The following is a 42,474-nucleotide window of genomic DNA, read 5'->3' as shown; positions in this document are numbered from 1 at the left end:
AAATATGAATAATAGGCAATTTACACTTATTTTTAAGATAGATTCTAAGAAGAAAATCAAAAATTAAAAAGGCATTTGGGAAAGAAAGCTTTCCCAAATGCCTTTTGTCTTCAATCTGAAAGGACCGAATGGTCCTTTTTATTTTTGTTTATTTAATAATTCATTCGCATGAAAACCAACCTTTTTCAAAAGGTCGATGACAATACTTTTTTCTTCTGCAGTTAATACGTTTAATACCTCATTAATTTTTTCCTCATGTTCTGGAAAAATATCTTCAATTAGTTGTTTTCCCTTGTCAGTAATTTCAGCATGAGTGACTCGTCGATCGTTAGGGCATGCTTTTCGCGCAAGTAATCCCTTTTGCTCGAGTTTATCGACGACATATGTGATACTCCCACTCGCAAGTAAAATCTTTCCGCCAATTTGTTGTAATGGCTGAGCTCCCTTATGATAAAGCAACTCTAAAACAGCAAACTCTGTTGGATTTAATTGATATGTAGAAATATGTTTATTGACAACATCATTAAAAGCACGATGTGCACGTGAAAGAACAATAAATAATTTTAGTGAATCTTCTATTTGTTTTTCTTTTTCCATTTAACTCAATCCTTTAAATAAAATCTAAATATCTCGAATTCGAAACAATTCCAATATTCTTATGATAGTGGAAATACTTTGTTTAGTCAAGATTTTGTATTGTTACTTTCCAATGTTAATATTTTACACAAAGAAACGCATTGAAACAATACTTCTACTTTAATCAAGTTTGAACATATACATAGTTTATACAAAATAATCCTTCCACGATAATCTTAATAAAATGCTTTTTTTGTAAACTTTGTTGTTTACCTTGTTGACGGTTTTTGTTGATTTCATCGTGCAGTACTCGATTACAATAGGGGTAGGTTTAAAGTCTCCTTTTAGTATACACTTGCTCACACTTCACCTTCCCCACTGGAGTCTCACAAGTAGCACCAATCAACCCTTTACCTGAAAATGAGCACAATGTTTTTTATACTTTAGTCATGGACATAGTACAAAAAAGGAAAGTCCGCTATAATATATGTATTGCTCGACATGTATTACGTAAGGATAAACGTAGATATACATTTAAAGGAGAAAATTTATATGTCTAGTGTGTTATTTGGTAGTATATTATCAGCACTTTCAACAGGATTAGGAGCTATCCCAATTTTATTTTTACAAGGAACGCTTACACACCGTTGGCGGGATATCCTTCTCGCTTTTACAGCTGGTATTATGATGACAGCTGCCATGCTAGGATTAATACCCGAATCCTTTAAATATGGTGGAATTATCGAGATATCCATCGGGTTATTTTTAGGTGTTCTTACATTAACAACTCTTGAAAAACTAATCCCACATATTGATTTAGAGCACTCAAAAAGTGGCATTAAATTTGATGAAAAAGCAATGCTAATTATTGCGGCAATTACGTTGCATAACATACCAGAGGGGCTTTCTGTTGGAGTTAGTTATGCATCTGATATAAGTGATACTGGTAATTTAATTGCTTTTGCAATCGGATTACAAAATGCTCCAGAAGGATTTTTAGTTGCCCTTTTCCTCATTAATCAGAGTATTAGCAAATGGAAAGCATTTTTAATTGCAACAGCTACTGGAGCAGTAGAAATTATTGCATCTTTACTTGGATTTTATTTAACAAGTATTATTAGCTTCTTAGTTCCTTATGGACTTTCATTTGCAGCAGGTGCAATGTTATTTATCATTTATAAAGAGCTTATTCCAGAAAGCCATGGCGATGGTAATGAACGAATTGCCACCTATTCCTTTATAATAGGAATACTATTTATGGTTATTTTAATTTATAGCTTTTAGTTCTAAAAACAATTATGCATGTAGAGAGGCTGACTTAAAAGTTAAAACGTCAGCCTCTTTCGTATGAACATACTATTTTTTTAAATTCCAATTTTACTAGTACTGCTTGTCCAAATCATTCGGATATAATCTTCAAACTTCCTTATCAGTGTTTGCTCTTTTTCTTTTATTAGCTGGTCATAATCGTTCAACAAAACATCTAATTCTTGACTACATCTTATCGTTAATTGGCTTGTATACCCTTCCTTATCGGCTGCTTCGATCATTTCCTTTCTTTTGAAATGGATTAATTCGAGAAGCAATTTCTTCATGTTTTCATGATTCATAAGGGTTCCCTCCTAACAATTGTTCGTCCAAGAATTCTTTGAAAGGTAAAAGGAATATATTTCTTACCTGTTTAAATATATTCCCTCTTCCCTACACGTTTAAACCAAGCTATACGATAAATAGTAGTTAGTTTGTAATTTTTTCAATTGCTGCAATCCGAAAATCTTTGCTCTCCAATTTTGTAATAATTTGCTCCAATTTTGCTTCTGTTAAATCTCCTGAAAGATTTAAAATTATTCTTCTTAAATATTTATCACCATTATCTAGAGTAAGCAATCCTTCTATATTTACATCCTTAACAGCTGTTACTAAGTCCTTTAAAGCACCTTTATGCTCCTTCGTCCCGATAGTTAACAAATAACCTCCTGTTTTCATACCGAATGAATCCTCTAATACATCCATTATATTCGAATGGGTAATGATTCCAGAAAATTCATTTTGTTCATTTAAAACTGCTAAAAACGGGAGACGTCTTATTGTTATAAAGGTTTTAAAAAACGAATCATTTTCATAAATAAAGGCATCCTTGTTTGCAATTAAATCTGAAATTTTATCATCGTCTTTCCCATTTCTCTCCACAAAATGCTCCAAAAGATGAACCTTATAAATTAGCCCAACAAATGTTTTCCCATTATCCTTTAATACAGGGACAGAGCGGTATCCTGTCTGGCTTAAATAATCATATGCTTCCTTTACTGTTACATGTTCCTCACAGTATTTTACATCTTCCTTTTTTACATAATTATAACGAACCTTCATGAGTAGTCCTCCTTATAGCAAACAATTGCTATTTTTAGAATGTGGAAAAACGATAAATTGATGTACGAAAACAAATTGCATTTTTCGTCAATACTACATATACTATATATAACTATTGTACGAAAGGGTGTTTATTAGGACAATGATTTACTAATCTTTTTTTCTTAGGAGTTTTTTGAATAAAAAATTCAAACCTAGAGAAATTGGATTAGTCTGTCCTTTATACACCATATACGTTCATTTTATAGAAATTGCATATCTTTATGCTTATTTTTCTATATCATTTTGTATATTGGAACAGTCTGTCCTCTCTATGGTTTAGGGAGGTTTTTTTATGTTTATTGTTAAAGCACGAAATATAACAAAGAGCTTTGCTGATGAAATGATTTTAAATGATGTATCATTCGATTTATTAAAAAATGAACGTGTAGGACTTGTTGGTGCAAACGGTGCTGGTAAAACAACATTAGCCCAAATTATTTATGGCCAGTTAGCTCCTGATTCAGGGAAAATTGAAAAGCAGCAAAACATAACGATTGGCTACTTACACCAATCAGTTGATAACACGCTTCAGGAAGATGCTTTATCCTCAAAGGAATTTTATTTACGAACAAGTGAGCTTGGTTTACAGCAAGTGCAAAATTGGACAAATGAACAGCTTGCCCATTTAAGTGGTGGGGAAAGGCTAAAAATTACGTTAGCGCAAATTTGGGCGACACAGCCTGAGCTCCTTATATTGGATGAGCCAACAAATCACCTTGATTTTCAAGGTGTCAATTGGTTAATAAATGAGTTAAAGCATTTCAATGGGACAGTTCTTATCATTTCACATGATCGTTACTTTCTTGATAAAACCGTGTCTACAATCTATGATTTAGAACAAGGAAACTTAACTATTTATTCAGGAAACTATACGACCTACCGTGAAAAAAAGAAAAAACTCAATGCTGATAAGCTGCACCAATATGAGAATATGCAAAAATATAAAGCGAATGTTGAGCAACAAATCAATCAATTACAGCATTGGTCAGGAAAAGCACATCGAAATATGAATAAACAAGAAGGCTTTAAAGAATATCATGGAGTAAAGGCGAAAAAAATTGATAAAGCGATAAAATCTAAAATGAAGCGTTTAAATCAGGAGCTAGAAAAGAAGAAAATTGAGAAGCCTATTGAAGAAGCAACCGTTCGTTTTCAATTTGCCGAAAATAAAAAGCGCGGAAAAAGAATGGTTGAGGCTGAAAGACTAGAAAAATCTTTTGGAAAACGAACACTATTTAAAGATAGCTCCTTTTATATTAATAATGGGGAGCGTATTGGATTAATTGGTCCAAATGGTTCTGGTAAAACAACATTACTAAATATGATTATCGGACAGGAGCAACAATCAAGCGGCAAACTCATCATCAGTCAAGCTAATAAAGTAGCCTATTTAAGCCAAGATGTTGGAGATATGCCTTTATCCATCCGAGCTATTGACGCTTTGGAATTAACGGATCAGGAAGAACAATTTAAAGCCAGAACTATATTAGCGAATATGGGCATTCATGCTGATAAATTAATGCAGCCAATCGCAACATTAAGTCTTGGGGAACGGACCCGAATAAAGTTAACGAAAATCCTGCTACAAGGGTATAATCTGCTTATTTTAGATGAACCAACTAACCATTTAGACTTAGCAAGTCGAGAGCAACTAGAAGCAGCATTAACTGATTTTACCGGGACATTATTAATCGTTTCACATGATTATTACTTTATGAACAAACTATGTAATAAACTTCTTGTTATTGAAAACGAGAAAATCATCAGGGTCGAAATGAATCTCGAGCAATATGAGAAAAGAAAACAAAGCCAAAGCGAACCAAATATCCTAGGGATAAAAGAGGAATTACTCTGTATCGAAACTGAGATTACAGCTGTTCTCGGACAAATGAGTCTTATTTTACCATCATCTGAAGAGTATATACAATTAGATGAAAAATTCCTTTCTTTAACGAAGAAGAAACGTGAATTAATAAACGTACTTGATAAACGTAATAAGTAAACCTTATTTTCATTTTCAAAAATTATTAGCAAAAAGTCGGATGGAAACTCAGATAGCTTCGTCCGACTTTTTATTATAGCTTTACTTGTTATTGTACCAAGTACTTAGGAATTTTTTCTTACACGCTTGAATCAACCATTTTCTATAATTTTCTCCATTTTTTAAAAGGTTTTGATTTTTAATCTCATCCTTTTCCTAGTTCAATTTATAAAATTTTTATTGACAAATGTATTTATTGCTTGTTAACATGCTAATCAAGCATTCTTTTTTTTAACAATTAATAAAATTTGAAACATTAACTACATAATTTTTTAAATCTCTTATCAAGAGTTGGCAGAGGGACTTGGCCCAATGACGCCGCAGCAACCGACCATACTACCATTGCAAAATGGGGTGATGTTTTCACCTTGGATTTTATCCAATAGGGCACGGTGCTAATTCCATCAGAAAGATTTAACTTTCTGAAAGATGAGAGGTGAGAAGCAGTGACTTCAAGCCTCTTTCATTTATGAAAGAGGCTTTTCTTTTTTAACGATAAATTGAAAGCTAAATAAACAGATAACTTACATGGAGGTCTTTACTATGTGTGCTAGAAAATCATCAGCCTATCAACCATTAACTGAATCGGATGCGATCGCTCTTGTAAAGCGGCTTATGCTATTTGAAGATACAAGTCAATTAACTTGCAATAAAATAGGTGATGGGAATTTATATCTCAACTTTCATGTAAAAGAAACTTCTACTGGTAACGGATATATGATTAAACAAGCATTACCTTATACAAAAATCATAAGTGAAAGCTGGCCTTTTCCAATAGATCGTACACGTATTGAAGACCATGCACTATTAAAACAAAGAGACATAGCTCCTGCCTATGTTCCAAAGGTTTATTATTCAGATGTGAAGCTTGGAATTACAATTATTGAAGACTTGTCACATCTTCACATAGCCCGTAAAGCACTCGTTGAAGGTAGTGAGCTACCATTGCTCTCGACACACCTAGGTGCATTTTTAGGAAAAACATTATTTTATACATCGATTTATGCACATACCCAACATTCGAAAAATGAAATAGAGAGACATTTTTCAAACCCTGATCGTTGTAAAAACATTGAGGAGCTTGATATTACAAACCCACTTTTCGAACATGAGACATTCCATTATGAACCAGTACTAAAAGCAAATGTGGAGAAAATTTTACAGGATAAATTATTAAAGCTTGAAGTAGCAAAATTGAAGGAAAAGTTTCTTAAAAAGCCTGAAGCACTTATTCATGGAAATTTACATACAGGAAACATCCTTGTAAGTGAGCATGAAACAAAAGTTATAGACGAAGGTTTCGCTTATTTTGGACCAATTGCATTTGATGTCGGTCAAGTTTTCGGTCACTTTTTATTAAATATCCTTTCACGTGACTTAGAAGATCAAGAGTTCCTTTTCCAACATCTCATCACAACATGGAACGTATTTGTTGAAGAATTCTCAAAAGCTTGGAAAAAAGATGGCTCTGAAATTTACACAGCAAACAATGGTTATTTAGAGCATATTCTTTCTGAAATATTCACAGATGCTGTTGGCTTTGCTGGTTGTGAATTAATACGTTATACAATTGGGCATGCACATGAAACAGCTTTAGATACTATACAAACATATGACAAAAAAATAACTGTAAAGCAATTAGCCCTTTCATTAGGTTATGAGCTCGTTATTAAGCAAAAAAATATGACAAAGCCTGTACAATTTATTCAATACGTAAAACAGACAATTGCAAATCGTTCTCAACATGTAGCAATAAAATAACAAAGGACTAAATACGAAATCAGAATTTTTAGGAAAAAGGAGTTTTTCCCTATGAGTAATACTACAATCACAATACCTCGTTCTGTTATTTGGCAGGATGATTCACTTAAATTATTAAATCAGCAAATAATCCCGCAACTAACCGAATATCTTGAGCTTACAACGATTGATGATGTTTGGGATGCGATTCATACATTAAAAGTAAAAGGTACATCTGCAACAAGTATCACAGCAGCTTATGGGCTTGCTCTTGCTAGTTTACAGGATACATCTGAATCTTTGGAGCAATTTCGTGAATTGCTACATAAGTATCGAAATTATTTAGCAAGCTCACAGACAACAGCACTTCATTTCATATGGGCATTGGATCGATTAATGGATAGTATATCAGATGCAAAATCAATTAATGAGGCAAAAACAACCATTGTTCATGAAGCGATTCAAATTCAAGTAGAGGATGAAGAGATTTGCCGTTTAATTGGCGAGAATGCTCTTTCTGTTCTTAATCAAGGTGATCGTGTCATGACAATTGGTCATGCAGGTTCGCTCACTACTGCTAAATACGGGACTGCAACTGCACCATTTTACTTAGCAAAAGAAAAAAATGTTGATATTCAAGTCTTTGTCTGTGAGACAAGACCAGCACTTCATGGAGCCCGCTTAACGACATGGGAGCTTTCGCAAGCAGAGGTCGATGTCACACTCATTACAGATAATATGGCTGCACATACAATCAAGGCAAAAAAAATCAATGCAATTATTGTAGGTGCCGACAGAATTGCCGCAAATGGTGATACGGTAAACAAAATAGGTACATATAATTTATCCTTACTTGCCAATGCCTATCAAATTCCTTTTTATGTAGCTGCTCCTTTATCAACCATTGATCCATCGATTACCAAAGGTGATGATCTACCTATCGAAGAACAAAATCCAAAGGAAATCACGGAAATTCAAAAAATTCAAATAGCCCCAGAGGGAGTGAAGGTTTTTAACCCTTCCTTTGACGTGACACCTGGAGAATTAATTACAGGAATTATTACCGAAAAAGGGATATTGACTAGTAATTATCAAGAATCGATTTCTTCTATTTTGCAAACTAATTAAAATGATGGGATATCTAAAAAAATAGTAGATATCCCCGTTCTTTATTTTTCATATTTTTATTCGTATAAGAGAGCAACTGCCATTCAAGCTTAATATAACCTCTAGTATTTTGAATGTACCAACAAGGAGCAAATACATTCACTTTAGCTTTTCAAGAAGAATCTGTCTTTCCTTTTCAGAAATTATTCGCAGCTTTGAACAGATCGAAGTGTAGAAATACACTTTTTTTGGCTGTTTTTTAATTATCCACATAAGCTTGCCCCTTTCTTTCCCATACTCAACTTTTTTTTCTTACTCAAATTATATGTATTTTATTCCAACTTGTGACAAGTCATATGCCTATCATAAAAGCGTGTTTGTCTTCTTCTCCCTTTATTTAGATGCATGCTTTTTCGAATAAGATTAAATGTGTTTTCTACTATCTCCTCTCTAAGCAAGCTATACTACTTTAAGAAACTCAACTATTCAAGTAAACAACTTATCCCAAATAAAAAAAGGAGAAGCTCAAATCTTCTCCACCATTCCTTATTCATTATTCGATTTTTTCCCTTGGAAAACCGGAAGTGTAATATGGAAGGTTGTCCCTTTTCCTTCCTCACTCTCGACCTCGACGATTCCATTATGCTCTTCAATAATTTTGTAGCTCACCATCAGACCAAGTCCAGTTCCTCTTTCCTTTGTTGTATAAAAAGGCTGTCCTAATCTTTTAATTTTATCCTCTGGAATGCCGAACCCTCTATCTTTAATGGAAACTGTAAGATGTTCCTCATCCCTACGTCGTATTTCAACATCAACCTGTCCACCATTTGGCATGACTTCAATGGCATTTTTTAAAACATTTATAAACACTTGCTTTAATTGATTCGGTTCACAATAAATAAGCGGTAGCTGTTCCTCAACCTTTAGCTTCATTTGTACATTTACAAGGATCGCTTGTGCACTTAATAATTCAATCGTATCACTCATAATAATGCTTATATCTTTTTTTAAATATTTTATTGCCTGTGGCCTAGCAAGGATTAAAAATTCGGTAATAATCGATTCAATTCTACTTAATTCAGAAGTAATAACATTAAAATACATCGAATAATCATCTTTCATATTGCCCTCAAGTAGTTGAATAAAGCCTTTTAAAGAGGTCATTGGATTTCGAATTTCATGAGCAATTCCTGCAGCTAATTCTCCAACAACATTCAATGTATCTGATTTTCTCAATTGCTCCTCAAGCTCTCTTTTTTCTGTAACATCCCGAAATATTGCTAAATGCATATTTTCATTGATATTGTTTTTAACAGTAAATTCAAGAATTTTTTCCTCACCATTTTCAAATGAATACGTAATTTCTTGTAATTTATCTGCTCTGTCGCCTTCAACTGACTGAGTACCATCCTCATCAGTAAGATTAGGTGTTAACAAATGACAGAAATTAAACGCAGCAATATCCTCTTTTCTTATATTAAAAATCTTCCGTGCAGTAGGATTTGCTTCAATTATCTTATAATCATTGTTAAATAAAACGATCCCATCCATCGCACCATCAAATATTTTCCGGAATTTTTGCTCACTTTCTCTTAGTTCCTTTTCCATCCTTTTTCGTTCACTTACATTTCGAAAAATTGTTAAATGATTGCCATCAAATATATCCATCTTAGATGTGAATTCTAGCTCCTTGCTTTGTCCATTAGGCATATGAAATAATAGCTCAGCTCTAATCGCACCTGTTTTTAGATACTCACGCTTTACCTTTTTATACGCCAAGCTTGTTTGGTCAACAAATTCCTGAATATTCCGTTTTATTAATTCTTCATCAGAAAGCTCAAACGTTCGGCATGCTGCAGGATTTACCTTTAAGATTTGTCCACATTTATCCCAAATCATAATGGCATCAATTGCATTTTCAAAAATTTCTCTAAACCGCTCTTCACTTTTGTACAGCTTCATTTCCATGAAACGTTTTTCCGTAATGTCTCTCATTATCGCCATATAAAAACCATTAATTATATTTGACGTTGTTGTAAACTCAAAAATTTTTTTTTGCCCATTCTTTAAAAGAACAGGTAATTCCCCTTTTGCACTACCGTATTCCTTTAGGGCTGTCCATAGCTTTTCAAGTTTATACTTATCCTTGCTTTCAACAAAATCCCCAAGTAAATATGTATTTAATTGTGCTTTGCATAAATCAAAGCTCGTACAAAATGATTCATTCGCATCAATAAAAAGACCGTGCTGATCAAAGATGACAATACCATCCACTGCACGATGAAACAAATCTTTAAAAAGCTGCTCATTAATTAGACGTTCACGTTCTAACATTTTCTTAAATGATACATCCTTGAGCATTGCAAGATGACAATCATTTATGACATGATGTCGCAACGTAATCTCTAAAAATTTTATTTGTCCATCTTCTAATTGAATCGCAAGGTCACTAGCAAAGGATCTATTATCCGTAATCTCTTCAAACATTTCTTCAATTTTATGCTTTGGAACTAAGCTAAGAAAGTCATATAAATTTCGGTTACATAATTGTTGTTTCGATAGTTGAAACATTTCACAGGCTGCGGAGTTACCATCAATAAAATTAAATTGAGCATCGAATATAACAACTGCATCTAGTGCATCTTCAATGATATATTCATGTTGGAGAAGCTTAGATTTTAGAAGTTTATTTTCCTTTTCTAAATAAGCAATTCTTTCCTCTAACAGGACGTTTTCGCTTTCCTCCATCGTTTCTTTCAATCCATTCACCCCTACTTACCTCAATCTTCATAATAATTCATATTCTACAAGACGGGTCATTGTCCTTCATGTATCTACAAAATGATTGAAAGATCCGCCTTTACATCACAAATCACGACAAAAGAACTAGAAATCCCCTTATATTTTATCCATAAAACTCCCAAAAAAGTATATTCTTTTACAATATAAAAATCATACTTATTGTTGAGTACCAAATAATAACATTGATTTTTCCAATAAATTATTTAATATAGGAAAGTATTTATCTAAACATTATCTCTAGTAATATAACGGAAATAATCTTACATGTTCGTTACATTTAAATGACATCCCTTTAAAATTATATCGTTTTGACGAATTAGGTTTAATAAGTAGCAAAATGGGAATATCCATATTATCTTTCCGATTTTATAATTTAAAGAGAAAGGTGAATATATGAAAAATCGTGATAGTTATTTTGATAATGCAAAGTTTTTCTTAATTATATTAGTTGTGTTTGGCCATATTATCCGTCCATTAATTGATGATAGTCAATTAATAATGAATGTTTATAAATTTGTTTACACATTCCATATGCCTGCGTTTATTCTAATCTCAGGTTATTTTGCAAAGGGATATCGCAAAAAAGGATATGTAGAAAAGATCGCGAAAAAGCTCATTCTTCCATATTTGATTTTCCAAGGGATTTACTCTGTATATTATTATTTCATCGAAGACCAGCAATCTATTATTCTAGATCCATTTGATCCTCATTGGTCACTATGGTTTTTAATTAGCTTGTTTTTTTGGAATATATTTTTATTTGGGTTCACAAAATTACCGGCAAAATGGGCTTTATGTTTAGCATTTGCTTTAGGATTAGCAGTTGGTTATTTTGAAATCATTAGCAATTATTTAAGCATGTCAAGAACATTCGTCTTCTTCCCTCTCTTTTTAGTTGGCTTTTATTTAAGACGAGAGCATTTTGCTATCATGACAAAGGTGAAATCTCGAGGGATAGCAGTCTTTGTATTATTAAGTATCTTTTTCTCTTATTTTTATCTTGATTTTGATTACGAATGGTTATTTGGTTCTCAGCCTTATTCACAATTTGGTGACCCATCAATTTTTAGTGCTGGCATTCGTTTAGGCTTTTACAGTCTAACTTTTATAACGTCGATTAGCTTTTTATCACTTATCCCAAAAACACATGCCTTTTTTACTGAATGGGGAACTCGAACGTTTTATGTTTACCTACTACATGGTTTCATCGTTCAGTATATCCGTAACAGTGAATGGCTAGAGTGGATGAGAGATTATCAAAGTGTGACGATGCTCATTATTCTATCAATCATCATGACAACTACTTTATCAACGACAATCGTAAAGGCGATAACACAACCAATCATTGAATTACGCGCATCAACGATTCAGTATTATGTAAAGAACTTTACATCCAAATCAATTCAGTAGTAATAGGCTGACTTCCACGTAGGAGTCAGCTGTTTTTTCTTTTAAGCCGACTATTTATGCCGCTTTAACCGATTAAATTTCTTCTAGTTTTCCTATACTATGGTAAGTACGTTTTCTAGAAAATGTGGTAAAATAAATAGTTGATTGTAATGAAGTTAAACTTACTAGGAAAGCTCTTTCTTTTTCTGTGAAAGAGGTATCTTGCATGTAAATTAGCTCAAAAAAATAATAGAAGTGGTGTTCCAATATATGAAAACAATCTTAGCAACGTTAAATGCAAAATATATCCATACAAGCCTTTCAATTCGGTATTTAAAGGCATATGCAGCTCCAGAATATGAGGTTGAGCTCGCTGAGTATACGATTAAAGACCCTTCAATGAATATTGTCACAGACTTATATTCTAAAAATCCTCAAATTATTGGCTTTAGCTGCTATATTTGGAATATTGAAGAAACAATAAAAGTAATAAATATGCTTAAAAAAATCAACCCTTCATTAATAATTGTTTTAGGTGGACCAGAAGTTACTTATGATACGAAGGAATGGATGGAAAGAATTCCAGAGGTTGATTTTATTATTATTGGAGAAGGTGAACAATCATTTAAGCAATTATTAGATGAATTACACGGAGAGAAAAACTTTGCCAATGTTAGTGGAATTGCCTATCGTGACAACGATTCTATCCAAATTAAACCACAGAGAAATAAAATAGATCTAAAGACATTGCCATCACCATTTCGCTTTGAAGAAGACCTCCCACATCTTTCAAAACGGGTCACATATATTGAAACGAGTCGTGGCTGTCCATTTAGCTGTCAATTTTGTTTATCATCTATAGAAGTCGGAGTTCGCTACTTTGATCGTGAAAAAATAAAGGAAGATATTCGCTTTTTAATGGATCATGGTGCAAAAACAATTAAGTTTGTTGACCGTACGTTTAATATAAGCCGCAGTTATGCAATGGAAATGTTTCAATTTCTTATTGATGAGCATAAGCCTGGTGTTGTGTTCCAATTTGAGATTACAGCCGATATAATGAGACCTGAAGTCATTCAATTTTTAAATGACAATGCACCAAAGGGATTATTTCGATTTGAAATTGGGGTTCAATCAACAAATGATACAACGAATGAACTCGTGATGAGAAAGCAAAACTTTAATAAATTGACGAGAACGGTCACAATGGTAAAGGAAGGGCAAAAAATTGATCAGCATCTCGATTTAATTGCTGGATTACCAGAGGAAGATTACCATTCATTTAAGAAAACATTTAATGATGTTTTTGCATTACGACCTGAAGAGCTGCAACTCGGCTTCTTAAAAATGCTTAGAGGTACAGGCTTAAGATTACGTGCAGCGGATCACGGCTATGTATTTATGGATCATTCTCCATATGAAATCTTAAAGAACGATGTTCTCTCGTTTGAAGATATGATTAAAATCAAGCAGGTTGAGGATGTTCTAGAAAAGTATTGGAATGATCATCGTATGGATGAAACAATCGAATATTTAGTATCACATGTTTTTGAAACTCCTTTTGATTTCTTCCAGGACTTCGGAACGTATTGGGATGAAAAAGGATGGACGCGAATTGGTCATCAATTAGAGGATTTATATAAACATCTTTATGAATTTTTATTACACGCCAAAAAGGAAGAATTGCTTATCGTAAGTGGTTTTATGAAGTACGACTATTTACGAAATCAAAAATATAAACCACGTAAGCCATGGTGGGAAGAAATTATTGCGAAAGAGGAAAGAAGTAAAATTTATCAGTCAATCTTACAAAATCCTCTTATTTTAGGTAAAGAGTTTGCAAGCTTGCAGTTAGCTGAAAAGGACTTATATAAACATACAGTACTTGAAAAGCTTCCATTTAACCTAAATCATTTCTTAAAAACAGGTACGATTATTGAAGAAGAATCATTTATTGTCGTGCATTATGATCCAATTAACCTAAAAACAACGGTTTATTCTGCTTTGTCAGGAGAACTAATAACTAAGGTTGGGTAAGTGAGAGAATTATCTCTCACTTTTTTTACGATTTGATTTTCCTTTATTCCCTTCTAACACATTATAAATTTGGCTAGCATTTACATCGCCCATTTCCTGACCGAATTCTACTTGTAAAATGTCCTTTGGCATCGGTTTTTTATGGTTTTGCATATCCTTACTTTTTTTATTCTTTTCAGTCATAGGCTCATCCCTTCCCTTGCTGTCCTTTTTTTGAATTACGATTCGCACCCTTCATTGGATCTTGATCATCATTTATCTCATAGGCTTCCCCTTCTGGAAGGCTCTCTGTCGGAGTATTATTATGTGTTAATGCCTGATTTCTCGCAACTTTTCTCTTCATGTTTTTCACTCCTTCATTCTTGTTTCTCCTTTAATTTTACCGACTTTCCCTGTTTCTATCCTAGTACTTTAAGGAATAAAAAAAGGGTGACTCAAATGGTCTGCCCCCTTCAAACACACTTATACAGTAAACTACCCTCATCATTCGTCTATATATAGTGTTTGAAGGGACTGTACCTTTATTTTGAGTCACCCTCTTATTTTTAATGACTTACAAAAGCTTTAAATACTTGCTTCACTTTTGGAACGACATAATGACTTCCACCTTTGCCCTTTACGTCTTCAACCATCATTGCAATTAACAAAGAAGGATCATTTGTATCTATTGCCACAAACCAACCATTCTCGCTACCTTCTTTATCATCCTTTGACTGTTTTAGTTCTGCCGTACCAGTCTTACCAGCAATTTGAATACCCTCTACCACTGGTTCATGTCCAGTTCCGTTTGGATTTTCGACAACTTGCTTTAAATCATTTAAAATAATTTCGGCATTCTCTTTCGTTACAGCCTGTTCCTTCCAAATCGTTGGTACCACCTCTGATTTCTTCTCTAAATATGGTTTTACCATATTTCCTGAATTAACAAAGCTTGTATACGAAGCTGCGACATGAAATGGACTCATTTGTAGTTGCCCTTGACCATAGCCTGAGTCTGCTAAAAGCTGTTCATTTGATAATCCGTCAGTTGAAATCGTTGACTTATTGATCGGAAATGCAAAGTCAATCTCTTCCTCGTAGCCAAATTTCTTCAGGCCATTTGTTAATTTATCTGCACCAATATCTAATGCAAGCTGAGCAAAGTAAATATTGTCCGAATAAATTAATGCATTTGCCAGATTCACATTTTCAACTTTACTTGATACACGAGTAATATAATAATTCCCCCAACTCTCATCCTTTCTCCACGTTGTACCTTTAATTTGCTTTGTATCATTAATAGTGATTGAGCCCGCATCTAACCCAATTGCTGCAGTTAAAGGCTTTATCGATGAACCAGGAGAATATGTTTTATTAAATCTCGCCATTAAAGGTTTCTTTGGATCATTTGCTAATGCATTGTATTTTTCATTCGAAATACCGTTTATAAAATCATTTGGATTATATGAAGGGCTACTTACCATTGCTAGCGTTTCCCCTGTAATTGGATGGAGCGCAACCGCTGTTCCTGCATCACCATTCAGCTGCTCGTAAAGTGCCTGTTGCATATAACTATTAATTGTAATATGAATATCCTCTCCATTTACAGGATTTTTCTGTGCAATTATCTCGTCTGTACCTTCAATGTAAATTGTAACGCCATTCTCTCCTCTTAAACGGTCTTCGTAAACTTGTTCAAGTCCTGCTTTCCCTACCATCGAGTTACTACTATATCCTTTATCCTTTAATTCCTCAAGCTGTTCAGCAGTTATACTCCCAATATAACCGGTAAGGTGTGCCGCACTTTCACCTAATGGGTATACTCTTGAGCCAACATTCTGCTTTTGTACAGATGGAATAGCCATTAATTGTTCGAATAATTCTGTATTCATAGGGTCGATTTTTTTAATTGGAACAAATAATTCTGGTTTTACCCATGGTTCATTTAGCTTTTCCTCGATTTCTTCAACACTTAGTTCAAGTAGCTTAGCAATCTTATCTAATGTTTCTTGACGTGCTTCCGGAAGTTCTCCCGGAACAATTCCGACCTGGTAGGCTGTGCCATTAATGGCAAGCCCTTTATCATTTTGATCAAAAATTTGCCCTCTAACTGCAGGAATCGTAGAAACCTTTACCTCTTGATCTTCCTTCAATTGAGGAAAAATCATCGAGGGCGTCCAAGAAATATACCAATTTTCATCCTTATCTCTTTTCTCTTTCACGATTTCCGTCTCTTCTTCAAAATTTACTTTTCCAGCAACAGTATCCATTGCCAAAGAAAATGAATAGGTTACCTTTTCCTGTTCATCTTTTTCTTCCTTTTCTGTCGGTTCTTTAAAAGTAACTTTCAAATTTTTAGCAGATATTCCATCGTAAATTGCCTCATAGCGTTTAACGAACTCATCTTTTGTAATTGTTTCTTTTGCACTAGTTGATAACATATCATACATCGAAGTAAATTTTTTCTCATTCCATAGCTTTATGTATTGATCAAAACGCTCGGAAGCAGTAGGTTTATTTGAACATGCACAAAGAACAATAAGGAATAAAAGAATAAAACCCGTAAATATTTTTTTCATACTTTTTTCTCCCCCTTTCACATTCATACCACTTGAAAGTATAACATAATAGTCCTATTTAATATTAACTTATTTACCTATTTCTGTCATAAAAAAGGATTGATGACCTAATTTTCAAAAGTCTATCAACCCTTTTAAAACGTTTTATCCGATACTTACACGTTCTTTCGGATAATGATAATTATCCTTCTTTTCCTTCGTTCCAATCAAAAAGAGAAAGGTAATAATCCCGATTCTTCCAATAAACATAAGGATCATAATAACAATTTTCCCTATAGTACTTAATTCCTGAGTAATCCCCATCGATAATCCAGTTGTTCCAAAAGCAGAGCAAACCTCAAATAGTATTTCAGTAAATGTAAATGGTTCTGTTATTGTTAAAATAAAAACGGCAAAAAAACATATAATAAAGGCCATCATTGTAACAACAACAGACTTCATTAAATCTTCCTCATGCAATTCTCTCTTAAAAATTTTAATTGATTTGTTTCCTCTCGCAAAATGAAAGAGGAATAATAAATTTAAGGCAAATGTAGTTGTTCGTATTCCACCACCAACTGAACTTGGAGATGCACCGATAAACATAAGCGCACATAAAACAAGTAAGGTTGTTTCCGTAAAGGCACTTATATCAAGTGTTGCCATCCCGCCACTTCTAGTTGCAGTTGATTGGAATAACGAATAAAAAAAGACTTCATGCCAATCCATTCCCTTAAAAAAATACCGATACTCCAAACTTGCGATAAGGATCGTTCCACCGATGACTAATAAAAAGAAGGTTATCGTCGTTATTTTTGTAAATAATGTAAACCGAAATTTCTTTCGCTTATTAAATAAAAAATCCTTTACTTCTATCAAAACCGGAAAGCCAATCGCACCTAATATAATTAGAAGCATCACAATAAATTGAACAAAATAATCATGTGCAAAAGGAATTAATGACTGTCCAGTGATATCAAAGCCTCCATTTGTCGTAGCACTTACCGATGTAAAAAAGCCATGTAAAAAAGCTTCCTGCCAAGTGTCATAATAACTTAGAAAATATACACTAAGAATTAAGCCTCCTAAAAATTCAATAATGAGAATGAGAATAATGATTTGTTTAATCAAATTAACGATTCCCGATAAATTCGTTTGGTTTTGGTCAGTCATAATCAGTTGTCGCTCTTTTAAGCCGATTTTCTTCCCCATAATTAACCATACGAAAGTTCCAAGACTCATAATCCCTATTCCACCAAATTGAAGAACAAATGCTAATATAAAGATTCCAGGTGTACTAAATGTTTCAGCAGTCGAAATAGACGTAAGCCCTGTTACACTAACAGCACTAACAGCTGTAAACAATCCGTCGATAAATGACCATTCAACCCCAGGCTTATGGGCAACTGGCAAGCTTAATAATATGACCGAAACCGTAACCGCTAAAAAATAATAGGATACGATTAATTGCACTGGTGTTAATGCTTGCAAACGTAACTTCCATTTATACATTTTCTAATTCATTCCAATCGTAAATTACTCATCTTCCTAAAGTGTCTATCTTATCATATTTTTGCAAACATTTTTTTCAAAATTCATTAATTATCTTAATGTAATTTGGCAAATTTATCTTAAAAAATATGAAGAATAATAACATTCATGCTTTATCTTAATGAAAAAGTCGAAAAAGGGAAAGGGCTTTTGCTAAAGTAATTGAAAATACTTGATAAAAGTGCAAATTAAAATAATCGTATACAAAAAAAGACTAAAACAAATGTATCATCACATTGTTTTAGTCATCCCAGTTTATTTTGCTTGTAAACGGCTAATTCTATCGTCTAAGTCTGGATGTGTTGAAAATATGGACATTCCCTTTTTACTATTAATTTTCAACGTTGATAATGATGCTTGCTCATCTCTTACACGATTTGTATATCGTTTTAATGATTCAAGTGCATGGATCATCTTATCCTTACCAGCTAGATCCGCTCCGCCTCTATCAGCATGGTACTCACGATATCTAGAAAAGGCAAATACGACTAGACTTCCTAAAATCGAAAAGATAAGTTGGAAAATAATCACTGCAACAAAGTGAACGATAGGTGCCAAATCTTCTCTAACAAATCTGGATGCTATCCAAGCTACGATACGAGCAAAGAATACGACAAATGTGTTTACAATCCCTTGTAATAATGTCATCGTCACCATGTCTCCATTTGCGATATGGGCAACCTCATGTGCTAACACACCTTCAATGGCATCATCGTCCATTTCATGAAGTAATCCAGTTGATACTGCAACGAGAGAACGGCGTTTAGACGGACCTGTTGCAAATGCATTGACTTCAGGAGACTGATATATCCCAACCTGTGGCATGACAGTTAGTCCTGCAGCCCTTGATAACCGATGAACACGTTCAACAAGCTCACGTTCCATAGCTGAAAGAGAGTCTTTTGGATTTAAAACTTGAACTCCCATCATCATTTTTGCCATCCAGCGAGACATCGCAAGTGAAACAAACGAACCTGTAAAACCGACAACAGCACTAAAAATGAGGAGATTCACTAAATTCAGGCTACCATCAAGTGATTGATAAGGTGAAACATTCAGTAACGAGAGTACAATCCCAATCGTCGTAATTACTAAGATATTAGATAGCAGGAAGAGTAAAATACGTTTTGCCATTTTGACCTCCAATTATTTTTCAAGTTCAAACGAACTTATATTATAATAAAATTATATGAATCCTTTCATATGATTGCAAGCAATTGATTTTAAAGTTTGTAATTCAATAAGCATTTTCATAATAGAATGTTCACGACAAAGTAGTCTATAATAAAAAGTCACAGCAACTTTTTTTAAATGATGACAGCATTCTTCCTTTTATAGTAGATTTTTATTTAGATAAATGAACTGAGGTGTTTTTTCATGTCATTGCAATTAACACGTAAACAAATGACTACACTATTATATGCACTTAAAGGCGAGTCAAATCACCAGCCTTCATATATAATTGAAAAAGTAATAGGAGAAAATCCCCAACACGCTATAATTATCCCGCCCTTCCTTACTAGGTCAAAGCGAAGAACAGGGCATGAAATTGGGCTTTCATCTAATGATATTGTTGCACTAGCAAATTTATGTGAACTAACATCACTCAAATCTACTTCGATACAAAATTGGATTAAACGTGATGTCAAAGAGCTAATCGGTCCTCCTGAACTAGGGAAAAAATATTCTATTGAACAAACAGCGATGCTCTTAATTGTCAAGGATTTAAAAAATGTCTTTGATTTTGAACGAATTCGAAAATTATTAACTGTCGTTTTTAATACTCTATCAGATAGAAGTGATGATTTAATTAACCCAATCGCTTTTTATGAAATGTATGCAGATGTGATTGATTCATTTCATACAATACCAACTATTCCGGACCAATCTTTAGAACTTACGATTACAAATCAAGTAGATTCCTACTCAACCCAGTTTTCTAATCTTACAGGGGAGCAATGGAAACCGATTCGTCATGTGTTAGTGATAACCGTTTTCGCGGTTTTAGCGTCACATTTTCAATCTAGAGCATATTCATTTGCTGACCTTCACTTTAACTAATTCTTAAAAGTGGGAAATGAAGAAAACTTTCATCTATTATCAAATGCAAAGGCAATAAGGAGTTATTAAGATTTTCAACTATCCCATCATATTATTGTACTTTTAAGTTCCTATTACAGTGTAGAATGCTTTGTTTGATAAATGATGTTTAACATATACATCGACGATACGACTTTATATCCATTTTAGAAGAGAAGAACTATTTACATACGAAATGAAGAAGCTTGTTCCATCGTTTCCCTTTCTGTTTTTATGAAAGGTCTAATCTTTACCAGTATAGAAAATACCGTCATATGAAACCTTAATAGTAAGGCTGAACACAGATTATCAGCTTTACTAAATCGCTCTGTTAAGCTTGACTGATAATTCGTTTCTGCAAACGTCATTGTCAATATCGAGCTCTAACATTGCAAAAATAAAGGGGTGTTTTCAATGGCAAGAAGTAGTAATAAATTGCTTGTTCCAGGAATCGAAGAAGCTCTGGATCAAATTAAATATGAAATAGCAGCAGAATTCGGTGTGAAATTAGGCTCTGATACTGTATCAAGAGCAAACGGCTCTGTTGGTGGAGAAATTACTAAACGTCTTGTAAAGCAAGCACAGTCACAATTGAATGGCCAACAAAGTGAATAATTGGCATTATAAAAAAAGCTGACAAATTAGTCAGCTTTTTTCATGTTTTTGTTCTTTTATTTTGTTATTCTCACTTTTTTTATTTTCTTTCCATTGCTGTTTCTCTTGTTGCTTTTCCTTTTTGCTGTCTTCTCTTATCGATTTTTGTTGTTCTTTATTTTGCTTTTTTTCTTCCTTCCAGTTGTCTTGTTTTTGTTGTGGTTTTGCTTGTGGTTGTTGTTTTGGTTGGACCTTATCTTTATTGGAAGAATTAGAATTATTTTCTTTCAACTTTTTTTTTGCTTCATTTAATTTTTCTTTTGTTTCGTTTTGTAATTTATCATTTTTCACTTCATTTAAATCTTTTTTTGTTTCATTTTCCAATTGATTTTTAACCGTTTGATTACTTTGAATCACGTTTTCATTCGTTTCAACATTCGGTGTCACAGTTGTAGGCATTTGCTCTTTTGAAGTTTCTTTTTTCTCAATTGATTCAGCTTCGTCGTTCGTTGTGGTTTCCGCCTGATTATCTTCAGTTTTTGGCTCAAGCTTCTCCTTCTCTTTTAGCTGCACATATTTCCCCATAGAAATTCCCTGTTGCTGAGCTTTTTCCCTTGTTTCTCTATCTGTTTCAATTGTTTCAACATTCATTTCCTTTTCTTCATAAGAGCTTTGTATCTCTTCAATATTTTCCTCAAGCTTAGAATGTAGCTCCGTATCGTTTTCATTAATAACAGTTGTTATCAAGATTTCTTTCCCTGGATAAACATAGCCATCTAGCTTCGATTGAGTTAATATCGCATCCACGATTTCATCAAATTGCTTTTCCTTCCACTCAGGAAGCTTTTTCATTAATTGCTCGGCATCCTCATTTAACGGATCAAGAGAAATAACTCTAAGCTTATCATCGATACTTACCTCAAAGCTTGGGTTAATATCAATGGACATATAGGCATATACCTTATCATTTTGAATAAACGGTATAGATGTAAAAATGATAACCATAATTGCAATTAAAGATAATGTACCTATTTTAGCTCTTTTGGAATCGAAATAGCTCATGATATTCCGCTTTTTCGATTTTATATAATTTGCTCTTGTAACCGCTTGTTCGCTCTCATCTAGAGCGGGAAAAAAAGCTATTTCTTCCCCTAACTCATATTGACCGTTTTTATTAACAGTATTTACAAATTGCCCATCTGGGGTGAGCAGTGTTACAAAGTCATCATTTAATTCTACGACGACCCCTTTTTTCATGGATGGAGCACCCCTTTTAAATAATCTTTTAAATAGACGAAATCCCCTGATAGAATGATGGCCATAGCTATGATGTATTTTCTATTTCTTTCAATGGTCTTTCTACTAACTGAAACCTTCGCTTCTAATTGCTTTACAGGTAATTGCTTTTTGTTAAATAAATAATTCCTTAACTCTTCATCTTCCATTAATTGAACAGCAACCTGAATAGCATTTTGACGTGCATCATAGTGCTTTGGTGATTGCTCGACAATATCTTTAACCGTTAAATTAAATTCACTTAAGCAATGTTGTAAATAGGTAATTTCTTCTCGCCTATGCTCCTGCTCCAGTTGTTTTTGAAAATCTTCTAATGACAAATCAGATTCTATTTTACTTTGTGAATAATCTCCTTCTTCATGCTCTTGTAGCTCAAAGTGGATTGTTGTCGGAGTACGTGCCTCTTTACGAATATAATCAATGACCTTACGTTTAATCACCAATTCAGCAAAGGCAAACAACGAACTCCCTTTATCAATAGAATATTTATCAATTGCATCATTAAATGCAATAAGTCCAATACTAAACTCATCGTCATTTTCACGAATATATCGTTTACAGACAGATGATACTGTTTTCGCAACAAATGGTTTATATTGTTCAATAATTTGATTTCGTAATTCATGATCCCCTTTTTGAATAAGAAATACTTTCTCTTCAAGGGATTGCTTTTTCTTACCTAGTCTAAACAAAAGGCTAAGCATCACTAGGTTCACCTCTGTTTCCCCATATTACCTAGTATATAATAACTAAATTATATATGGAGCGCAAAGGAAGAAATATGAAGCAATCTTTCTATTATTCGACGAAAAAACGACAAATATTACAAAAACACAGACTAAAGACCTACTTTGATGAAAGTGAATTTTGACGGATCCTATCTAATTTTTCCGTTTACAACCTATCCTAATAATTATTATAAATCCTATCCCTCCTTCAATTCCATGGAAAGAGTTTTTTATTCTTTACTAAAGGTTTCGACCGCATTTCATTTCTTTAGGGCGTTGCTAAAAAAATAAATAAAAAACTCGAAGATAATGAAATAGACCTATTATTTGTTACATATTTGACACGAAACTTCGCAAATTTACGATTATACATAAAAAAGAGGGACTGCCCCCATCACCTATAATGGGTCAGTCCCTGCTTCATCTTTATTTATTTTATTGGTTTTCAGCCTTCTTTAACACCGGTTTTTCTTCTTCTAATTCTGTTTCATTTTTAGTAAGGAACCAGCCTCCAACTGCAATTAAAGCTAATACTATCCAGAAAATAAGCTTCCAAGTAGCTGATTCGATAAAATGCTTTGAAACTAAGTCAATATCTGGATGTGCTAACGTATATAGCGCTAATTTTACTCCAACCCAGCCAACGATCATAAAAGCAGCAGTTTCAAGACTTGGCTTTTTCTTAAGTAGTTTTACGAAATAAGTTGCTGCAAATCTCATAATAATAACTCCGATAATACCACCAGCTAAAATGACTAGGAACTGCCCGCCATCTAAACCACCTATAACCGGAAGATTTGTTGCAGGTAATGTAACAGCTAACGCAACTGCAGCTAATATCGAATCAACTGCAAATGCAAGGTCAGCAAGCTCCACTTTTATAACAGTCCCCCAAAATCCTGACTGCTTTTTCACTTTCTCTTTATGCTCCGACTTTTTAAACAGGTATTTTTTTAATAAATGATTGATTGAGATATAAAGCAGATAGATGGCACCAATTGCTTGAAGCTGCCATACATTTACTAAAAATGAGATAATAAATAATGCCCCAAATCGTAAAATAACGGCTCCAGCCAATCCATAAAATAACGCTTTTTTCCTTTGTTCTTCAGGTAAATGCTTCACCATAACTGCCATAACAAGTGCGTTATCAGCAGCTAAAATCCCCTCAAGTCCGACGAGAACAAGTAATACCCATCCATACTCTAGCAATAATGTAAGATCCATTTTTTCTCCTCCTATGCTTATGATTAGTGTTTTCCTCTCTAATCCATTGACAGCAATAGGAAATAAAAAAGACCCTTGCCATCAATGGCAAAGGTCTTGCTAAGCATGGTTTAAAATTCCGTTCATGCCAACAAAGCCGATGGATACGATCCATGAAATGACGACTTTGTTTACAGGTTACCCTGAACGCTACTCCCCTTTGAAAAGAAGAATATGAAGTTAACTTAATAATAAGTTGTATGTATGTAAAATGTCAATAGGTTATTTTACAGATGCTTTGTTACCTCTAAATTTTATAATTAGCTTATACAATACAAATAAAACTAAAACTCCTATACCGATAGGAAGAATATACGTATTAGCTAATTCACCGACATCCTTCCATCTGTCCCCTAGCTTAAACCCGAGAAATACATAAATAAACGTTATCGGAAGCATTGCAAGAAATGTATATATTGAAAAAATCCATACATTCATTTTTGCCATTCCACATGGAATAGAAATAAGTGTGCGAACACCCGGTAGAAACCTTGCTGTAAATGCAACCATTCCTCCGTTTTTTTCAAAAAACTCATCCGCTTTTGATAGCTTTTCTTCATTAATAAAAAAGTACTTTCCATACTTGAGAATAAATGGTCGTCCCCCAAAACGGCCTAAAGCATACAGGGTTAAAGGACCAAATGTCCCGCCAATTGTACCTGCTAAAACCGTTCCAAAAAGCGTCATATCACCTTGATATACCCAATAGCCAGCTAAAGGTAAAACAATTTCCGCTGGAACAAATTCTATCGTTAATGCGAGCATGATCCCTATATAGGATAGCTCTTTAAAATTTTCCACTATCGTTAATATTAACTCATCCAAAAACAATCACCTAATTCACGCAAAATAGTTCTACAAGTAAATATATTACACATATTCATGTATACAGACAACCATTGATTTAATTGCCCTAATCACTTGAGAATATTCTAGAATGAACAAAAAACGCCAAATCGTAGATGAAACATCCAAAATTTGCAGCCATTTATATACAGTTAATACGATTTAAAGGGCTGCTAAACTTATCAAAGTTGTAATCGTGATAGACACCCTACGTATGGGTGAACCAGTTATTTTATTTGCGATTAAAATACTGAAGGGGGAATTTATATGGATTGGCTCGAAGCTTTAATTTTAGGTATTATACAAGGATTAACAGAATTTATTCCGATTAGCAGCACAGGTCACCTTTATCTTGGACGTACACTTTTTGGCTTAAATGAAGCTGGTCTATACCTTGATACGATGCTTCATATTGGGACACTTATCGCACTTGTTGTATTTTATAAGGACATGTTATTAAGCATGATTAAAGAGCCATTTAGCCGCTTAACCGCTTTACTTGTCGTTGGCACTATACCAGCTGTCATTGCCGGTGTTTTATTCAGTGATTTTTTTGAGGAAATTTCTGAAACAGGTGTTACGATTGGATGGGAATTCCTCATTACAGGATTATTTTTATGGTTTGCCGATTCTATTAAGAATGGCGCTAAAAAAGTAGAAAATCTTTCTCTTTATGATTCATTTTTTATCGGGAGCTTTCAAGCATTCGCTATTTTCCCTGCTATTTCAAGGTCAGGCATGACAATTGTAGGTGCTTTAATTCGAAAAATGGACAAAGAGGCAGCAGCATACTTTTCCTTCTTACTTTCAATCCCTGCTATATGCGGAGGCGTCATTTTCCAGTTGAAAGATGTATTGACAGGAGATGTCCCACAAATAAGCTTCGTCTCCATGCTAATAGCAACATTAGCCTCTGCCTTTTTTGGCTATATTGCAGTTCGCTTTATGATTTCCTTCGTAAAAAAACAATCGTTAAAACTTTTTGCCGTATATGTCTGGATCCTTGGCATCCTTATCATCTTTCTACAGCAGCTATCCATTATTTAAAAATGGTACGTTTTTCATTACATGAGATTGAAGTTCGAAACAGAACCTATGGATAAGACTATGAATGAAGGCAGGGAATTTTATGCATACAATGTGGAAAGGCTCGATTAGTTTCGGACTTGTGAATATTCCTATTAAGCTTTATGCAGCAACAGAGGATAAAGATATAAAGCTTCGAACCCTTCATAAAAAATGCCATACTCCCATTCAATATGAAAAAAAATGCCCCAACTGTGATGAAGAAGTAAAAAATGATGAAATCGTCAAGGGCTATGAATATGTAAAAGGGAAATATGTAGTATTAACTGATGAAGAGCTTCAGGAGCTAAAGGAGGAGCATGAGGATAAAACTGTTGAAATCATTGATTTTGTAAAAATGGAAGATATCGATCCAATTTATTTTAGCCGTTCGTATTTTATTGGACCTGGCGAAAATGGCGGGAAGGCATATGGCTTGCTTCGTGAAGCATTAAAACAATCGGGAAAAATTGGTGTAGCGGAAATTACAATTCGCTCTAAGCAGCAGCTTGCCATGGTACGCGTTTATCAAAACTGCATCGTCATGGAAACAGTCCATTATCCAGATGAAGTCAGAAATGTTAAAGAGGTCCCAAGCGTTCCTGAACAGGTCGAAGTTGGTGCAAAGGAATTAGAAACAGCCATTATGTTAATTGACCAACTGACAACGACATTTGATCCTGAAAAATACAAGGACGACTATCGCCTTGCCCTTCAAGATTTAATTGAACGAAAAGTCAATCAGGATGAAGGAAAAACACCAACAGAAGCGGCGCCAAGACAAAATGTCGTCGATTTAATGAGCGCACTCCAAGCAAGTATCGAGAAAACAAAAAAACCAGCCACTAAAACAAAAGGAAAGCCAGCTAAACCTAAAACAGCAGTCGGCGAAACAACTTCAACACCCCCGAACCCAGCCGCCCCTCCTGCTACAGCTAAAAAAACAAAAACCGTTCGTAAAAAGGCGTAAATAAATGGGGTCAGTCCCCATGGGGACTGACCCCATTTAAAAAGCTTGAGCAAGCGAAAGCTAGCTCAAGCTTTATTTGATTATTATTTATTTTTCAACCTTCACTCTTCTTCTTTGTATAAAAACTAATATCCCACCTGTAATGAAAACAACCACACCAACCAAAATCCAATTGTAATTAGTCGTCGCAGTTGAAGGAAGCTCCTCACCTGATTTCGCAACAGGTCCAGCTACTGGTCTATCCTTAACGTCTGGCCCCGGTCCTTTGTTGGGGTCTGACCCCTCTCCTTTATCTGCGTCTGGCTCTGTTCCTTTATCTGGGTCTGACCCCTCCCCTTTATCTGCGTCTGGCCCTGTTCCTTTATCTGGGTCTAACCCCTCCCCTTTATCTGCGTCTGGCCCCTCTCCTTTATCTGGGTCTGGCCCCGGATCTGGATTAGGTGTTGTTTCGTTGACGAGGATGACCGTGCCACCGTTGTTATTTGATGGAATGGTGATTGTGACTTCATTGTTTTTGTTAACTGTATATTTTTTATTGTTATATAGGTCTGTAAGCTTTGTATTTACTGGAAAATCCACAGAGATTGTTGCTTGTTTATCAGCTTTTGTTGTATTTAATCCGACTAGGACTTGCTCATCGTTGTATTCTCTTGAAAAGACAAGGTAGTCTTCTTCATTACCTCCAGCAACCTTTTCGCGATTACCTTTAGAAAATACTTTTGAATAATCAGCACGAATGTTCAGTAATGTCGCATAATGGTCGTGAAGATCCACTGCCTTTTCGTCTTTCGTTTCAAGAAGCTCCCATGGCATATCTTCGCGGTTTTGGCCAAACTTTAATACTGTTTCGCCTTCCTTCTCCCAATCTGCCTTACCAGAGTTCCCTAATTCCTCACCATAATAAATAACTGGCTGCCCTTTAGCTGTAATTTGTAGCGCTGATGCTAGTTTTAATTTTCCAACATCTCCATTTACATACTCTGTTAAAAAACCATTTTGGTCATGACTACTTAAAAATTGTCCCATAGTAGCAGAATTACTTAAAAATTCATTTCGTTTCTGTAAATATTCCTCAACTTGGTCAATGTCACCGTTAACAAATGCTTTTGCTTTTTCTTTAAACTCAAAGTCTAACAGCGAATCCATTTGACCTGTCCCTAAATAGCCGCCATCATTCGTAATACCTGCTCCCCAATATTCACCAATCATTTTAAAATTCGGGTTCATTTTTGTTACTTCATTTTTTAACGCTTGCCATGTAGCTGGCTCAACATGCTTCACTGTATCAATTCGGAAAAAGTCAATCGTGTCTCCTCGGTCAGTTTTAGCCTTTTCTAGCCATGCCGTTTGCCAAGCAATGATTTTTTGCCTTACCTCTGGATCTTCTGTTTTAAAATCAGGAAGATTATCTAATTCTCCACGAACCGTTGGATCTTCATCAACCGTTCTAAACATCCCATTCAAGCTAGCGATTTCTTCTTCAGTTGGCAGGTTATTAGCATCTGCTTTCCAAGCTTCGTTAAACTCACCGTCCATACCATATCCAGCATGATTGACAACAACATCGAGCATAATCTTAATACCGCGATCATGTGCTTTTTCAATCAATTGTTGGAATGTTTCAATATCACCTAAATGCTCATCTAATTTGGTAAAGTCTTTTGCCCAATAGCCATGATAGCCATATTGCTTTGCTGCAAGACCATCTGCTGTGTTAAAATCTAATCCCTTATTAAAATCAATATTGTCAACAACAGGTGTAATCCAAATTGTATTAATTCCAAGGTCATCTAAATAGTCAAGCTTATCGATAATTCCTTGGAAATCACCTCCATGATATGCTTCAGCATGTGATGGATCATATTCCGCCCCGCCATTATTCGTTGGATCTCCATCTTTGAAACGGTCGGTTAGCATAAAGTAAATTCTTGCTTCATCCCAATCAAAGGCTAACTCATCACCAACTGCCTGTTTCGCTTTAACTGTTAGCTTTACTGTTTTCGTATGTGAATTTCCGAACTCGTCAATGATTGTTATCTTAAGCTCCTTCTCACCGGCTGTTACAGACTCATTGGCTCCAATCGAAATAGCCCCAACAGTTGGGTCAATATTCACTTTCTCTTTTCCACCGAGTGAAGCTAAGTTCACAAACATTTCTCTAATTCCAACTTGTTCTTTAGATGATGCTTTAACATTTAATACTGTATTTTCATCAAAGTTTATTTCGTTCATACTAAGATTTGCTTCAATTGTTACATCTGGTCGATTATACGTAATCACTGATTTTCCTTCTTTTGTATTTCTCGGGTCTGTTACTTCCGTTGTTTTGCCATCTTTTGTGACAAGGAATGAATATTCATGTGTCCCTTCAGTCAATCCCTCAAGCTTGTATGAAAAATACTCATTTTCCTTGCTATATTCCATAGGATATTCTATACCAGCAATTTTCACTTTCACTTCTTCAATGTCATCCATTTTGTCTTCTTGGAATAATTCATCATCACGATAATAGAACGTTACATCACCGTCTTGGAGGACAGGACCATTAACTGATGGTATCACGGTTTGACCTGGAACTCCTGCCACAACCGTTACCTTTGTCATTAAATCATCTCGATTTATGACAACTTGATGATCATCACTGTCTGGCGAAACTTTAGCTGTATTCCAATCAGTTCCTTTACGGATTAAAAAGCCAATTGATTCTGTTTCAGGAGCAATTTCTACATTTGCAATCGCTGTATCACCCTCAATTGTTGTAAAATCTATCTGGTCATTTTTCACTCCAGTGTTCCAAACCCATACATTCCACGCACCAAAATCCCCAGTAAAATCACCATCAGGTCTTACATATTTAATCCGGACATATCGTTTTACATTTTTCTTAATCGTCATTTCAAAAGAAGCAGAAGCATCGCCTGATCTTGCAGTAATTGTAACAGTTCCAGGCTTCAAGCCCGTTACTTTACCAGTTCCATCAACAGCCGCAACAGATTCATCAGATGACGTCCATGTCACTTTCTGCCCAAACATATTTTGGTCATATTGATCTTTAATTGATGCTGTTAACTGTGTCTCATAGGAAGCAAATACGGAATCATTTCCTGATATTTGAATCTTATTTGGAACTAATTTATCAACAGTTACTTTAATTTCTGCTATTGCATTGCCCGCCTTCACTGTTATTGTTGCCTCCCCTTTTGCAACAGCAACTACCTTTCCATTCGTAATCTTTGCAACTTTTTCATCCGATGATTGCCAGTTAATTTCTTCCCCTAGCATCACACGACCCTTTTGATCCTTAACATATGCAGATAAACGTTTTGAATCCTCTGGGTTCAAGGCAAGAGTATCAGGATTTACTTCAATGCTTGTCGGCTTTGGCGTATATTCAGCCTCCTGCTGATCGTATAACACCATCATCGAAAGACCTTCAACAGTTACTTTAGCTCCATTTACAACTCGGATTGTTTCAGTTCCTGCTGCAGTATGATCGACAACAACATTCCAATTTCCATTGTGCGGTAAAGATATATCTTTTGCCTCTTTGTTTGCATTATAAATAACAACAATATTTTTCCACTTATCATGATTAGCATAATCTGCTAATTGATAGGCAACAATGTTATCATTTTGTTTAAAAACGTTAAGATGTTTTTCTATCTCCTCTTTCTCATCCATTTTAAAGGCTGAATGAGATTTTCTTAATTCAATTAAACCTTTGTAATACTGAAAAACAGGTTGATATTCATCCTTTAGTTCCCAGCGAATTTGGTTAATACTATCGGGGCTCTTATAGCTATTGTGTTCACCATATTTACTTCTAAGCATTTCCTCTCCTGCATGTAAAAACGGAACACCTTGAGCTGTTAAGACGATACCATTAGCTAGTAAACTACGTTTTACCCATTCATTGTCTAAAACATTATCCTCTGTTATGACAGCATGTGGATCATACGATGGATCATCATGCTGACTGTCTTTTCCTGCAACTCTCATTAGCTTATCCCATAGATTTAAATTATCATGTGCTGTGACGTAATTAATAGATTCAGAGGAACGATTTGTAAAATCATTTGTTGCTCCTTCTATCCCTTTTACAAGATCAGCCTCTTTACCAGATGCGCCTGTCGCAAAGCCTGTGCCTGCACCATCACTGTCACCTTTAATTGCTCCACGGATATTATCATTAAAAACTGCATATCCTTGGTCTTTTTGCGAGCCTTTCACATTTTGTAATGCAGCTGGTAGACTTGAGGAACCGCCTGTCCATGGTTCCCCGTAAATCAACATATTCGGGTCAACCTGCTCTTTTAATTCCGTTGTGATTTCTTTCATTGTCTGTTTATCAATCAAACCCATTAAATCAAAGCGAAATCCATCAATCCCATATTCATTTGCCCAATAGTGGACAGAATCTTTAATAAATTTTCTTACCATTGGTCGTTCTGACGCAACTTCATTTCCGGTACCAGACCCATTTGTAATCTTTCCATAATCATCAGTACGGTAGTAATAACCTGGGACAATTAAATCGAATGGAGAACCACCTTCTAATTGTGTTGCTTCATTCATGTATGTATGGTTGTAGACAACATCCATCACGACACGAATCCCATGGTTATGAAGAGCTTGGACCATTTGCTTGTATTCTTTTATTCTACTAACTGGATCTTGTGGCTTTGTAGAATAAGAGCCTTCTGGAACATTAAAATGAACCGGATCATACCCCCAATTAAATTTAGCCTCTAAAGAATTTGGATCATCGACAGTCAATTCATTAACTGAACCAAAATCATAAGTTGGGAGTAAATGCACATAGTTAACTCCTAATTCCTTTAACGAATCAATCCCTGTTTTTACACCATTTGGACCTGTTGTACCTGTCTCAGTAAATGCCAAATATTTCCCTTTCTGTTTTATTCCTGAATTGGCATCAATCGAAAAATCTCTAACATGCAATTCATAAATGATTGCATCATTTTCTGAGACAACAGCAGGTTTATTAAACGGATCAAAGCCTTCAGGATTCGTGCTCGCTAAATCAACAACAACAGATCTTTGACCGTTCGCAGATGTTGAACGCGCATAAGGATCTACCGCATAGTTGACTGTTCCATCTGCAAACTCAACTTTATACATATAATATTTATTTTTTAAATTCTCATTTACTTCAATTGACCATACACCATTTGGAGCTCTATCCATCTCCGTTTCTTGTCCATTTGTATGATCTGTTACGAAAGCGCCTTCATAACTTCCTGCATTATCATAAACTGCTAGACTGACTTTCGAAGCTGTTGGAGCCCAAAGTTTAAACGTAGTTTTCGTCGGGGTATACGTATACCCTAAATCATCTCCATCATAATAAAACTGCTCATGATTTAATATATTTCGCATAATAACCTTTGTTCCTAAAGAGTCCCCTATACTCACCTCATAGATTTTTTGTACATCTATGTCTTCTTCTTTATCTACTATTAACTTTACCTTATGTTCATCAATTGTTTGAACTGTTGTTTTTATCGTCTTATTAGCCTCTTTATCTACTAAAGTGAAATGTTGATTTTCAAAAGGTTTATTTGTTGTAACAAGAATTTCATTTTTTGCATCCATTAATGCTGATTGAACTGTAATTGGTTGTGGGGAATCAATTGTAAATACTGAATTTCCGTTATTTTCTTTATCGTTTAACGGATCAGTCGTCGACTTATCCCAGCTACGGTTGTTAAGAAGAAATTTGTATTCATATGTGCCGGGTTTTAAGTCGGATAGCGTAGTCGAAAAAACTCCATTCTTTTCTGTCATTTCTACAGCAGAAGCTACATCCCAATTATTGAAACTACCAACGAGATAAACTGCTGTTTCACTTGACTTTTTATAATGAAATGTAATTGTCCCGTCCTCATGAATAACAGGGCTCGTTAATTTCTCAATCGTAAAAACAGAGTTCCCATCCTTCGTATTTGGATTCAGTGGGTCTGTTGTCGATTCATTCCAATTTCGATTGTTTTGGATAAATTTATACTGATATTCTCCTGCCTCCAATTCAGGTAGCGTAATGGAAAATACCCCATCTTTTTCAGTCATTTCATATGCTTTCGATAAATCCCAATCTACGAAACTTCCAATTAAATAAAGATTACTTTCACCATTACTAGCATAATTGAAGGTAACACTGCCATCTCCGTTAATAACTGGACTATGAATCTCAATTAATTCGTTTCCTATAGAAACAAGTGAATTGCCATTTCTACTATTTGGATTAGAAGGGTCTGTTAGCCATTTGCCGTCAACTATAAACTTGTATTCATAGGTTCCAGTAGGTAATTCCTTTATTATTTCCCAGATTCCTTCTTCCTTTTCCGTTAAAGCTAATGCTCCTGCCTCCCAATCTGTAAAACTCCCAGCAACTTTTACAGATGTTGCTTCCCCTTCATAACGAAACGTTACATGCCCATCACGAACCTCTGGACTTTTTACTTCAGCGTTAACAATTGAAAAAGGATATGCGCCTGTAAATACTTGAAGAAGCAATGTAATGACCATTAGAAACGATAACACCTTTAACACTTTTTTACTCAAAAATCTCCCTCCTTTGACATAATTAAATTTAGGAAAACGTTTGCACAAAAATAGTATAAAAGAGAATAGCCAACTTGAGATATCTCTAATTTTAAATAGTGAAAGCGTTTTCCTTATTCATAATTAGAATATCATCATCATATTTAATAAGCAATAGTTAACCCATTTCAAATTTAGGAAGATTATTAGCTTTTAAACACATTCTCCATACATCCCTTTACTTTGACATACAAACCATTCATATGTTAGAATCCTCCATATTTATAGAGTGAACCCGAGTATATAGCAATATAGAATAGGAGAGATACGATGAAGACATATTCTATTAGTGAAGCAGCAACCGAATTACATGTCACAGCATATACATTGCGTTACTATGATAAGGAAGGGCTATTACCTTTTGTTGAACGTACACCAAGTGGCCAACGTTTTTTTAAAGAATCCGATATTGCCGCTTTAAAGGTCATTGAATGTTTGAAATCCACTGGTATGCAAATTAAGGAAATAAAGACCTTCATTGATTGGTGTACTGAAGGAGATAGGACATTACAACAAAGATTCGACATGTTTATGGAAAGAAAAGCTACGGTAGAAAAACAAATGGAAGAACTAAAAAAAACAATGGAGCTTATTGATCATAAATGTTTATACTACAAAACGGCGTTAGATGCCGGAACCGAGGAAATTCATAAAAATGGAAAAATAGAAATTCCTGTTACTAACTAATACAAGAGCCACCTTTATTCATTAAAATAAAGGTGGCTCTTCCCTTTTTTATTCATAATCAATTATATGACAAAACTAATGGTATCTCACCTGATCGAGTTGCCAATGTCGTAGCATTCGCGATTGATCAGCCTGAAGATACTAATGTCAATGAGTTTACAATTGGACCAACAAATCAACCTTGGTAATAATTATAAACTAAGAATTATTCATTATCTAAAGCTTAGCTGTTGAGAAGATCTCGACAGCATTTTAATTTTTTTCATTATTCTCTTAACCATCTTCCATCTATTGTTTAAATACTATCCAAAATAAACTCTCAAATTAATCAATCTAAAAGTATGTATCCACAAAATGTTCATACCGCCATTCATCGAAATTAAATAATAGATACAACTAAAGTGAATGTTACCCTTCCTTATATGGTAATAATATGAAACATAAGGAGGGGTTAAACACATGGAAAATACAGCAATATTTTTAGACAGAGATGGAGTCATAAACGAAGTCCTAACTAAAAGAGTTAAATTTGTAAATAAACCCTCTCAGCTTCATTTTTTACCAGGTGTTCCTGAAGCAATTAAGAAATTGAATGAAGTTTTTGATTATGTTTTGTGTGTCACAAACCAAGGAGGTATTGGTCTTAACTTCCTCCGTGAATCTCAGCTACATGCCATACATGACCATATGATAAGTGAATTGAAAAAAAGAGGGGCATTCATTCATGATGTTGCATATTGCCCTCATAAACCGAAGGCAGGCTGTGAGTGCCGTAAACCTCAGCCAAAAATGTTAATCGACATGGCTAATAAATATAACATTGATCTTAGTCGTTCCTATATGGTGGGAGATAATTATACTGATATACAGGCTGGGAAAAAAGCAGGAACAAAAGGAGTTTTTATAGGAGAAAGTGAGCCACTTGCAGATGCAGTTTTTCCTGATTTATTAAGTGCTACAGATTGGATCATCAAGGATTCTAAAAATTCCTCCTTCCAGGAATGATTCAATGCTAGATTTCTTTATAGCTTTCTGCATAAAGTTGCATCTATATCCAAATGATATCAAAAGAATAAGTCACTTTTAAGTTAGAAAAAAGCATCCTATAATTCCTTCCCATGTACCCTTACCCTTAGCCATCAGTCAAGCTTTAGTTGATCGAGCTAGATAAAACTTAGTCCAATAATAGATTTTTATCGATAATTAAAGGATGAATCACGATGAAACCTATGCTACCTACACTACATCAGGAAATACCCACTGGTTCTGATTGGGTTTATGAAACGAAATATGATGGATTTCGCGCCATCCTTACAATACAAGAAAGCTCGATAAGCTTAATGAGTCGAAATGAGAAGCCACTTCACAACCAATTCCCGGAAATTATCAATGAGGCAACAAATATTCGTGAGCAATTACACCCCTTTTTACCAATCACTTTCGATGGAGAAATCGTTTTTCTTACATCCAAACATTTTTCTAACTTTGAGCAATTACAAATAAGAGGACGTTTAAAAAGCAGTGAAAAAATAAAAGAGGCTCAAGCTAAATTTCAATGTAAATATGCTGCATTTGATTTACTTGAGGTGAATGGTCAGCCGATAACAAACGAAACATATATTGAGAGAAAAGAAAAACTTAAAAATATTTTACAAAAGATTCATGCTCCAATGGAAACAGATCCTGCCACAACACATTTAATTCAATATGTCCCATTTACGGAAAGTTATCAGCAATTATGGGAAGAGATCCGACTCGAGGATGGAGAAGGAATTATTGCAAAGCATAAAAATAGCAAATGGGAAAGTGGAGCACGAACGAAACAATGGTTAAAAATAAAAAATTATAAGCAAGCTAGCTTTTTTATTACAGGATATGATAAGGAAAATGGTTATTTTCATGTTGGGGTCTATAAAAATGACGAGATTTACCAAGCAGGTGCTTTTTCCCATGGAATGACTAGTGAAGAACGGGATTCACTTATTCAAATTATGAAACAAAATAAACAAAATGAGTCGGCTTCATTTATTAAAATGAATCCAGCAATCGTTGTTGATCTTCAGTTTATTTCACTATATAAAGGTCAGCTTCGTGAGCCATCATTCGTGTCATTTCGATTCGACCACACTGTTGAAGAGTGCACGTGGGATCAATTAATTATTTCAACAGCACCAGTTCATCGAGAGGTTCAATTCACCCATCTTCAAAAACCATTGTGGGAAACAGCTGATGTGAAAAAGGAAACGTTTATTAGCTATCTTTTACAAATTTCAGACTATATGCTTCCATTTATAAAAAATCGCTTATTAACGGTTATTCGCTTCCCTCACGGCATGTTTGGAGAAGCATTCTATCAAAAAAATTGTCCAGAATATGCTCCAAGCTTTATTCAAACAGTAAAGCAGGAAGAAATCGAGTATATCGTTTGTAATGATGTGTCGACATTGTTATGGCTTGGAAATCAGCTTGCGTTTGAGTACCATGTACCGTTCCAAACAGTTGATACACATATGCCAACAGAAATCGTCTTTGACTTAGATCCGCCTTCTAGAGACTATTTTTCATTAGCCATCAAGGCAGCTAACGAAATGAAACAAATCTTTGAGCAATTTCAGCTGCAAACATATCCGAAGCTCTCAGGAAATAAAGGTCTGCAAATTCATATTCCTTTAACAAAAAATTCGCTTAGCTATGAAGAAACTAGGATATTTACTGAATTCATTGCCGAATTTCTTGTTAATAGCTTTCCAGATGATTTTACAACAGAACGTTTAAAAAAGAACCGTGGAACCAGATTGTACATCGACTACATCCAACATGCAGAGGGAAAAACAATTATTGCTCCCTATTCATTACGAGGAAAAAAAGAAGGTGCGTTTATCGCCGCTCCGCTATTTTGGCACGAAATAAACGACAAGCTTTCAGTTGAGCAATTTACAATGGAGAATGTTCTAAATCGAACTAAAACGTTAGGCTGCCCATTTTCTGATTACTATCATCATCCACAGGATAGCCAATTGCGGACAATTATTCACGATTTAAAGCAGCTTTCAAACAACCATAAGTAAGCGTTACCACTAAGTGATTTACCAAACCCTTAGTGGTAACGGTTACAAATAAAATCATCTAAAGAGCAAATGCTGACTATGTACACCAGCTTTTTTTAATAATGCTTTTAGCTGAACTTGTTCCTCTGGTGAAAGTCCTGAAAATGCACGGGCAATCCGAATTGCATGAATTGGATAAATTTCATCTAGATAGGCCTGACCTTTATCAGTTAATTTTGCATAAACAGAGCGCTTATCTTTCGGATCTTGCTCACGATAGATAAACTCATTTTTTTCAAGCTTATCAATTACATACGTAACATTTCCACTTACTAATAAAAGTCGTGAGCCAATTTGTTGCAGTTTTTGTGGTCCCCTCGTATATAGCAATTCTAATACTGCAAACTCTGTTGGGTTAAAGCCATGCTCTTTGCTATCGCGAATGGAATGCTCAGAAACACTTTTGAAAGCCCTTGCAAAAATACGAAACAAATCTAAAGCATTTTGTAATTCTTCTTCCGTGTATTGTTTCATCTCATCGCCCTCTTATTAAAAAATTCATTTTTGTTTAATTCTACTATGATTTTATCAAAATTTGAAGGTTTTTCCTGACAAATCCAAGAAATAGATCATTTATTTTTTTAAAAAAGCGATATTGACGGGGGTTACTATGAGAAAAACAATTATTGAATCGCTAAAAAATATTGAAGCAGAAGAAAAAATAGCTGTGCTTTTAGCTTGTGAATCAGGAAGTCGTGCCTGGGGTACCCAATCACCAAATAGTGACTATGATATTCGATTTATCTACATACATTATTCAGATTGGTATCTCCAACTATTTGAACAGCGCGATGTGTTTGAAAAAACAATTCCCCCAACTATCGAGCTTGTTGGCTGGGACTTAAAAAAGGCATTAAAACTTTTATACAACTCAAATCCAAGTTTATTGGAATGGATCCATTCGCCGATTATTTATCGAAGTGATGATGCGTTTTTAAAAAAACTAAAGAATTTATCACAACAATTTTGCTCGATTCCTAGTTTGCTATACCATTATGTTCATATGGCTAAGAAAAATTTCCAATCCTTAAACAAGGAAAGAAATCGTACACCAAAACGATACATAAATTGTATTCGACCGATTATGATGTGCTTATCGCTTCTCAATGGTTCAGGTTTCCCTAATGGAACAATTCAGGAACTTTTTCTTAACAATGTTGATGATAAAAAGCTCTTGGCTCAATTTCAGTCATTACTAAAAGTAAAAAGTGAGGAGCAACATTTATTCTCTTCGCAAGAGCTAGATAAATTTATTCAAGAATCGATATTTTTCCTTGAAGATAAAATGAAAAAAATTCATTTTCGTAATAAACCAAATGTAGATTCATTAAATAATTTTTTTATTAATATGGTAAAACGATATTCATAATCAAGAGCGAAGAAGCCCATTAATTTGCTGTATTAGAGCTTCTTCTCTTTACTTGCGGAACATTTCGATAAAAGTAGTTGTACTCATCTTTTAGTTCTGTAAGAGTCATTTTATTTAAAACCTGTGAATTGTACACACCAATCGCAAGTAATTTCTGTGAATAATAATTTCTTTGCTCCTCAAGTGCATTCTGTAACATTTTGCTCATGAAAGTCATCTCCATTTTATTATTTTCCTACTATTTACCTTACAGTAGAAATGTTAGTTGTTGGTTAAGGCAGTGTTAAGATTCTCTTTCAACATATTAATTTTTGTTAAAAGAGTTAACAGTGTCTTTTTCTTCAATTGTAAAATGTACACATAAGTCTGCTAACAGCAATCACTATCCTCCTTCAACTGTTAAAAGGATGAACAGCAATGAAGCTTTCTATACTTCTTGTTTAAATTTATGGTAATTCGGCGAAAATAGTTTCAATGACGCAAGGAGTTGAAACGATGAAAATACGTGTAGTTTCTGTTGAAGAAATAGGTAATAAAACGAAAATTTTCTTTTTAAATGAAACTGAACCAAAACCATTACAGTTATATATGGCAATAACCGATCATTTATCACTCGAATTATTAACAGTTTTTAATTTAGATACAAATCAATTCGAAGATGTCACTACTTTATTCACTAAAGAGTATTTACAAAACCTCAATGATCTCCTTTTAGTAGATGTATCCCCTGTAAAGCAATCTAAAGTGCTATAAAAAGATCGTTTCATCACTACCCCCTTTTATTACTTCTCATATTAATATTTCTCACATAATAATTCACACATCCTGTCATTATTCCTAACATCATTTTTGAAACCGACTTTCTTTGTTAGATTTTATAACATTATTGAAGTTTTTTCTGACACATTAAAGTATACTAATATCAAGAATGTTTCTTTAAAGGGGTGGAGTTATGAGTCAGCAGGACCGCTCTTATAAGGATAAAAAGGTCATCTCAATTGGGACAGTTAGTGAGTTAACCGGTTTAACCTTAAGACAAATCCGTTATTATGAGGAAAGAAAATTAATTGCTCCATATCGTAATGACAGAGGAACAAGGAAATACTCATTTAACGATATCGAGACCTTAATGGATATTGCTGATAAACGTGAAGATGGTGTCCAAACAACTGAAATTTTAAAAGAAATGAGATTAAAAGAAAAGCAGCGTGAAAGTGAAGCAGATATGAAGAAAAAGATGCTCCAAGGCCAATTGAATGCACAATTTAGATATGGACGAGGAAAATTGTAACACCCCTTTCCAAGGACCCCTTATATAGTATTAGTTTCTACTAATAGTATGTATAGGGGTCTTGCCATATTCTATCCCCCTCTTTTTTGCTTTTTCCCCAGATCTTTTCCCCCATAACATTTTACCTAAAAACATTATTCACCAACAAACAATCGACAATCCTCGTATTTTCGGATGTTTTTTTATTCATATGAATCTCAAAATATTGCATCTATCAAGGATTTAAATGACTAAATATAGTAATTCCATCAAAATTTTATGAAAATTGTAAAAAAAATGCTCCGAAACCCTTTACAATAGGAAAAAATATCCGATAATAGAATTACTAGGGCTTTTCCACCTAGTAAAGCTAAGAGCGAGGTGGTTTTTGTGAAATCTATTGATGCAAAAATTGAAGAGTACCGAAAGAAAATGTTTGTTATCGCAAAAGAAAACGGTATAGAATCGCATCTCACACTAATTGCAAGCCAAAACCTTGACGAGCTACTTAATATTAAAATGAATGAAAGTCACCAAAATTTATTTCATAACGAGTGTAAAGAAATATAAAATAAAGACAGCGATTACATCAATAAACAATTTGCTTATTGATGTATTTTTTTGGTCATTTGGGGACAGTCCCCCATTATAGGAATTGGAGTGATTAAAATGTCAAATGAGAAAAAAATTGTTTGGCTTAGTAAAGGTTTACCAAAAACATTGACACATAAAGGGAAAGAATACCGTTCTGGAATAGCGAAGGATCAGACAGAGCAATTAAACATAACCTTTGAGAAAATAGTTGATGATGATGTCGAAAATCATGAATATCACGGTGGCAAAGATAGAGTTATTTGTGTTTATCCTTATGAGCATTACCATTTTTGGGAGAGTACTTACGGGAAATCATTACAAAAGGCAGCCTTCGGGGAAAACCTTACAACAGTTGGGATGAAAGAATCTGATGTATGCGTAGGAGATGTTTATCAAATAGGAGATGCAATTGTTCAAGTATCACAAGGAAGGTTCCCTTGTGCGACAATTAATAAGCACACACATATTCATACCCTATTAAATAAAATGATTGAACTCGGCTATACAGGATATTTCTTTCGCGTATTAGAGGAAGGAACGATAAATACGCAATCCAAGATAAAGCAATTAATCCAACATCCTATGCAATTATCTGTTGCGACAATCCATGAAACATTTTTTCATACAAAGGAATTATCTAAAATCGAAACGATTTTGTCTGTTGCTGAGTTATCAAACGAATGGAAGGTTCGGTTCGAAAAGCTCTATCAACAAGAAAAGCAAAAACAACTCGGTTAAAATTAACTAGCATGGAGCAAATGTACCACGCTCCCTTCCCTCCATTTTTCATAAAAAACATAGAAAAATAAAGATCATCTTCATAGGTACATAGCTTCATATTTATTTTTGGGACAAAGAATGTATTGACTGGATCCATCGATATGCTATAGTAAAAACAGAAATGAATATATTACCAATTTCTACTAGGGGAGTCCATAAGCTTGGACTGAGAGAAGAACGCGCAATTTAAGTTCTTTGACCCTTTGAACCTGATCTGGATGATACCAGCGTAGGGAAGTAGCTGCAGTTGAAAAAGGAGCAGTCTATCTTTTTCAATATTAATGCTTACATCCAACGGGTTCTGAATTTTTTCAGAACCCGTTTTTATTCCCCTCAATTGGTTATCTGTAAGATCATCCAATCCATATTTTAGGAGGAAAATGATGAAGATTACCATTAAAAAACCATTTCCAGAAAGCAAGAAAGTGTACATCCAAGGAAGCACCCCAGATATTCGTGTTCCAGTTAGAGAAATTAGACAGAGTAAAACAGTGCATTCATATGGCGAGGAAATCAATCCACCTATACGGGTATATGACACTAGTGGACCTTACACAGATATGAATGCTGCAATTGATATTCGTAAAGGGTTACCAAAAGTTAGAGAAAATTGGATTCTTAATCGTAATGATGTCATTAGATATAACGGTCGTACGATTAAGCCTGAGGATAATGGGTATAAATCAGCTAGTAAGCAATCAAATATTGAGACCTTTCCATCCCAAGGCAGTAAGCCACTTGTTGCAAAAGAAGGCAAACGTGTCACCCAGCTTCATTACGCCAGAAAAGGAATCATTACTCCTGAAATGGAGTTTATTGCAATAAGAGAACAAATGGATGCAGAATTTGTCCGCCAGGAGGTTGCAGCAGGACGTGCAATTATCCCAGCAAACATTAACCATCCTGAAAGTGAACCAATGATAATTGGAAAACATTTTCATGTAAAAATTAATGCGAATATTGGAAATTCCGCTGTAACCTCATCGATTGAAGAAGAAGTAGAAAAA

35 protein-coding genes, 1 pseudogene and 3 riboswitches (1 of these 39 cut by a window edge) are annotated in these 42,474 nt (G+C 34.5%); of the genes and pseudogenes, 20 read left to right on the top strand and 16 right to left on the bottom strand.

Going from position 1 to position 42,474, the window contains the following annotated elements:
• Positions 1-138 precede the first annotated feature (138 nt).
• On the bottom strand, positions 139-597 hold the full coding sequence (locus ACTJJ9_RS11290; RefSeq protein WP_095301527.1) for a MarR family winged helix-turn-helix transcriptional regulator: 459 nt from the start codon (positions 595-597) through the stop codon (positions 139-141).
• 531 nt (positions 598-1,128) lie between these two features.
• Here ACTJJ9_RS11290 and ACTJJ9_RS11285 point away from each other — a divergent pair.
• A complete protein-coding gene (locus ACTJJ9_RS11285) occupies positions 1,129-1,860 on the top strand; it encodes a ZIP family metal transporter (RefSeq protein ID WP_145584460.1) in 732 nt (243 codons plus the stop codon).
• Between the two features lie 80 nt (positions 1,861-1,940).
• On the opposite strand, the gene ACTJJ9_RS11280 is transcribed toward ACTJJ9_RS11285, so the two are convergent.
• Together ACTJJ9_RS11280 and cbpA are read right to left on the bottom strand one after the other, a co-directional pair.
• Positions 1,941-2,186 (bottom strand): aspartyl-phosphate phosphatase Spo0E family protein, encoded by a 246-nt coding sequence (locus tag ACTJJ9_RS11280; RefSeq protein ID WP_233452206.1) that lies wholly within the window; start codon positions 2,184-2,186, stop codon positions 1,941-1,943.
• A 127-nt stretch (positions 2,187-2,313) separates the two neighbouring features.
• Positions 2,314-2,946, bottom strand: coding sequence for a cyclic di-AMP binding protein CbpA (cbpA, locus tag ACTJJ9_RS11275; RefSeq protein WP_095301525.1), 633 nt, complete (start codon positions 2,944-2,946; stop codon positions 2,314-2,316).
• Positions 2,947-3,280: 334 nt separating this feature from the next.
• Between cbpA and abc-f the strand changes: the two genes are divergently transcribed.
• From abc-f to mtnA, 3 genes are all read left to right on the top strand, one after another.
• Complete coding sequence (gene abc-f, locus ACTJJ9_RS11270; protein WP_440768661.1) at positions 3,281-4,990, top strand: ribosomal protection-like ABC-F family protein; 1,710 nt, start codon at positions 3,281-3,283, stop codon at positions 4,988-4,990.
• Positions 4,991-5,307: 317 nt separating this feature from the next.
• Positions 5,308-5,465, top strand: a riboswitch (SAM riboswitch).
• A 107-nt stretch (positions 5,466-5,572) separates the two neighbouring features.
• A complete protein-coding gene (gene mtnK / locus ACTJJ9_RS11265; RefSeq protein ID WP_145584464.1) occupies positions 5,573-6,790 on the top strand; it encodes an S-methyl-5-thioribose kinase in 1,218 nt (405 codons plus the stop codon).
• Between the two features lie 51 nt (positions 6,791-6,841).
• Positions 6,842-7,897, top strand: coding sequence for an S-methyl-5-thioribose-1-phosphate isomerase (gene mtnA / locus ACTJJ9_RS11260; protein WP_145584466.1), 1,056 nt, complete (start codon positions 6,842-6,844; stop codon positions 7,895-7,897).
• A gap of 525 nt (positions 7,898-8,422) precedes the next feature.
• On the opposite strand, the gene ACTJJ9_RS11255 is transcribed toward mtnA, so the two are convergent.
• Positions 8,423-10,636, bottom strand: coding sequence for a PAS domain S-box protein (locus tag ACTJJ9_RS11255; protein ID WP_412963933.1), 2,214 nt, complete (start codon positions 10,634-10,636; stop codon positions 8,423-8,425).
• 435 nt (positions 10,637-11,071) lie between these two features.
• Here ACTJJ9_RS11255 and ACTJJ9_RS11250 point away from each other — a divergent pair, with 435 nt between their 5' ends.
• A complete protein-coding gene (locus tag ACTJJ9_RS11250; RefSeq protein WP_145584468.1) occupies positions 11,072-12,088 on the top strand; it encodes an acyltransferase family protein in 1,017 nt (338 codons plus the stop codon).
• A gap of 249 nt (positions 12,089-12,337) precedes the next feature.
• Positions 12,338-14,104, top strand: a complete 1,767-nt coding sequence (locus ACTJJ9_RS11245) for a B12-binding domain-containing radical SAM protein (RefSeq protein ID WP_145584470.1) — start codon at positions 12,338-12,340, stop codon at positions 14,102-14,104.
• A 9-nt stretch (positions 14,105-14,113) separates the two neighbouring features.
• On the opposite strand, the gene ACTJJ9_RS11240 is transcribed toward ACTJJ9_RS11245, so the two are convergent.
• The 5 genes from ACTJJ9_RS11240 to htpX all read right to left on the bottom strand — a co-directional run bounded on the left by ACTJJ9_RS11240 (position 14,114) and on the right by htpX (position 19,326).
• Entirely contained in the window at positions 14,114-14,287 is a 174-nt protein-coding gene (locus tag ACTJJ9_RS11240) for a hypothetical protein (RefSeq protein ID WP_174880233.1), read from the bottom strand.
• Positions 14,288-14,291: 4 nt separating this feature from the next.
• Positions 14,292-14,447 (bottom strand): hypothetical protein, encoded by a 156-nt coding sequence (locus tag ACTJJ9_RS11235; protein ID WP_095301518.1) that lies wholly within the window; start codon positions 14,445-14,447, stop codon positions 14,292-14,294.
• Positions 14,448-14,649: 202 nt separating this feature from the next.
• Entirely contained in the window at positions 14,650-16,662 is a 2,013-nt protein-coding gene (locus ACTJJ9_RS11230) for a penicillin-binding transpeptidase domain-containing protein (RefSeq protein WP_095301517.1), read from the bottom strand.
• Positions 16,663-16,806: 144 nt separating this feature from the next.
• Positions 16,807-18,153, bottom strand: a complete 1,347-nt coding sequence (locus ACTJJ9_RS11225) for a TrkH family potassium uptake protein (protein WP_095301516.1) — start codon at positions 18,151-18,153, stop codon at positions 16,807-16,809.
• Positions 18,154-18,447: 294 nt separating this feature from the next.
• Positions 18,448-19,326, bottom strand: coding sequence for a protease HtpX (gene htpX, locus ACTJJ9_RS11220; protein ID WP_095301515.1), 879 nt, complete (start codon positions 19,324-19,326; stop codon positions 18,448-18,450).
• Between the two features lie 243 nt (positions 19,327-19,569).
• On the opposite strand from htpX, the gene ACTJJ9_RS11215 reads away from it, so the two are divergent.
• Both ACTJJ9_RS11215 and ACTJJ9_RS11210 read left to right on the top strand, forming a co-directional pair.
• Positions 19,570-20,253: a DUF1836 domain-containing protein gene (locus tag ACTJJ9_RS11215; protein WP_095301514.1), complete on the top strand. Its 684-nt coding sequence runs from the start codon at positions 19,570-19,572 to the stop codon at positions 20,251-20,253.
• A 432-nt stretch (positions 20,254-20,685) separates the two neighbouring features.
• The gene (locus tag ACTJJ9_RS11210; RefSeq protein WP_095301513.1) at positions 20,686-20,886 is read left to right on the top strand and encodes an alpha/beta-type small acid-soluble spore protein; all 201 of its coding nucleotides are present in this window, start codon (positions 20,686-20,688) and stop codon (positions 20,884-20,886) included.
• A 30-nt stretch (positions 20,887-20,916) separates the two neighbouring features.
• Here the strand turns inward: ACTJJ9_RS11210 and ACTJJ9_RS11205 are convergent, their stop codons facing one another.
• From ACTJJ9_RS11205 to ACTJJ9_RS11190, 4 genes are all read right to left on the bottom strand, one after another.
• Positions 20,917-22,122: an anti-sigma factor domain-containing protein gene (locus ACTJJ9_RS11205; protein WP_095301512.1), complete on the bottom strand. Its 1,206-nt coding sequence runs from the start codon at positions 22,120-22,122 to the stop codon at positions 20,917-20,919.
• A complete protein-coding gene (gene sigI, locus ACTJJ9_RS11200) occupies positions 22,119-22,865 on the bottom strand; it encodes an RNA polymerase sigma factor SigI (RefSeq protein WP_095301511.1) in 747 nt (248 codons plus the stop codon). The genes ACTJJ9_RS11205 and sigI overlap by 4 nt, the downstream gene beginning before the upstream one ends.
• Before the next feature lie 459 nt (positions 22,866-23,324).
• Entirely contained in the window at positions 23,325-24,116 is a 792-nt protein-coding gene (locus tag ACTJJ9_RS11195) for a TerC family protein (RefSeq protein ID WP_145584472.1), read from the bottom strand.
• 45 nt (positions 24,117-24,161) lie between these two features.
• Positions 24,162-24,326, bottom strand: a riboswitch (yybP-ykoY riboswitch).
• Between the two features lie 51 nt (positions 24,327-24,377).
• Positions 24,378-24,920 (bottom strand): DedA family protein, encoded by a 543-nt coding sequence (locus ACTJJ9_RS11190; RefSeq protein WP_440768662.1) that lies wholly within the window; start codon positions 24,918-24,920, stop codon positions 24,378-24,380.
• A 348-nt stretch (positions 24,921-25,268) separates the two neighbouring features.
• Here ACTJJ9_RS11190 and ACTJJ9_RS11185 point away from each other — a divergent pair, with 348 nt between their 5' ends.
• Entirely contained in the window at positions 25,269-26,048 is a 780-nt protein-coding gene (locus tag ACTJJ9_RS11185; RefSeq protein WP_145581827.1) for an undecaprenyl-diphosphate phosphatase, read from the top strand.
• An 82-nt stretch (positions 26,049-26,130) separates the two neighbouring features.
• The gene (ku, locus tag ACTJJ9_RS11180) at positions 26,131-27,036 is read left to right on the top strand and encodes a non-homologous end joining protein Ku (RefSeq protein WP_095301530.1); all 906 of its coding nucleotides are present in this window, start codon (positions 26,131-26,133) and stop codon (positions 27,034-27,036) included.
• Positions 27,037-27,123: 87 nt separating this feature from the next.
• Here ku and pulA read toward each other — a convergent pair whose 3' ends face one another.
• Positions 27,124-33,621 (bottom strand): type I pullulanase, encoded by a 6,498-nt coding sequence (pulA, locus tag ACTJJ9_RS11175; RefSeq protein WP_145581825.1) that lies wholly within the window; start codon positions 33,619-33,621, stop codon positions 27,124-27,126.
• 309 nt (positions 33,622-33,930) lie between these two features.
• Between pulA and ACTJJ9_RS11170 the strand changes: the two genes are divergently transcribed.
• From ACTJJ9_RS11170 to ACTJJ9_RS11155, 4 genes and pseudogenes are all read left to right on the top strand, one after another.
• The gene (locus tag ACTJJ9_RS11170; RefSeq protein WP_145581823.1) at positions 33,931-34,347 is read left to right on the top strand and encodes a MerR family transcriptional regulator; all 417 of its coding nucleotides are present in this window, start codon (positions 33,931-33,933) and stop codon (positions 34,345-34,347) included.
• A 71-nt stretch (positions 34,348-34,418) separates the two neighbouring features.
• Positions 34,419-34,535, top strand: a pseudogene (locus tag ACTJJ9_RS11165) (oxidoreductase); the annotation flags it as partial.
• A gap of 271 nt (positions 34,536-34,806) precedes the next feature.
• Positions 34,807-35,352 carry an HAD family hydrolase gene (locus ACTJJ9_RS11160; RefSeq protein WP_145581821.1) on the top strand — a complete coding sequence of 182 codons (546 nt, stop codon included), beginning with the start codon at positions 34,807-34,809 and terminating at the stop codon, positions 35,350-35,352.
• Between the two features lie 215 nt (positions 35,353-35,567).
• Positions 35,568-37,415: a DNA ligase D gene (locus tag ACTJJ9_RS11155; RefSeq protein WP_145581820.1), complete on the top strand. Its 1,848-nt coding sequence runs from the start codon at positions 35,568-35,570 to the stop codon at positions 37,413-37,415.
• Between the two features lie 54 nt (positions 37,416-37,469).
• Here ACTJJ9_RS11155 and ACTJJ9_RS11150 read toward each other — a convergent pair whose 3' ends face one another.
• Positions 37,470-37,928 carry a MarR family winged helix-turn-helix transcriptional regulator gene (locus ACTJJ9_RS11150; protein WP_095301504.1) on the bottom strand — a complete coding sequence of 153 codons (459 nt, stop codon included), beginning with the start codon at positions 37,926-37,928 and terminating at the stop codon, positions 37,470-37,472.
• A gap of 136 nt (positions 37,929-38,064) precedes the next feature.
• Here ACTJJ9_RS11150 and ACTJJ9_RS11145 point away from each other — a divergent pair, with 136 nt between their 5' ends.
• The gene (locus tag ACTJJ9_RS11145) at positions 38,065-38,823 is read left to right on the top strand and encodes a nucleotidyltransferase domain-containing protein (RefSeq protein ID WP_440768660.1); all 759 of its coding nucleotides are present in this window, start codon (positions 38,065-38,067) and stop codon (positions 38,821-38,823) included.
• Between the two features lie 19 nt (positions 38,824-38,842).
• Here ACTJJ9_RS11145 and fbpA read toward each other — a convergent pair whose 3' ends face one another.
• Positions 38,843-39,031, bottom strand: a complete 189-nt coding sequence (gene fbpA, locus ACTJJ9_RS11140; RefSeq protein ID WP_095301502.1) for a Fur-regulated basic protein FbpA — start codon at positions 39,029-39,031, stop codon at positions 38,843-38,845.
• Between the two features lie 287 nt (positions 39,032-39,318).
• Here fbpA and ACTJJ9_RS11135 point away from each other — a divergent pair, with 287 nt between their 5' ends.
• The 5 genes from ACTJJ9_RS11135 to thiC form a co-directional block, all read left to right on the top strand.
• Complete coding sequence (locus ACTJJ9_RS11135) at positions 39,319-39,576, top strand: hypothetical protein (protein WP_095301501.1); 258 nt, start codon at positions 39,319-39,321, stop codon at positions 39,574-39,576.
• A 199-nt stretch (positions 39,577-39,775) separates the two neighbouring features.
• On the top strand, positions 39,776-40,114 hold the full coding sequence (locus ACTJJ9_RS11130; RefSeq protein WP_095301500.1) for a MerR family transcriptional regulator: 339 nt from the start codon (positions 39,776-39,778) through the stop codon (positions 40,112-40,114).
• A gap of 369 nt (positions 40,115-40,483) precedes the next feature.
• Entirely contained in the window at positions 40,484-40,663 is a 180-nt protein-coding gene (locus ACTJJ9_RS11125) for an aspartyl-phosphate phosphatase Spo0E family protein (protein WP_095301499.1), read from the top strand.
• Positions 40,664-40,762: 99 nt separating this feature from the next.
• The gene (locus ACTJJ9_RS11120) at positions 40,763-41,425 is read left to right on the top strand and encodes an MOSC domain-containing protein (protein ID WP_095301498.1); all 663 of its coding nucleotides are present in this window, start codon (positions 40,763-40,765) and stop codon (positions 41,423-41,425) included.
• 177 nt (positions 41,426-41,602) lie between these two features.
• Positions 41,603-41,720, top strand: a riboswitch (TPP riboswitch).
• Positions 41,721-41,850: 130 nt separating this feature from the next.
• Positions 41,851-42,474, top strand: partial view of a phosphomethylpyrimidine synthase ThiC gene (thiC, locus tag ACTJJ9_RS11115; RefSeq protein WP_370877225.1) — the start only. 1,134 nt of this gene lie beyond the right edge of the window; 624 of the gene's 1,758 nt are visible here — the first part of the coding sequence; it begins with the start codon at positions 41,851-41,853; its stop codon lies beyond the right edge, outside the window.

This window comes from Metabacillus sp. 22489, from assembly GCF_052044855.1.
Classification (GTDB): Bacteria; Bacillota; Bacilli; order Bacillales; family Bacillaceae; genus Metabacillus; species Metabacillus niabensis.
This window is presented reverse-complemented; position numbering and strand designations above follow the sequence as displayed.

What these genes read in the sequence shown, in the direction of transcription:
- ACTJJ9_RS11290 (WP_095301527.1), bottom strand. Translation starts at nt 597, where the DNA reads ATGGAAAAAGAAAAACAAATAGAAGATTCACTAAAATTATTTATTGTT.
- ACTJJ9_RS11285 (WP_145584460.1), top strand. Translation starts at nt 1,129, where the DNA reads ATGTCTAGTGTGTTATTTGGTAGTATATTATCAGCACTTTCAACAGGA.
- ACTJJ9_RS11280 (WP_233452206.1), bottom strand. Translation starts at nt 2,186, where the DNA reads ATGAATCATGAAAACATGAAGAAATTGCTTCTCGAATTAATCCATTTC.
- cbpA (WP_095301525.1), bottom strand. Translation starts at nt 2,946, where the DNA reads ATGAAGGTTCGTTATAATTATGTAAAAAAGGAAGATGTAAAATACTGT.
- abc-f (WP_440768661.1), top strand. Translation starts at nt 3,281, where the DNA reads ATGTTTATTGTTAAAGCACGAAATATAACAAAGAGCTTTGCTGATGAA.
- mtnK (WP_145584464.1), top strand. Translation starts at nt 5,573, where the DNA reads ATGTGTGCTAGAAAATCATCAGCCTATCAACCATTAACTGAATCGGAT.
- mtnA (WP_145584466.1), top strand. Translation starts at nt 6,842, where the DNA reads ATGAGTAATACTACAATCACAATACCTCGTTCTGTTATTTGGCAGGAT.
- ACTJJ9_RS11250 (WP_145584468.1), top strand. Translation starts at nt 11,072, where the DNA reads ATGAAAAATCGTGATAGTTATTTTGATAATGCAAAGTTTTTCTTAATT.
- ACTJJ9_RS11245 (WP_145584470.1), top strand. Translation starts at nt 12,338, where the DNA reads ATGAAAACAATCTTAGCAACGTTAAATGCAAAATATATCCATACAAGC.
- ACTJJ9_RS11240 (WP_174880233.1), bottom strand. Translation starts at nt 14,287, where the DNA reads ATGACTGAAAAGAATAAAAAAAGTAAGGATATGCAAAACCATAAAAAA.
- ACTJJ9_RS11235 (WP_095301518.1), bottom strand. Translation starts at nt 14,447, where the DNA reads ATGAAGAGAAAAGTTGCGAGAAATCAGGCATTAACACATAATAATACT.
- ACTJJ9_RS11230 (WP_095301517.1), bottom strand. Translation starts at nt 16,662, where the DNA reads ATGAAAAAAATATTTACGGGTTTTATTCTTTTATTCCTTATTGTTCTT.
- ACTJJ9_RS11225 (WP_095301516.1), bottom strand. Translation starts at nt 18,153, where the DNA reads ATGTATAAATGGAAGTTACGTTTGCAAGCATTAACACCAGTGCAATTA.
- htpX (WP_095301515.1), bottom strand. Translation starts at nt 19,326, where the DNA reads ATGGCAAAACGTATTTTACTCTTCCTGCTATCTAATATCTTAGTAATT.
- ACTJJ9_RS11215 (WP_095301514.1), top strand. Translation starts at nt 19,570, where the DNA reads ATGTCATTGCAATTAACACGTAAACAAATGACTACACTATTATATGCA.
- ACTJJ9_RS11210 (WP_095301513.1), top strand. Translation starts at nt 20,686, where the DNA reads ATGGCAAGAAGTAGTAATAAATTGCTTGTTCCAGGAATCGAAGAAGCT.
- ACTJJ9_RS11205 (WP_095301512.1), bottom strand. Translation starts at nt 22,122, where the DNA reads ATGAAAAAAGGGGTCGTCGTAGAATTAAATGATGACTTTGTAACACTG.
- sigI (WP_095301511.1), bottom strand. Translation starts at nt 22,865, where the DNA reads ATGCTTAGCCTTTTGTTTAGACTAGGTAAGAAAAAGCAATCCCTTGAA.
- ACTJJ9_RS11195 (WP_145584472.1), bottom strand. Translation starts at nt 24,116, where the DNA reads ATGGATCTTACATTATTGCTAGAGTATGGATGGGTATTACTTGTTCTC.
- ACTJJ9_RS11190 (WP_440768662.1), bottom strand. Translation starts at nt 24,920, where the DNA reads ATGCTCGCATTAACGATAGAATTTGTTCCAGCGGAAATTGTTTTACCT.
- ACTJJ9_RS11185 (WP_145581827.1), top strand. Translation starts at nt 25,269, where the DNA reads ATGGATTGGCTCGAAGCTTTAATTTTAGGTATTATACAAGGATTAACA.
- ku (WP_095301530.1), top strand. Translation starts at nt 26,131, where the DNA reads ATGCATACAATGTGGAAAGGCTCGATTAGTTTCGGACTTGTGAATATT.
- ACTJJ9_RS11170 (WP_145581823.1), top strand. Translation starts at nt 33,931, where the DNA reads ATGAAGACATATTCTATTAGTGAAGCAGCAACCGAATTACATGTCACA.
- ACTJJ9_RS11160 (WP_145581821.1), top strand. Translation starts at nt 34,807, where the DNA reads ATGGAAAATACAGCAATATTTTTAGACAGAGATGGAGTCATAAACGAA.
- ACTJJ9_RS11155 (WP_145581820.1), top strand. Translation starts at nt 35,568, where the DNA reads ATGAAACCTATGCTACCTACACTACATCAGGAAATACCCACTGGTTCT.
- ACTJJ9_RS11150 (WP_095301504.1), bottom strand. Translation starts at nt 37,928, where the DNA reads ATGAAACAATACACGGAAGAAGAATTACAAAATGCTTTAGATTTGTTT.
- ACTJJ9_RS11145 (WP_440768660.1), top strand. Translation starts at nt 38,065, where the DNA reads ATGAGAAAAACAATTATTGAATCGCTAAAAAATATTGAAGCAGAAGAA.
- fbpA (WP_095301502.1), bottom strand. Translation starts at nt 39,031, where the DNA reads ATGAGCAAAATGTTACAGAATGCACTTGAGGAGCAAAGAAATTATTAT.
- ACTJJ9_RS11135 (WP_095301501.1), top strand. Translation starts at nt 39,319, where the DNA reads ATGAAAATACGTGTAGTTTCTGTTGAAGAAATAGGTAATAAAACGAAA.
- ACTJJ9_RS11130 (WP_095301500.1), top strand. Translation starts at nt 39,776, where the DNA reads ATGAGTCAGCAGGACCGCTCTTATAAGGATAAAAAGGTCATCTCAATT.
- ACTJJ9_RS11120 (WP_095301498.1), top strand. Translation starts at nt 40,763, where the DNA reads ATGTCAAATGAGAAAAAAATTGTTTGGCTTAGTAAAGGTTTACCAAAA.